General features: G+C 51.6%; 52 protein-coding genes and 1 pseudogene (1 of these 53 running past the window's edge). 25 read left to right on the top strand and 28 right to left on the bottom strand.

Annotated features, from left to right (window positions below):
- Positions 1–63: 63 nt before the first annotated feature.
- From B0D95_RS12275 to B0D95_RS12310, 8 genes are all read left to right on the top strand, one after another.
- Entirely contained in the window at positions 64–1,692 is a 1,629-nt protein-coding gene (locus tag B0D95_RS12275; protein WP_246841596.1) for a glucan biosynthesis protein, read from the top strand.
- Position 1,693: 1 nt separating this feature from the next.
- Positions 1,694–3,622 (top strand): glucans biosynthesis glucosyltransferase MdoH, encoded by a 1,929-nt coding sequence (gene mdoH, locus B0D95_RS12280; RefSeq protein WP_078044155.1) that lies wholly within the window; start codon positions 1,694–1,696, stop codon positions 3,620–3,622.
- Between the two features lie 96 nt (positions 3,623–3,718).
- Positions 3,719–4,291: a hypothetical protein gene (locus tag B0D95_RS12285; protein ID WP_078044156.1), complete on the top strand. Its 573-nt coding sequence runs from the start codon at positions 3,719–3,721 to the stop codon at positions 4,289–4,291.
- 88 nt (positions 4,292–4,379) lie between these two features.
- Positions 4,380–4,793: a hypothetical protein gene (locus B0D95_RS12290; RefSeq protein WP_078044157.1), complete on the top strand. Its 414-nt coding sequence runs from the start codon at positions 4,380–4,382 to the stop codon at positions 4,791–4,793.
- Entirely contained in the window at positions 4,790–5,527 is a 738-nt protein-coding gene (locus tag B0D95_RS12295; RefSeq protein ID WP_078044158.1) for a glycosyltransferase family 2 protein, read from the top strand. Before B0D95_RS12290 ends, B0D95_RS12295 begins: the two co-directional genes overlap by 4 nt.
- Positions 5,527–6,528: a hypothetical protein gene (locus tag B0D95_RS12300; RefSeq protein WP_168172447.1), complete on the top strand. Its 1,002-nt coding sequence runs from the start codon at positions 5,527–5,529 to the stop codon at positions 6,526–6,528. Before B0D95_RS12295 ends, B0D95_RS12300 begins: the two co-directional genes overlap by 1 nt.
- Complete coding sequence (locus tag B0D95_RS12305; RefSeq protein ID WP_078044160.1) at positions 6,521–7,012, top strand: hypothetical protein; 492 nt, start codon at positions 6,521–6,523, stop codon at positions 7,010–7,012. The genes B0D95_RS12300 and B0D95_RS12305 overlap by 8 nt, the downstream gene beginning before the upstream one ends.
- Positions 7,009–8,235 (top strand): beta-ketoacyl-ACP synthase, encoded by a 1,227-nt coding sequence (locus tag B0D95_RS12310; RefSeq protein ID WP_149867906.1) that lies wholly within the window; start codon positions 7,009–7,011, stop codon positions 8,233–8,235. Before B0D95_RS12305 ends, B0D95_RS12310 begins: the two co-directional genes overlap by 4 nt.
- Before the next feature lie 51 nt (positions 8,236–8,286).
- Here the strand turns inward: B0D95_RS12310 and B0D95_RS20580 are convergent, their stop codons facing one another.
- From B0D95_RS20580 to B0D95_RS12350, 8 genes are all read right to left on the bottom strand, one after another.
- Positions 8,287–8,790 (bottom strand): hypothetical protein, encoded by a 504-nt coding sequence (locus B0D95_RS20580; RefSeq protein WP_078044161.1) that lies wholly within the window; start codon positions 8,788–8,790, stop codon positions 8,287–8,289.
- A gap of 114 nt (positions 8,791–8,904) precedes the next feature.
- The gene (locus B0D95_RS12320; RefSeq protein WP_078044162.1) at positions 8,905–9,633 is read right to left on the bottom strand and encodes a 3-ketoacyl-ACP reductase FabG2; all 729 of its coding nucleotides are present in this window, start codon (positions 9,631–9,633) and stop codon (positions 8,905–8,907) included.
- Between the two features lie 31 nt (positions 9,634–9,664).
- The gene (locus B0D95_RS12325; RefSeq protein WP_078044163.1) at positions 9,665–12,007 is read right to left on the bottom strand and encodes an MMPL family transporter; all 2,343 of its coding nucleotides are present in this window, start codon (positions 12,005–12,007) and stop codon (positions 9,665–9,667) included.
- 22 nt (positions 12,008–12,029) lie between these two features.
- A complete protein-coding gene (locus B0D95_RS12330) occupies positions 12,030–12,668 on the bottom strand; it encodes an outer-membrane lipoprotein carrier protein LolA (RefSeq protein ID WP_078044164.1) in 639 nt (212 codons plus the stop codon).
- Positions 12,669–12,718: 50 nt separating this feature from the next.
- Complete coding sequence (locus B0D95_RS12335; RefSeq protein WP_078044165.1) at positions 12,719–13,156, bottom strand: thioesterase family protein; 438 nt, start codon at positions 13,154–13,156, stop codon at positions 12,719–12,721.
- The gene (locus B0D95_RS12340) at positions 13,156–13,431 is read right to left on the bottom strand and encodes an acyl carrier protein (RefSeq protein WP_078044166.1); all 276 of its coding nucleotides are present in this window, start codon (positions 13,429–13,431) and stop codon (positions 13,156–13,158) included. The genes B0D95_RS12335 and B0D95_RS12340 overlap by 1 nt, the downstream gene beginning before the upstream one ends.
- Before the next feature lie 70 nt (positions 13,432–13,501).
- Complete coding sequence (locus B0D95_RS12345; RefSeq protein WP_078044167.1) at positions 13,502–14,296, bottom strand: 1-acyl-sn-glycerol-3-phosphate acyltransferase; 795 nt, start codon at positions 14,294–14,296, stop codon at positions 13,502–13,504.
- Complete coding sequence (locus B0D95_RS12350; RefSeq protein WP_078044168.1) at positions 14,293–15,261, bottom strand: hypothetical protein; 969 nt, start codon at positions 15,259–15,261, stop codon at positions 14,293–14,295. Before B0D95_RS12350 ends, B0D95_RS12345 begins: the two co-directional genes overlap by 4 nt.
- Before the next feature lie 185 nt (positions 15,262–15,446).
- Between B0D95_RS12350 and B0D95_RS12355 the strand changes: the two genes are divergently transcribed.
- Together B0D95_RS12355 and B0D95_RS12360 are read left to right on the top strand one after the other, a co-directional pair.
- Entirely contained in the window at positions 15,447–15,716 is a 270-nt protein-coding gene (locus tag B0D95_RS12355; protein ID WP_078044169.1) for a phosphopantetheine-binding protein, read from the top strand.
- Between the two features lie 15 nt (positions 15,717–15,731).
- Positions 15,732–17,102 carry an AMP-binding protein gene (locus B0D95_RS12360; protein WP_078044170.1) on the top strand — a complete coding sequence of 457 codons (1,371 nt, stop codon included), beginning with the start codon at positions 15,732–15,734 and terminating at the stop codon, positions 17,100–17,102.
- Positions 17,103–17,121: 19 nt separating this feature from the next.
- Here the strand turns inward: B0D95_RS12360 and B0D95_RS12365 are convergent, their stop codons facing one another.
- The 9 genes from B0D95_RS12365 to B0D95_RS12405 all read right to left on the bottom strand — a co-directional run bounded on the left by B0D95_RS12365 (position 17,122) and on the right by B0D95_RS12405 (position 27,203).
- The gene (locus tag B0D95_RS12365) at positions 17,122–18,726 is read right to left on the bottom strand and encodes an NAD(P)/FAD-dependent oxidoreductase (protein WP_078044171.1); all 1,605 of its coding nucleotides are present in this window, start codon (positions 18,724–18,726) and stop codon (positions 17,122–17,124) included.
- A gap of 3 nt (positions 18,727–18,729) precedes the next feature.
- Positions 18,730–19,563: a beta-ketoacyl synthase chain length factor gene (locus B0D95_RS12370; RefSeq protein ID WP_078044172.1), complete on the bottom strand. Its 834-nt coding sequence runs from the start codon at positions 19,561–19,563 to the stop codon at positions 18,730–18,732.
- Positions 19,560–20,771, bottom strand: a complete 1,212-nt coding sequence (locus tag B0D95_RS12375; protein WP_078044173.1) for a beta-ketoacyl-[acyl-carrier-protein] synthase family protein — start codon at positions 20,769–20,771, stop codon at positions 19,560–19,562. The genes B0D95_RS12370 and B0D95_RS12375 overlap by 4 nt, the downstream gene beginning before the upstream one ends.
- A 144-nt stretch (positions 20,772–20,915) precedes the next feature.
- Entirely contained in the window at positions 20,916–22,076 is a 1,161-nt protein-coding gene (locus tag B0D95_RS12380) for a DUF3570 domain-containing protein (protein WP_078044174.1), read from the bottom strand.
- On the bottom strand, positions 22,063–22,287 hold the full coding sequence (locus tag B0D95_RS12385) for a DUF4266 domain-containing protein (protein ID WP_078044175.1): 225 nt from the start codon (positions 22,285–22,287) through the stop codon (positions 22,063–22,065). The genes B0D95_RS12380 and B0D95_RS12385 overlap by 14 nt, the downstream gene beginning before the upstream one ends.
- The gene (locus B0D95_RS12390) at positions 22,284–22,787 is read right to left on the bottom strand and encodes a TlpA disulfide reductase family protein (RefSeq protein WP_078044176.1); all 504 of its coding nucleotides are present in this window, start codon (positions 22,785–22,787) and stop codon (positions 22,284–22,286) included. The genes B0D95_RS12385 and B0D95_RS12390 overlap by 4 nt, the downstream gene beginning before the upstream one ends.
- 35 nt (positions 22,788–22,822) lie before the next feature.
- Complete coding sequence (locus tag B0D95_RS12395; RefSeq protein ID WP_078044177.1) at positions 22,823–23,485, bottom strand: outer membrane beta-barrel domain-containing protein; 663 nt, start codon at positions 23,483–23,485, stop codon at positions 22,823–22,825.
- A complete protein-coding gene (locus B0D95_RS12400) occupies positions 23,455–24,237 on the bottom strand; it encodes an SH3 domain-containing protein (protein ID WP_078044178.1) in 783 nt (260 codons plus the stop codon). Before B0D95_RS12400 ends, B0D95_RS12395 begins: the two co-directional genes overlap by 31 nt.
- Before the next feature lie 92 nt (positions 24,238–24,329).
- The gene (locus B0D95_RS12405) at positions 24,330–27,203 is read right to left on the bottom strand and encodes a PD40 domain-containing protein (protein ID WP_078044179.1); all 2,874 of its coding nucleotides are present in this window, start codon (positions 27,201–27,203) and stop codon (positions 24,330–24,332) included.
- 606 nt (positions 27,204–27,809) lie between these two features.
- Between B0D95_RS12405 and B0D95_RS12410 the strand changes: the two genes are divergently transcribed.
- From B0D95_RS12410 to B0D95_RS12435, 6 genes are all read left to right on the top strand, one after another.
- Entirely contained in the window at positions 27,810–29,042 is a 1,233-nt protein-coding gene (locus B0D95_RS12410) for a hypothetical protein (protein ID WP_078044180.1), read from the top strand.
- A 10-nt stretch (positions 29,043–29,052) separates the two neighbouring features.
- Positions 29,053–31,641 carry a LamG domain-containing protein gene (locus B0D95_RS12415; RefSeq protein ID WP_246841597.1) on the top strand — a complete coding sequence of 863 codons (2,589 nt, stop codon included), beginning with the start codon at positions 29,053–29,055 and terminating at the stop codon, positions 31,639–31,641.
- Positions 31,642–31,660: 19 nt separating this feature from the next.
- Positions 31,661–33,253 (top strand): general secretion pathway protein GspF, encoded by a 1,593-nt coding sequence (locus tag B0D95_RS12420; protein ID WP_078044182.1) that lies wholly within the window; start codon positions 31,661–31,663, stop codon positions 33,251–33,253.
- Positions 33,254–33,399: 146 nt separating this feature from the next.
- Entirely contained in the window at positions 33,400–34,344 is a 945-nt protein-coding gene (locus B0D95_RS12425) for an N-acetylmuramidase family protein (protein WP_078044183.1), read from the top strand.
- Positions 34,344–35,042: a hypothetical protein gene (locus tag B0D95_RS12430; protein ID WP_078044184.1), complete on the top strand. Its 699-nt coding sequence runs from the start codon at positions 34,344–34,346 to the stop codon at positions 35,040–35,042. Before B0D95_RS12425 ends, B0D95_RS12430 begins: the two co-directional genes overlap by 1 nt.
- Before the next feature lie 6 nt (positions 35,043–35,048).
- Entirely contained in the window at positions 35,049–35,831 is a 783-nt protein-coding gene (locus B0D95_RS12435) for a polysaccharide lyase (protein ID WP_078044185.1), read from the top strand.
- 56 nt (positions 35,832–35,887) lie between these two features.
- On the opposite strand, the gene B0D95_RS21000 is transcribed toward B0D95_RS12435, so the two are convergent.
- On the bottom strand, positions 35,888–36,010 hold the full coding sequence (locus B0D95_RS21000; RefSeq protein WP_256386828.1) for a hypothetical protein: 123 nt from the start codon (positions 36,008–36,010) through the stop codon (positions 35,888–35,890).
- Between B0D95_RS21000 and B0D95_RS12440 the strand changes: the two genes are divergently transcribed.
- Together B0D95_RS12440 and B0D95_RS12445 are read left to right on the top strand one after the other, a co-directional pair.
- Positions 36,000–37,319, top strand: coding sequence for an ammonium transporter (locus tag B0D95_RS12440; protein WP_078044186.1), 1,320 nt, complete (start codon positions 36,000–36,002; stop codon positions 37,317–37,319). The two genes, B0D95_RS21000 and B0D95_RS12440, sit on opposite strands and share 11 nt — an antisense overlap.
- Before the next feature lie 91 nt (positions 37,320–37,410).
- Positions 37,411–38,001, top strand: a complete 591-nt coding sequence (locus B0D95_RS12445; RefSeq protein WP_149867908.1) for a hypothetical protein — start codon at positions 37,411–37,413, stop codon at positions 37,999–38,001.
- A 9-nt stretch (positions 38,002–38,010) separates the two neighbouring features.
- Here the strand turns inward: B0D95_RS12445 and B0D95_RS12450 are convergent, their stop codons facing one another.
- The 7 genes and pseudogenes from B0D95_RS12450 to B0D95_RS12475 all read right to left on the bottom strand — a co-directional run bounded on the left by B0D95_RS12450 (position 38,011) and on the right by B0D95_RS12475 (position 43,533).
- The gene (locus B0D95_RS12450) at positions 38,011–38,715 is read right to left on the bottom strand and encodes a tyrosine recombinase XerC (protein ID WP_371451964.1); all 705 of its coding nucleotides are present in this window, start codon (positions 38,713–38,715) and stop codon (positions 38,011–38,013) included.
- Between the two features lie 65 nt (positions 38,716–38,780).
- Positions 38,781–39,005, bottom strand: a pseudogene (locus B0D95_RS21125) (site-specific integrase); the annotation flags it as partial.
- A gap of 46 nt (positions 39,006–39,051) precedes the next feature.
- Positions 39,052–39,744, bottom strand: a complete 693-nt coding sequence (locus B0D95_RS12455) for a DUF484 family protein (RefSeq protein WP_078044188.1) — start codon at positions 39,742–39,744, stop codon at positions 39,052–39,054.
- A 19-nt stretch (positions 39,745–39,763) separates the two neighbouring features.
- Complete coding sequence (gene dapF, locus B0D95_RS12460) at positions 39,764–40,594, bottom strand: diaminopimelate epimerase (RefSeq protein ID WP_078044189.1); 831 nt, start codon at positions 40,592–40,594, stop codon at positions 39,764–39,766.
- Positions 40,595–40,619: 25 nt separating this feature from the next.
- On the bottom strand, positions 40,620–41,867 hold the full coding sequence (gene lysA / locus B0D95_RS12465) for a diaminopimelate decarboxylase (RefSeq protein WP_078044190.1): 1,248 nt from the start codon (positions 41,865–41,867) through the stop codon (positions 40,620–40,622).
- A 33-nt stretch (positions 41,868–41,900) separates the two neighbouring features.
- On the bottom strand, positions 41,901–42,101 hold the full coding sequence (locus B0D95_RS12470; RefSeq protein ID WP_210403620.1) for a lipoprotein: 201 nt from the start codon (positions 42,099–42,101) through the stop codon (positions 41,901–41,903).
- A gap of 235 nt (positions 42,102–42,336) precedes the next feature.
- Positions 42,337–43,533: a sigma 54-interacting transcriptional regulator gene (locus tag B0D95_RS12475; RefSeq protein ID WP_078044192.1), complete on the bottom strand. Its 1,197-nt coding sequence runs from the start codon at positions 43,531–43,533 to the stop codon at positions 42,337–42,339.
- A gap of 294 nt (positions 43,534–43,827) precedes the next feature.
- On the opposite strand from B0D95_RS12475, the gene B0D95_RS12480 reads away from it, so the two are divergent.
- Positions 43,828–44,796: an FHA domain-containing protein gene (locus B0D95_RS12480; protein WP_078044193.1), complete on the top strand. Its 969-nt coding sequence runs from the start codon at positions 43,828–43,830 to the stop codon at positions 44,794–44,796.
- A 7-nt stretch (positions 44,797–44,803) separates the two neighbouring features.
- Positions 44,804–47,458 (top strand): serine/threonine-protein kinase, encoded by a 2,655-nt coding sequence (locus tag B0D95_RS12485; RefSeq protein ID WP_078044194.1) that lies wholly within the window; start codon positions 44,804–44,806, stop codon positions 47,456–47,458.
- Positions 47,459–47,460: 2 nt separating this feature from the next.
- On the opposite strand, the gene B0D95_RS12490 is transcribed toward B0D95_RS12485, so the two are convergent.
- The 3 genes from B0D95_RS12490 to B0D95_RS12500 all read right to left on the bottom strand — a co-directional run bounded on the left by B0D95_RS12490 (position 47,461) and on the right by B0D95_RS12500 (position 51,690).
- The gene (locus tag B0D95_RS12490; RefSeq protein WP_078044195.1) at positions 47,461–48,045 is read right to left on the bottom strand and encodes a DP-EP family protein; all 585 of its coding nucleotides are present in this window, start codon (positions 48,043–48,045) and stop codon (positions 47,461–47,463) included.
- A gap of 174 nt (positions 48,046–48,219) precedes the next feature.
- On the bottom strand, positions 48,220–50,448 hold the full coding sequence (locus tag B0D95_RS12495; RefSeq protein ID WP_078044196.1) for a TonB-dependent receptor: 2,229 nt from the start codon (positions 50,446–50,448) through the stop codon (positions 48,220–48,222).
- 27 nt (positions 50,449–50,475) lie between these two features.
- A complete protein-coding gene (locus tag B0D95_RS12500; RefSeq protein ID WP_078044197.1) occupies positions 50,476–51,690 on the bottom strand; it encodes a helix-turn-helix domain-containing protein in 1,215 nt (404 codons plus the stop codon).
- 428 nt (positions 51,691–52,118) lie between these two features.
- Here B0D95_RS12500 and B0D95_RS12505 point away from each other — a divergent pair, with 428 nt between their 5' ends.
- The 5 genes from B0D95_RS12505 to B0D95_RS12525 all read left to right on the top strand — a co-directional run.
- Positions 52,119–54,239 carry a carbohydrate-binding protein gene (locus tag B0D95_RS12505; protein ID WP_078044198.1) on the top strand — a complete coding sequence of 707 codons (2,121 nt, stop codon included), beginning with the start codon at positions 52,119–52,121 and terminating at the stop codon, positions 54,237–54,239.
- A 240-nt stretch (positions 54,240–54,479) separates the two neighbouring features.
- The gene (locus B0D95_RS12510) at positions 54,480–54,980 is read left to right on the top strand and encodes a type VI secretion system amidase effector protein Tae4 (RefSeq protein WP_078044199.1); all 501 of its coding nucleotides are present in this window, start codon (positions 54,480–54,482) and stop codon (positions 54,978–54,980) included.
- Entirely contained in the window at positions 54,977–55,435 is a 459-nt protein-coding gene (locus tag B0D95_RS12515; RefSeq protein ID WP_078044200.1) for a type VI secretion system amidase immunity protein Tai4, read from the top strand. The genes B0D95_RS12510 and B0D95_RS12515 overlap by 4 nt, the downstream gene beginning before the upstream one ends.
- A gap of 158 nt (positions 55,436–55,593) precedes the next feature.
- The gene (locus B0D95_RS12520) at positions 55,594–56,463 is read left to right on the top strand and encodes a GyrI-like domain-containing protein (protein WP_078044201.1); all 870 of its coding nucleotides are present in this window, start codon (positions 55,594–55,596) and stop codon (positions 56,461–56,463) included.
- Positions 56,464–57,497: 1,034 nt separating this feature from the next.
- Positions 57,498–57,671 carry the 5' portion of a hypothetical protein gene (locus B0D95_RS12525; RefSeq protein ID WP_078044202.1) on the top strand. Its footprint extends 342 nt past the window's final position, so the window shows 174 of its 516 coding nt (coding positions 1–174); its start codon is at positions 57,498–57,500; its stop codon lies off the right edge, out of view.

Below are 57,671 nucleotides of genomic sequence, written 5' to 3' on the forward strand. Positions count from 1 at the left end.
GGCGGATAAACTTTTCTACGATTAATCTCAAAAATCCAATGCGGAGTAAACTGGATGAGCATCATGTGTAACGACAAAAAAACCGGCGCCGGGCCAAACGCGCGTGCGCGTCTGTTCGGGTTGGTGGTCAGCTGTACACTGGGATTAGGACTCAGCGGCTGGGTAGCGGCGCAACAAAATGCCCCTGCGCCCACAGTAGCCCCTGCGGCAGCAAGCGATATTGCCGCTCCCGCACTCTTTGATGCCATCGCCGAGCGCGCCAGAAAACTGGCCAAGCGCGACTACGCGCCCATTGAAACCAATATTCCCGCTGCGCTGGCCAATATGGATTACGACCAGTACCGTTCCATTCGCTTCCGCCCGGAGGCTGCCATTTGGCACAAGGAGTCGCTGTTTGAATTGCAGCTGTTTCACCCCGGCTTTCTGTACCGTGAACCCATCGTGCTGCACATGGCGAATGACACGCCCGAATCCTACGTGCAATTCAAGCAGGAATTCTTTAATTACGATGGCCCGGCCGCACCACTGGCTGGCGTAGCGCCAGACAATATCGGCTTTGCCGGCTTCCGCATTCACTACCCGCTAAATAGCAACGACTACAAAGATGAGTTTGTGGTGTTCCAGGGTGCCTCCTACTTCCGCATGGTGGGCCCAGGTTTGGCCTATGGCTTATCCGCGCGCGGTCTGGCGATTGATACCGCCGAACCCAAAGGCGAGGAGTTTCCGGTATTCCGTGAATTCTGGCTGATCAAACCCGGCCCCAACGATACCCATCTGGTGATTTACGCCCTGCTGGATAGCCCGTCTATCACCGGCGCCTATCGCTTTGAAATCATGCCCGGCGCACCAACCGAAATGGCGGTGGAAGCGCGCCTGTTTGCTCGCAAGGATATCCAAAAAGTGGGCATAGCCCCGCTCACCAGCATGTATATGTGGGGCGAAAACCACACCCGCTTTGTCGATGATTTCCGCCCGGAAGTACACGATTCCGACGGCCTGTTAATGGCCGCATCTAACGGCGAGTGGATCTGGCGCCCCATCAGCAACCATCGCCAACTGCGCGTTTCTTCCTTGATGGATGAAAACCCGCGCGGCTTTGGCTTACTGCAACGCGACCGCGATTTCGATCACTACATGGATATGGAAGCACGCTACGAAAAACGCCCCAGCATGTGGGTGATGCCCGAAGGTGACTGGGGCAAAGGCCGTGCCGAATTGGTGGAAATTCCCAGCGACAGCGAAACCAATGACAACGTCGTTGCCTACTGGGTGCCCGCCAAATCCATGAAGGCAGGCTCCAGTGCGACGTATAAATATCGCCTGCGCAGTTTTGATGACTACCTGCCGGAAAATGTTGGGGCCAAGGTAATTCGCACCCGCATCGGCTGGGGCGCAAACCCTGGCCAAGCCAATCCTCCGCCACTGAGCAAACGCAAGTTTGTGATCGATTTCCGCGGCGGCGAACTGGATAACCTGTCAACCGATTCACCACTGGTTGCCGAGCTGCAAAAATCATCTGGTACGATTAGTGAACTGAGTGTTCGCCAACTGCCGGATGGCAGAACCTGGCGCGCCTCGTTCAAGCTGGAACCGGAGGGTAACAACGTGGCCGATATGCGCCTTTACCTGAAATTGCGCGACCAGCGCCTGAGTGAAGTCTGGAGCTATGTCTGGTACCCGGATGCCATCTAATATGACCGAAAACCCGCGCTCACCCGCTGACCTCTCACAACTGCCCGCGGATGCGATTCGCATCCCGGGTAAATCATTGCGCCGCTATATCTATGTGATATTGAGCCTGCTGACCGCAGTCAGCGGTGTTTACATCATGTTTGATATTCTCAGCGCCAATCAACTCAATACCCTTGAAGCCATTATTCTGGTGCTGTTTGGCATCAGCTTCAGTTGGCTCAGTCTCGCCTTCTGGAGTGGTGTGTTTGGCTTTGTGTTGCAGATGCTGCGCATTGACCCGCTCAGTTTGAAATCCACCAAGGGACTGGCGCCGGACAACGCCCCCATCACAACCCGCACGGCGGTGGTGATGCCGGTGTATAACGAGGACACACATCGTGTCATTGCTGGTTTTGAAGCGACCTTGCGCTCGCTGGAAAACACCGGTGAAATCGCTAATTTCGATTTCTTTTTGCTGAGCGATACCACCAACCTGACCATTGCCCAGGCGGAACGCGATGCCTGGCAGTTGCTGCAGGAGCGATTGGGCGACCTGGGCAAACAGGCCTTTTACCGTCGCCGCGAAAAAAATATTGGTCGCAAAGTTGGTAACCTCGCCGAGTTTTGCCAGCGTTGGGGCGCCAACTATGAGCACATGATTGTGCTGGATGCCGACAGCGTCATGGCGGGCGACTGCCTGTTGAAAATGGTGCGCGCTATGCAAGCCAATCCGCGCTGCGGCCTGATCCAAACCATTCCGATTCCCGTGCGCCAAACCACCTTTTTTGGCCGCTTCGTGCAGTATGCCGCTGTGCTCTATAGCCCCATGCTCGCCACTGGCCTCGCCTTCTGGCAGACCGATGCCGCCAACTATTGGGGCCACAATGCCATCATCCGCATGCGCGCCTTTATCGATCACTGCGGCCTGCCCACCCTGGCAGGTAAAGCGCCGTTTGGTGGCGATATCCTCAGCCACGATTTTGTCGAGGCCGCCATGCTGCGCCGCGCCCAGTGGGATGTATTCCTGCTGGCCGATCTGGAAGGCAGCTACGAAGAAGTACCCTGTAATATCATCGATTACGCCAAGCGCGATCGCCGCTGGGTGCAGGGCAATATCCAACACCTGGGCATCCTCGACACCAAAGACCTGCACCCTATTAGCCGCCTGCACTTTTTACTGGGCGCAGTGGCCTATATCACCTCGCTGATCTGGATGCTGATGCTGGTACTGAGCACCGCTGATGCTGTAGTGCGCGCGATTAACGCCAACGTTTACTTCACCGAGGCACACCAGTTGTACCCCAACTGGCCTATCGCCAAAACCGAGCTGATCATTGCGCTGATTGTACTCACCACCGTGTTGCTGATGGGTCCCAAATTGCTCGGCGTCATTGTTACGCTGACCCATCGCCGCAAACAATTTGGTGGAACCTGGGCGATTCTTAAAAGTACTTTTCTGGAAACCCTGTTCGCCGTACTGATTGCGCCGATCATGATGGTTTACCACGCCTACTTCGTGATCTCGGTGCTGCTCGGTTTTAAAGTGAATTGGGATTCGCAAGAACGCGAAGGCCGCCTGCTGCCCTGGGGTGAGTGTATTGCGCGCACCTCAAAGATGACCTTTGCCGCCCTGCTATGGGGTTATGTCACCTATACCTACGCCCCGATTTTCTTCTGGTGGTTGCTACCGGTGTTAACCGGGCTGGTTCTCTCGGCACCACTGGTGCGCTACTCGAGCAGCCTGGATTGGGGGCGCGGCGCCCGTGAGCGCAAAATCTTTTTAACCCCGAATGAAACCAGTGAAGATCCGGTATTGACGCACATGAATCAACTGCTCGCCGTTGAACATGCATCACTGCCAAGCCCGGCCCCCATACCCGCATTACCGGCAGATAACTGGACGCCTATGCCTCACAGGGATATGGACGACTACCAGACCATTACGCGCTAGCCGATGGATGATAAAAACCCTGCTGCGGCAGGGTTTTTTATTCCAGCGTCCGGCCTATACTGCTGCGCTCAGTGCCCATAAGGACAATCCACTCCCATGAAACCCCTGATCACCCTGATATTGGTGCTTGTTTCCATCGCCTACCCGCTGTTGGTGTATCTGGGCATACAACACATTAGCCCCGCACTCTTTGCGCTGGTACTGGCGGTGTTGGCGGTAGCCAAATTCATCGCGACGCGCCGCCAGGGGCAAGCACAGCAGCACACGGAAACCGCACTGCTTCTGGTTGCCCTCGCCTACAGTCTGGCACTGTTAATCGCCAACAATAGCCTGCTGCTCAAGCTTTACCCGGTGATGATGAGCCTGTGCATCGCCCTGCTATTTGCCTTGAGCCTGCGCGCCCCTGAAAGTCTGATCGAACGTCTGGCCCGACTAGGAGGGGAGACCATCACCCCGCGCGCCAAAGGCTATACCCGTGTGCTGACCGGCCTGTGGGCGCTGTTGCTGCTTGGCAATGCAGCGATTGCCCTCTACCTCGCCCTTTTTGCCAGCCTGAAAAGCTGGGCGCTCTATTGTGGATTATTGTCCTATGTGTTTTTTGGGCTGTTTTTTGCCCTGGAATACAGCTATCGCCGCTACTACATCCGCAAATACCGCGAACCGGCTTGACGCTTAACGATTGGGTTAGCCCAAGCGCTGGAGTATCATGGCGCCCTTCTACACACATACACACAGAAATACCTATCGATAACAACAAATGAATAGTTCAGAGCGTCTCGCGCAGCTGCGCAACCAATTTTCATCTACACACTGGCCACGCATTGATGCTCTCCACTGTCGTGAACAGCAGTGCGTTATCGATTTGTTCATCGGTTCTGATATGCATTGGCTGGAAGGGCATTTTCCCCAGCAACCGGTCGTTGCCGGTGTAGTGCAAACCCACTGGGCTGGGGAACTCGCCAAATACCTGTTTGCCACTGGCGATGAGTGTATTCGCATCGACAATTTAAAATTCCAGCAGGTCATTTTACCCGGGCAATCCCTGCAATTAACGCTGGATTATTCCACCGGTACAACAACGGCAGTAAAGTTTCGCTACAGTCGGGATGACACCCTGTTTTCCGAAGGCAAACTCGTTTTTAACCCCCCAGCAGCCAGTAGCGACTTATGAGTTATTGTTTATTAATTCCCCACTACAACCACGAGCGCCAATTCCTGGCCTTTTTACCGCAGCTGATTGCAACCGGTTTGCCACTGGTGATAGTGGATGATGGCAGCATTGAGCAAAGCCGTGTGCAGGTAGCTGCCGCTGTAGCACAACATGCCAACGCCCATTTTTTTGCATTGCAACGCAATCGCGGTAAAGGCAGCGCACTCAAAGCGGGATTTTATTTTGCGCGCAGTTTGGGTTTTACCCACGCCATCCAAATCGATGCGGACGGTCAGCACGACATTGCCGACATTGCCGGTTTTGTGCAGCAATCCCAAGCGCAGCCCGAAGCGATTATTTGCGGCAAACCGGTGTTTGATGCATCAGCGCCCAAGGCGCGGGTTTACGGGCGCAAAGTGACAGACTTTTGGGTTGCACTGGAAACCCTGTCGCTGCGCATCAAAGATGGCCTGTGTGGCTTTCGCGTTTATCCATTGGCACAAATCGAAAATCTGCTCGATCGCTATTTCATTGGCAACCGCATGGATGTTGATACCGAGCTGCTGGTAAAAGCCGTGTGGTTGAATATTCATTTGGTCTTTATCAACACCAGGGTGATTTACCCGGAACACAATGTGTCGCACTTCAATTACCTGCGCGACAATCTGCTGCTGATTAAATTACACAGCCGCTTGATGCTGGGTATGCTGGTACGTCTGCCCATGTTGTTATGGCAGCGATTGCGAGGCCAATAATGACCGACGCACGCACGGAAAAACACGCACACTGGTCCACCCTGCAAGAGTCAGGCACTATTCGCGGCATTTTGTTTTTGCTCTGGCTGCAACGCCTGTTTGGACGCGGTTTTTTTAATGTGCTGCTCTACCCCATCATGGCGTATTTTTTTCTACTCAATCGCCGCGCACGCAATGCGTCGCTGGAGTTTTTGCAAACCCACGCGCGCCAGTATCCGAATTATTGGCAGGGCAAAACACCGAACTACAGCGATGTATTTCGCCATATGTATTCCTTCGGCCAATGTATTCTGGATAAGCTCCTCGCCTGGAGTATTCCCATCCATGAACAGGATTTTGAAATCGCCAACGAGCCACTGCTCTCTGACTTTATGGCCAAAACACAAGGCCAATTAATTATCGGCTCCCACTTGGGCAACCTGGAATACTGCCGCGGCTTTGTTCAACGCTACAAAGCCAAAACCATTAATGCGCTGGTGTACGATCAACACTCGGCAAATTTTGTCGCGGCGATGCAGAAAATTAATCCAGCCTCGCGCATTCATATTTATCAAGTGAATGAATTAGACATTCCCCTTATTTTGCAACTCAAAGCCAAAATTGATAATGGCGAGTGGCTCTTTATCGCCGGCGATCGCATTCCTCTCAGCGGAGAAGCGCGCACAGTGACGGTGGATTTTTTAGGCCGACCGGCGCAGCTGCCGATTGGCCCCTATATGCTCGCCAAAGTATTACAGTGCGAAGTGCAACTCATGTTTTCCTATCGCAATGACAACAAAATTTATTTCGAATTGGTGCCCTTTGCACCCCAGGTAAAACTGCCACGCAACGATGGCGGCGTGCAACTGCAAGCCTACGCACAACAATATGCACAAGCGCTGGAGCAGCAAGCTGCCCGCGCGCCACTGCAGTGGTTTAATTTTTATCCCTACTGGGCCAGCAGCCAATCGGCCGCCGAATCACGGGCAACAGAAAAATCCGGGGCTACCGCAAATGATTGATTCACGCATTTACGATTTAATTCCCCACCGCGAACCCATGCTGTTACTCAATCGCGTTATTGAGTTGGGCCAGAATTTTTCCTGCGCTGAAATTGATATCAACGAGCAATCATCATTTTTTATGCCAGGCAAAGGTGTACCCAGTTGGATTGGTGTGGAATACATGGGGCAAACTGCCGCATTGATTGCCGGTTACCAATTGCAACAAGGCACTGTCGCGCCTCACTTGGGGTTGCTGTTGGGCACGCGCAAATACGAAGCGCGAGTCCCCTATTTTTGCGCGGGTGACTTACTGCAAGTGCGCTGCACTGAAGTGGCCGTAGTGGGCGATAGTCTCGCCAATTTTCAATGCGAGATTATCAATCTGCGCGATCAACGCCTCTGTGCATCGGCAAAATTATCCGTCTTTCGCAAACCGCTGATAAATCCTTCAGACGAGCATCAACAATCAGTGGAAGCATCAATTACAGGAGCAAGCGCGTGACAAGACGTGTCGCAATTACCGGCGCCGGTGCTATTTCCGCACTGGGTCACGAGTGGAAATCGATTCGCGAAAATCTGCTGCAATTGAAAAATCGCGTGCGCTATATGCACGAGTGGGATCAATACCCGGAATTGCAAACGCGCCTTGCATCACCTGTGGATGATTTTGTGTTGCCCGCGCATTACACCATGAAAAAAAAGCGCGGCATGGGACGCGTGGCGCAAATGGCAGTTGCCGCCACCGAACAGGCATTAATTCACGCCGGATTATTTAAGGCCCCGATTATCAGCAGCGACGCCACGGGCGTCGCCTATGGTTCCGCCACCGGCAGCAGTGATGCCGCGATGGAATTTTTTGGGCTGCTCGAACACAAATCCATGGCGAAATTAAATGGCACCACCTATTTGCGCATGATGAGCCATTCGGCCGCCGTCAATATCAGCGTGCTCTTCGGCACTTGCGGGCGCATGTACACAACCAGCAGCGCCTGCACTGCTGGCAGTCAAGGTATCGGCTTTGCCTATGAGGCCATTCGCAGCGGCCAGCAAACGATTATGATCGCCGGCGGCGCCGAAGAACTTTGCCCAACGCAGGCCGCTGTCTTCGATACGGTTTACTCCGCCAGTTTAAAAAATACCACGCCGGAATTGTCGCCACGCGCCTTTGATCCGCAGCGCGATGGCTTGGTGTTGGGCGAAGGCGCCTGCACCTTGATTTTGGAAGATTGGGAACACGCCGTTGCGCGCGGTGCCAGAATTCTTGCAGAAGTGATTGGCTTTGCCACCAATTGCGATGGCAACCACCTGGTGCGCCCAAACCAGGCAACCATGGCAAAGGTGATGCAAAAAAGCTTGCTCGATGCGCAATTAAACCCGGAACAAATTGATTACATTTCCGGCCACGGAACTGCAACACTGCACGGCGATATTGCGGAATCGCTCGCTACCCAGGAAGTGATGGGCAGCAACATTCCCTTCAGCAGTTTGAAAAGTTACATCGGCCACAGCCTCGGCGCATGCGGTTCGCTGGAAGCCTGGCTGGGCATAGAAATGATGAATGAAAACTGGTTCTCACCCAATTTAAATTTGGATGAGGTGGACGAAAACTGTGGCCACTTGGATTACATTCGCAATGAAGTGCGCGAATTACGCGCGCAGTATTTTATGAGCAATAATTTTGCGTTTGGCGGAGTCAATACGTCACTGATTTTTAAGCGGGTATAAACCGTACCAGCTCCTGTATTGGGATCAGTATCAGGAGCTGGCAACGCATGCTTAATCCAAACGTTCTTCAACCACTTTTTTAGGTTCAGGGTTGGGAAATTTTTCGCGATCAACATCAGTGGCTTTTTCCTGACATTGGCCTTGAATACTTATAGCATTGCGTCGCACCTGTTTATCCAAAGGTGTATAACCATTACGACAAAAACCTGTGTCTTCTAATGTTGCGAGCAGACCTTCTGTGGTCAGGCGCTGCAGTTCTTCAGCCATTGGATTGCCTTTTTCAGCCCTGGGGCCATCACCCATGCCAGGTCCGCCTGGACCACCTGGTGGAGGCCCTTTACGCCCGCCGGGACCACCTGGCCCGCCGCCACGCCGCTGACCGCGTTCAGGCATCTGCATCACCAAACTATAACCAAACTGCTTGGTGCCATCTGCCTGAATGACCGTTACAAAATAATCAGTCGTTTTGGGCGGCTTGGGCTCATGACTGGCACAGGCCACTAAACCCGCACAGGAAAAACATAATAGCCATCGCAAGAAAGAAAAAGGGTTCACTGCACACTCCATCAACATTGAATGTTATCGACGGCGTTACGACAGCAGTGTCACTCATTTATTAGAGGGCGTTGGCTGGTTGCACAATCTTTGAATAATTAACCGCAGGCGCTCTTAGCACATTCCGCCGTTCACACTAATTACCTGCCGGGTAATATAGCCCGCCGCATCCGACACCAAAAAACTCACGGTAGCGGCTATGTCATCCACTTTACCGAAGCGCTGCATGGGAATTAATTTCATGGCTTCGTCGTGATAAATGCCTTCGATCATATCGGTTTCAATCACACCGGGTGCTACGCAATTAACGGTGATATTGCGTTTGGCCAATTCAATTGCCAAGGCTTTGGTTGCGCCGATGATGCCCGCTTTGGCGGCACTGTAATTGGTTTGGCCGCGGTTGCCGATCACACCCGACACTGACGAGAGGGTGACAATACGGCCACCCGAGCGCAGGCGAATCATCGGCATAACCAGTGGATACAACACGTTGTAAAACGCATCCAAATTGGTGTGAATCACAGAGTCCCATTGCTCGCCCGTGAGCGCAGGAAAAGCGTTATCCGCAGCTATGCCCGCATTACACACCACGCCATAAAATGCGCCCTTGGCTTCAATATCAGCCAACAAGGTTTCACTGACTTTTTCTCGCTCGCACACATCAAACTGAATCAAACTGGCGCTGCCGCCGTTGGCAATGATCTGTGCAACCACCGCTTCTGCTTCTGTTTTTCCAGAGCGATAGTGCACACACACATCAAAACCATCGGCACCCAGTTTTAATGCGCACGCCTTGCCAATACCACGACTGGCGCCGGTTACCAAAATACGTTTTTTACTCATAGGCTTTCTCCTGACACTAATGTCCCAATAATTATTTGCTGACCCACTGACGACTGGCGAGAATCAAGGCGCCCAATAAATTCAGGCAACTGCCAATAAACAAGGTGATACCAAAGGCGCTCACCGCCGGCAAAACACTTAAGCCTAATAAACCAAAGGACAGCAAATTAGTGGTGGATGAAATCGCCACTGCCGATAAAGTTTCCACGGAGTTTTCCGACATTTCTGCAATGAAAATCACATAGTCCATGCCCAAACCGACCACCAAAAATAATGCCATTACATGAAACAACGTCAGTGGAATATTCAGTAGCGCCAATAAGATAAAACTGGCCGAGACGGCAAATACCGGAATAGCAATTAACTGCAGCATTTTTTTCCAGTGATAACGGGTAAGCAGTAGCAGTGCCATCAGCAGTAGCGCCAGCAGCAGCAATTCCATAGCCGACTGGCGCAACACTTTCATGGACATTTCCGAATCCTGCATGGCACTGAAAAAACTGGCGCCTTTCACTGTCTCCAATTGCGCTGCTATCTGCTTGGTATCCAACCCTTTGGGAATCAATAAAAATGCGTTGATCTCATCGTCATTTTGAATCCACAGCGGGGGCAAGGCCACATCATCGCGCTCAAAAAAATCAGCAGGATCCAGCAGATAATTTTTTTGACTGGCATAGTTCAAGCTTAAGTCAGCAGCGGATATCTCCGTAAGTTCATGCTGCTGAATAAAGGACAGTGCGAGCCCGCCCTCTGCGTACAAGGTCTGGTTAAGTTGGTAATTGCGTTGCTGCTGTTGCGGGGAAGGAAAAAATTGTTGCGCGCCCAAGAGGGCAACAGGGCCATGGGCAGCGGTTAATGTCGCGTTACTATTTAAGGCCGCCTGTACCGCGGCAATGCGATCATAAACCTGCTGGGTATCATCCCCTCGCACCACGATAAAACTGGCTGGCTCGTGGCTCGCCACCCAATCGCTCACCTGCTTTTCCTGCTCAATCAACAGCGGATTAGCCGCAAAAAAACTGCGAGGGCTGTCGCTAACCGGCAATTCAAACTGCTTCAGTGCAAACCCGGCAGCCAACAGCAGCACTACAAAAGGCACCAGCCAGCGCGCGGGAATTTTTCCAAATAGTTGCAGCAATCCCACAATAATTTTCTGCAAACCGGAATCGTAAACTTTTACCCCTTTGGTCAGGTAGTGGCCAACCGCAATCACCATTAACCACGCGTAAACCAGCCCGAGCGCGGCGAAAATAGCAACTTGCTGCAAGGCAGCCAGCCCCGACCAACCCAATGCACTAAAGCCAATCACGCTGGTCAATAAACTCAAAAATAAAGCGCGATAAAGCGGCAGGCGATTTTCACTTTGCGGGTGATGGGCGTGGAAATAGTAAAAATGCAGCGCGTAATCCACCACCACACCGATCAGGCTGGAACCAAATACCAGCGTAAGCACATGAATGGAACCAAACCAGTAGTGGCAAATGCTAAATGCAAAAGCCAGCCCCATACCGATCGACAATGCCGGCAATAACAGCGCACGGGGACCGCGAAATATCCACAACACCAACAGCAATACACCAATCATGGAACCGGTGCTGATGGTGTCTATATCGGCGCGCGCAGACTGCGCTGCATCTGCTGCAAAAAATAAAATACCCGATTGCACAATGTCCACATCGGGATATTGGCTTTTAAGTTGGGCAATAAATTGGTTGATGCTGAGCAGCGCCAGATCCTGCTGGTTCATTTCCAGCGCATCGCTATTGATTTGCAACAGGTGCGCAGAAATAAACAGGGTTTCATTGCCGCGTTTGACTTGCTGTATTTCATCGCCAGTATTGAGCGCCAGGCGATCCAATAAACCAACGGCATATTCATTGGCAAAACCGAAAGGGTCCTGCGCGACAGGCAGCAGGCGTAACACACCGCCACTGCCATAGAGATTGGTTTCACCTAAACGCAAAATGGCAACAGGATCTTGCTGCGCCAGTGTTGTTTGTGCTTGTGCACCGAGGATATGGAAGGGGTGTTGTTTGAGTTGGGCAATATAGCTATCGACCAGTGCACCTTGATCGATATAGCGAATGATGCCTTTATCGTTTTCAATGAATTCACGCAGTTGTTCACTGGCATCAGCAACGCGGTCTTCATCCGGGTGCACCAATACCAGAATGAATTGCTGGGCCGCGTTGGAGGACATTTTATTGAGCGCTTTATTGACCGCCAGATCCACTGAAAATGAGGGGGAAAGGCTGCGCAGGTTGGTATCAATTTGCAGGCCGCTGCGACTGACTGACCACAAGCAAAAACAGGCAACCAATGTCAGTAACAACAGGATGGCACTGCACCAGCGCCGATAAGCATGCTGCGTCATAGAACGCTCATTCAGGAATTAATCAGGGAGTAAATAATTGTTGGCACGCCGATGCAAGCGAATGTGCCGGGTCGGTTGTTAGCTGTTCACATTGACCGGCTGTCAGGTTCTGCAACTGCTGCAGCTGATAGACGCGAATTGCGGTGAATTCGTCGCCCTGATGTTGCATGCGAATAGTGACAGCATCACTGGTGCGCGTTATATCAATTGTGCGTAAAAACTTTTCCATACGTTTTTTGCGTGGAGTGAGGCGAATACCAGTGTCCGTCTTCGCAATCACAAAGGTTTTTTGCAAATAGAGGCGATTGCCACCAATTAAATTATTGAGCATTTGCCCAAGGTGACGCTGCAAGGTGCCGGAGAGTTTTTGACGGCTGCCATCCGCCTGCACTAATTGCGTAGCACCTTGCATTTGGTAAACCAGGGTTTCATTGAGCGGTACTGCCGTGTGCCAAAGCAAGCCCCTGTCGCAGGCAAATGCAAAACTGCCCTGTGTCTCCAGCAGTTTGTTCATACCGGCGATGGATTTTTGCTGTTCATAGCGACCGGCTTGATAACAACCTTCCGGTAAATAGCCATCCAGCACATCATCTGCGGCCATCGCCAAAGCGCTAACCGGCACTACCAGCCCACACAAGAACAGCAATATTATTTTTTTCATAGATAATCGCGGTGCTATCCAGAAGAGGTTTTTCAATCAGAACCCGCACCTTAAGGCGCGAGCAGTTTCACTTTATCAAGCAGCGCATCCGGACAGCCGATACGCAGCAATTTTGTCTCAGCATCCACGGCGGCTTGTACTGTGTGGGCTTTACTGAGCACGGCACCGGTGAGCGCATCGCGAATCACATAGTGAATTTTCAGGCGATATTCCCACTCAATCAAACTCGCGGTGACTATTACTTGCTGTTCAAACACTAACGGCTGGATGTATTTGATTTGCATGTCCACAATCGGAAACATAAAACCCGACTGCTTCATATCGGTGTAGTTGTAACCGAGTTTATCCAGCAAATTACAGCGCGCCACTTCCAAATATTTGCAGTAGTGCCCGTGCCAGACGATGTTCATGGAATCCACATCAAAAAACGGCACAGTGATGGCGGTATCCACACTGAGCAGTGCACTTGGCTCGCGGCGACGCTGCATTAGTTGGCGGCCTGACCTTGGGCATCCTGATTTAAAAAATCCAGGATCGCGTCGGCCAGATCGCCGATAGTTTTGACTTGATGGAAATTTTCCAGGGTGATTTTTTTGGCGGTGATGGACTTTAATTCAATCATCAAATTCACCGCGTCGATGCTGTCGATGTCCAGGTCTTCGCGCAGACGCGCCGCAGGCGTGATGGAGTCGGGCTCTACATCAAATTGTTCTTGCAGTATCACGGTGATACGGGCCAACAGGCTTTCACGGGTATGGGTCATAGTGGGAATCTTTTGCTAATTCTTTTTAGGGCATCGCGTTTAACACGACCGGCGCGGGATTATACAAGCTTTAAGGCTTGTTCTGCAGTGCATGGTGCAAGCGGCTGTTGAGCTCATGGTGTAAACCTCTGTGCAACGCCGCGGTAAGTGCACGCGCTTGCAGGCCGGGCGGCTGAGTCCTGTCCACTAGAGCCTCCAACCTCATCAGCGGCAATACACGCAAGACAAAATGCGGCGCACGCACGGGGATGTGATACCAGGGCTCACCTTTGCGCAAGGTCATGGGCTGGCAGTCGATCATCACCGGCAGGAGCGGGCAGTTTGCGGCCAGTGCGATATTGGCCGCGCCGCGCTTGAGGATGAGTGTATCGCCCTGGGTGCGCGTGCCTTCGGGGAAAATCATCAGGGTTTCACCCGTGCGCAGGGCGGCAGCGGCTTTCTCCACCAGCTCCACCCCCACCTCGTCATTGGGAATATAACCGGCGAGGGACACAATCCAACAGGTAATAGGGTTATGCGCCATAGCGGCTTTGACAATAAAGGTCGCATTGGGCATCACCGCCATTAACAACACCGCATCCAACAGCGTGGGATGATTGGCGACGACTAAAACACCCGGCTGTTTGAGCGCGTCCACGCCATCAAACTCGACCGTAAACAACCCCAAGCCGCGCATGATACGCACATAAAGCCACACCCAACGCTGGATAGAGTGGCGGGCTAACTGGCGCCGACGCGTCTCGGACCAGGGCAATAGCCGGATCAGCGGCGCCAACAAGAGCGCTAATAACAGGGCGCCCACCCCAAACAGTGCAAAGGAAAATGCTGTCGCCAGCAGGCGCCAACAACGATTGAGCTGGCTCATAGCCGGGGTGAAGCCAAGGCTTCAACCTCAACCAGCAGTTGGCTGCGGCAGATATCCGCATGGATAAAGTTCACTGCCAATGCTGGCAGGCGCGCCGCGAAAAAAGCGCGCGCAACCGCCAAATCCTGTGGATGACGAAGATAGACACGCACCCCGCTCAGCTCGCTCTCGCCCTGCCCAACATGCACCAACAAGTGCTGGATATTGTCGAGCGTAATCGTCAACTGCTGCTCCAGATCGCCCACCGCTTGGGTGTTGTGACCGATGATACTGGCGGTGCCGGAGACAAACACCTGCTCCTTGCTGCGTAGCGCAAGACTGGTGGCACGGGCAAAGCTGGGACTGGTTGGGCCGTATTCACGCGGGTATTGATAAGCCGGTTGCTGGCGTGGATTTTCGTGGTGCACGCCGGAATTGCGCCCGGCCAGCAAGTAAATCACCGCGCCCTTGGTGTGGTGCCCGAGCGCCGAAGCGGCGGGATATTCCTGCGGCGCCACATGGTAGTCATCAAACGCACGCTGGCGCCCCACGCAGAATTTTTTGTATTCCTCGCGGTCGCCATCGCCATTGTTGATATCGGGCATGAAGTTCCAGATGCGGAAGGGATAAGGAAAGCCCTTGGCTTGGATTACGCGGAACAAACGGCCATAGGCCACTTCGGTGGCGGCCTCTATGTCGCTGCAATCCTCAGGGGCAATCCAGGTGGCGACGCAAAGCACATCCTCAATCAAGCTCCACTGGCAGTGCTCATCGGTGCCGCGCTCGGCGATGGAATCGCCATAACGAATGACTTCCCAGGGCTTGTCGCACAGCGACGGCATGCCCAGCGGAATAATGCCCGGTTGTGCTCCTGCAACGCAGGCATCGCCAAAGCTCACCAAGGCCAGCACGCCGGGCTGAGCCAGCAGGTGGGCGGTATCAGGCACCGCATTGGCGGGTAAATATTCCTGGCGAAGCATTGGCATAGCAGTGTCTTATCGTAAAGGCTAAATGACGTGAAAGGCCGCGAGTTTACCCAAAAACACCCGCCACGTTAAGGTAAGTCTCTGGCATGTCGGATGATTTTGGTGCACAAAGCCGTTAAACTGCGCGGCTTTTCATCGACAATAGGTCGATTACACCGAACCACCACAATAACTCCGAGGTACCTATGTCTGCGCAAACCGCTGCCCAATTGGAAATGGCCGAATTACTGGTAGAAGCACTGAATCTGGAAGATATTGCGGCGAGTGAGATAGCACCGGACGAATCCCTGTTCGGCGACGGCCTTGGGCTGGACTCGATTGATGCACTGGAAATCGCCCTGGCCATTTCGCAAAAGTACGGTGTGCAAATGCAAGCCGACGACGAGCGCACCCGCAAAGCCTTTGCCACCCTCGCCTCGCTGACCGAGTTCGTCCAGAACAATAGCGGCAACTAAGCGCTAAGGCTCGCCATGCGCACTGCCGAGTTGGAATACCTGCCGCTGCTGGAACGCCGTAGCGATGATTGTTTTGCCCGGGTCAGCACCATGCTGCCCGCGCTGGGTTTGCAACCGACAGCCGTCCGTGTGGACGAGTTTATCGGGCAGGTAAAACGCCTCGCGGCGCGCTTGCCTGAAGCGGGTTACACCATCAATCTCTGCGATAACCGCTACTTATTCACTCTTGGTTTTTGCGCAGCACTGGTACGCGGGCAGACCAACCTGCTACCACAAAACCGCGCCACCGCCACCCAGACGCTGCTGCGCGAGCAATATCCCGACAGCTATGTGCTGCACGATGGACTGGACAACCTGATCGCCCCCTGCCCAGCGTTCAACCTGAATCAGATAGATTTGCGCGGCGAACCCGAGTGCGATGTTCCGCAGATTCCCGCCAGCCAGCTGGCCGCCATCGCCTTTACTTCCGGCTCCACCGGCCAGCCCAAAGCCAACCTTAAGCCTTGGCATACCTTTGTCACCAGCAGCCGGATGAACGCGAAGGAAATGCTCGGCAGCGATTATCACAATACGCTGCGTTTTGCCTTGGCGACCGTGCCCGCCCAGCATATGTGGGGACTGGAGACGTCTCTGCTACTGCCGTTGTTTGCGCGCCTGTGCATTAGCGATCAGCGTCCACTATTTCCATTGGATGTCGCCAACGCCCTGCAACAATTGCCTGCACCGCGCTTGCTGATCAGCACACCGGTGCACTTGCGCGCCTTGGTATCCAGCGGCGTGACTATGCCGGAAACGGAGCAACTGCTCTGCGCCACCGCACCTTTATCCACCGAGCTGGCGCAGGCAACTGAAGGCTGTTTTGGCGGCGATCTGATTGAGGTTTACGGTTGCAGCGAAGTCGGCTCTATGGCGCGCCGCCGCACGGCGCACGGCGATGTGTGGCGGCTATTTGAAGGATTGGAGTTTGCTGAGGAGTTAACAGTGATTCGCGGCAGTCACTTGCCGCAGCAGCAACCGGTGCAGGATCGCATCGAAACTAGCGATGGCCGCGCTTTCCGCCTGCTCGGGCGCAGCGACGATATGATTGAAATCGCCGGAAAACGCGGCTCGCTACAGGAAATGAACAAACTCTTATTGGCCACACCGGGCGTGGTGGATGGTGTGGTATTTATGCCCGAGCCAGGCCAGCAAACCATCACCCGGCCAGTGGCCTTGGTGGTGGGCAATGGTATTACCAAACAACAACTCAGTACCCGTTTTGCTGCCCATTTGGACCCAGTGTTTATGCCGCGCCCACTGTTACTGGTGGATGCCCTGCCGCGCGAAGATAACGGCAAATTGCCACGTGCGAAGCTGCTGGCGTTTTACCAGCAGTTGCGCAGCTAATAGCCTCACTCCAGAATTTTCAGCCGCCATTCCCTAATATCTTCAACCGATAGTCACCCAACAACTCGCGCTCGGCAGCGCTAATGTCAAGACTGGGCATTTCCCCCAACATATCCCGCACAGCTTCGGCCACCTGTTCGACTTTCGTCATATTGCACGCAAGTTCGTCCGCTAACGGCAGCTTGGAGTCTTCCATCAATACCTTGTTAAAAAACTGCAGGCAGGGGATTTGGTATTGATCCATAAACACGCCGCGATTAGGCAGCTGCAAGCGGCGCTCGGCACGTTGGCGGAACAGGGCCTGGATCGATTGATTCAGTTGCTGCGCCTTGTGCAGCTCGCCCGCCAGTGGGCGAATACGTTCAAAGTCGCAAAGCGCATCGCGGAAATACAGCAGCGAGAGCACGCCCCAGTAGTAGCTGTAATCCCACAGGAGTTTTAAGCCCATCATCACCCGGTCACCAAAACCACCGTATTGACCAGTGTAGAGCGACAAGGTGTTTTGGTAGATGGAACGCAGCAGGCGCTCATAGACGACCGTTTGCACGCGGATGTCTTGCCCGCGCCGCTCCTCGATGATAAGCGAGCAAATAAATCCGTTGGCGAAGGCGATAAAGTCGCTGCCGGGCGAGTAAAAAGGATCGGCAAAAACACCGGCCTCGCCTGCCACCGCCCAACGCTGGTCGCTGAACAGTTGTTTGCAATCGTAGGAATAATCCTGCAGCACCACAAAATCGAGGAATCTGGCATCGCCAATCGCCACTGCACAGCGCGGTTGATGCTGTGCCAGCCATGTCATGGCCGAGGTTTGGTCGCTAATTGCAGCGGCATCAAACGCGAGATCATCCATCACTATGCCGATACTGGTTACACCCGAGGCAAGCGGGATAATCCACACCCAGTAACCGGGTCCCACCAGGTGATTGGTGCTCAGCCAGCGGCGCCCTTCGGGCATACAGCGGGCGTGCCATTCGGGACTATTGCACCAGTCGTCTAGGGTAATTTTGCGATCCACTCGAAACCAGATGGCGTTGGATTTGTGTTCGTTTTTGGCGGCGAGATTCAAGTGATTTTTTAGCAAACCGGCGCGTCCAGCGGTATCCACCAGCCAGTGGCTGATTAGGGTTTGCTCGCCAGCGGCGGTGCGAATCACCAGTTGTTTGTCATGCGCGGAATCGGTCTCAACTCTGGTATCCAATTGCAGGATATCGGCTTGGTCTATCAGGGTGACGCCCAGTGCGCGCACCTCATCGGCGAGGTGATTTTCAATATCGCCACGGTCGATTTGGTAGGTGGGAATACCAAAGGTTTGGCTGGCGCCCAGCTCGTCCTGTTGGGCAAAGTCATCGGCTGGCGCGCCAAAGAAGATACGGATACCAAACTTTTTGAGGTGATTTTCCTTGAGGTGCTGCATCAACCCCAAATGATGCGACAAATAGTGAGAACCAATTTCCACCGTGGATTCGCCGACTTTGGCAATGGCGCGCGGGCGCGGAAAGCCCTGCTTTTCCACCACGACTATGGTCAATTCGGAATTCGCCTGTTTTAGCTGCTTGGCCAAACCCAAACCGGCCAGACCGCCGCCGGCGATAATCACATCCCAATAAGACAACTTTTGAGTCATCACCTAAAAACTCACATCAAGATTAAGCGCGCGGGCCGGGCTGAGGGCAAAACGGCTCTGCCCAGGCGTTTTTACAGCCAGTTGTTGCAGCAACCCGAGCACTTTGGCGGCAGGGTTATCGCGGTACAAATTGCCCAACAACTCATGGGGTAACACAGGAATGGAAGGTGTTGCAGCTGAGTCATCGCTCATGGTCAAGCGCGCAAGGGGAGCCGCTGCCGAGCCAGCAGGCACAATCAGCAGCGCGGCCGCAAAGCTATGTTCGCAGGCGAAAATTTGGCGATAAGCATCGTGCGCGGCGGTATCAAACAGGGTCACCAGTACCGGCTCGCTGTGTTGCTGGCACTGGATCATCGCCTCCAACAGCGCCAAACCGGCGGTGTTCTGATAGGCAGCGATGGAGTTGGCGGACTTCATACAGCCGGTGCTGATTGTCCAATACCCAGCAGCAGCGTTATGCACCGAATTGTGGAATTTCGTCGGCGATAACTGCTTTTCGGCGGTGGTGAGCACCCGACACATATAGTCGGTAATCTCGGTATCGCCCAAACCCGAGCCAAATACGCAGGCCACATCGCTGGATGCCAAACCCGCTTGCTGCAAAGCCTGCCAGCTCACCTCAACAGCGGCGCGCACCGGTAAGGGCGCACGGCGGCGTTCGTTAGCGGGGATAATTTCTGGTTTAGGCACTTGGGTTGCCCACTGCAAATCCTCACCAATGGCTGGATTGGCAAACAGCGCCTGCAGCTCGACCCAGTTATTAAACGCTGGCCCCCAAGCGCCAATGCCGACCAAATCTACCGCTATGTTCGCGGGGTTGTTGTGTGACGCACTCATATTGCCACCTCCACACGGCTAAAAATCAGGCAGGCGTTGTTGCCGCCAAAGCCGAAGGAGTTGCTCATTACATGGGTTAGGTCTGCGGTTTGGTTGGCGGCGCTCATGCTGATGGCGATCTCAGGGTCAACCTGCGTCAAGTTCAGAGTTCCCGGCACCAAACCGGAGCGCAGCGCCTCCAGCGCAAAAATGGACTCCAGAATTCCCGCCGCCCCCAAGGTGTGCCCGGTCCAGCCTTTGGTGGAACTGGCCAGCGTGGACGCAGGAAACATGGTGCCAACCAGATTGCCTTCAATATGATCATTAGCGCGACTGGCAGTGCCGTGCAGGTTGATATAGTCGATTTGCGCCGGTACCAAACCCGCCTGTTCCAGCGCCTGCTCAATCGCCAAACGCGCACCCTCGCCTTCGGGGTGCGGGTGAGACATATGGTGTGCATCCGAGCTTTCGCCGTAACCGCTGACCTGAATGCCTGCGTGCTCAATGCCTTGGGCGTCGCTGCCGCGTACAAGAATTGCAAAGCCAGCAGCTTCACCCAGGTTGATGCCATCGCGCGTACCATCAAAGGGACGGCAAGGGGATTCAGACACCAACTGCAGCGAGTGGAAACCGTAAAGCACGCTCTGGCAGAGAGTATCGGCACCGCCGACCAAGACCGCGTCCACAATACCGGCGCGCAACCAGCGAGCGGCGGTAGCAAAGACTTTGGCAGAGGAGGAACAGGCGGTATTCACCGTCATATTGGGGCCATCCAACCCCAACAATTCAGCAACAAACAAACCCGGCGCATGCGGATTCAATACCTGCTCTTGCAGGAATTGCGGCGGCAATTGGCCTTGCGCATCCAGTTGGCGATAAGCCTCTTCCGAGCGGTCAATACTGGATGTGCTGGAACCCATCACCACACCGATGCGCGCCGAACTAAAACGCTCAACCAATTCGGCAAGCGATTGCTGCAACGAGCCCTGCTGTAACCCCAAGGCGATGAGCGCATTATTGCGGCTCTTCCACTGCGCTAACGCCGGCGAAAAAACGTATTCATCAATAGCGGCGACGCGGCCAATCCAGGTCGGTAAATCACAGCCGGGGAAATCGTTGGCACGCAAGCCGGAGCGTTGATTCGCAAGCGCTGCACGCAGTTCATCCATCCCGCTTCCTGCGGCGCAGGTCGCGTCATAATCGACAATCACTATCTGCTCGGGGGACACAGTTCACTCACTTTTAGTAGCGGAAGAGTAATACGGCCATTACCTACAACGGCCCAAATGGCTCGGGATTATAGAGACCGAGGCGCAAAATATCACCCTTACGGGCGATAGCTTGCGCCGGATCAACAGCGGGAAACTGCGGAGTTAAAACCAAAACGACAAATAAAAGCGGATCACATCTGCCTGCAAGCTGTACAGTGGTTCGCTACCAGCGGCGAACTCGGTGGGCGATACACGGGCATCGCGGAAGTCGTCGTAGTCGATATTGAAGTGATCCCAGTAGAGATTAACGGTGCTTTTTTGAAACCAGGGAATAGTACCCGCGGGCATTTTATAGGTGACGCCCAAGCCAAGTACTGTGGATGAAAACGGACTCAGCTCTTTGTCGCGGGCGAGATAGTTTTGTGCATTGCGAAAGGGGAAGAGATCCTCATAGAAATCTGCCGCCGTTTGCTTGTACATGCGGTATTTCACCTCAAACAAAAAGCGTTCGCCGTAGGGATGCAAATAACGCAGTTCGGCATTCTCGGCATCAATTCCCCAACTGTCCGAAAATTGACGAAGCTCAGCGCGCAGCGAAGCGCGGTAAGGTAAAAAATAAATAGCGCGCAGCCCAACAGCATCGCTATTGCGCGTGTGGGGATACACTTCCGTTTGGTAGGCGTACCCGCCGGTTCCCGTAAGATAGCGCACAGAGCGATAGGGGTTATTCAAACAACTTTCTGTATCCGCCAGGTTCAAACACTGATCGGTCGCCGAATCAAAACTGAGTGAGGCCAATAGATTTTTAGTGATGATTTGCGATGCGTTAATGCTGTACTTACGCCGCTGCAAATCGCGCTTGTAGGTCGGGTCTGTATTTTGGCCAACAACGTCCTCGCCTAAACTCACACCAAAACCCAGCGTGGTTAAATCACCGAAAAAACTTTGATCTATACCAAAGCTGTAGGTAGTTGCATCGTAGTCATTTTCTTTACTGCTGACGTAGCCAACCGAAATGGTTGAGCGGTCAATCATGTATTGCGCACTCAGCCCCTGTTCTTTGCGCTCTTCGCTGTAGGGGCTTGCAGTGGCCTCTACGTCGATCGACGCACTACTCACCATATCCACATAATAATTGGCGGCGACAGATACCGAACTGCCAATACTTTTGCGTACTAAAATAGAGGGGCCATCAATTTGTGCGCCGCCACCATCGTAACCATGATAAAGCACATCGATGCGTTCATCCGGCAATACCGCTGCCTGCGCGATACTGGCCGCCAAGGTAATACCTAAAATCAGCAGGCGATTAATTACAGCCACAGCCACCTCCCGATGCGCCATCACCGCCGCGCGCGGCTTCGCGCGCATCATAAACGTGATGCAAATAACTACCCGCTACCGGATCACGATCAAAACTCATGATTTCATCCGCAATTTTTTGGCGTTCATAGGGTTTGACCCACGGCTTGATGGGGCTACAGGCGGCGATGCACAACAGCATCGCCAGCAGCAGGGAGAGGCGCGCTATCATTCTTTAATCAGCTCACGGATTTGGTCGCGGTATTTATTTTCGTCGCCCGGTTTGTAGCCGCGATTCACGAAACGAATTTCACCTTTTTTATCGATTAACACCGTGGTTGGCATAGCGTCCACGTTGTAAAGGCTGCTCGCTTTGCTCTCGGCATCATACAAAATCGGGAAGGTAACACCGAGCTGCTGGATAAGTTTTTTTGCATCGGTATTGTCCTCTTCCACATTCACGCCATAGAGCACGAAACCGGCACTGCTGTAGCGTTTGGACATTTCATCCAACAGTGGCATTTCCTGACGGCAGGGGCCGCACCAGGAGGCCCAGAAATTGAGCATCACTACCTGACCGCGCTGTTCTGCCAAACGCACATTTTCACCGCTGCTGCTGGGCAAGGTGAAATCCGGCGCAGGTTCCGCCATAGCGACGAGCGAACTCAAACCCAGTGCAATTGCGGCGGCAATCGTTGCCATTTTTTTATGTAACAGTCTGTGCGATACCATAATCAACTCCACATCGATTCAAAAAAAATTCTGAATTAGAAAAATACTGACAGGCCTAAACGCGACTCCAAATTGGTAATGCGTTTTGCCTCACCAAACAGCTCATGTTCAAAGCTGTGCCCGCGCATACTTAAATCCAGCGCCAACCAGTCGGTGGTGTAAAAGCGCAAACCCGCGCCGATGGTGGTAGTGAAATAATCTTTTGCGGCAAAATCGGTATTGCCTGCACCCGCCATCAAATAAAAGTGATTGTTGAAGGTCCACTTATCCGACATAAAAATTTGGCCGTGCAAAAAATTGTAGCCCAGCGACACGTTGTAATACGCCAGATCGCGTTGATCTCCGGTCAAGAGTTCAACGCCGCCACTCAATAATTCGTAGCTGGTCTTTTGTGTTTTACTGGTGCCATAGGCCGCCTCCACAAAAAAGCTTTCGGTGATGTGATAGGCGAGCGTAAAACCGGCCACTCCGTTGGTGCCGAAATCTTCTATGGATAAAAATCCGTAAAACACCCCCAGCTCAAAATTTTCCGTATCCAAATCGTCTTCTTTAATGTGGCGACGTTTAATATCGGGCGTGATGACCTGCTCCAGCTCATCCTCATCGCTGCCTTCATCTTGCGCGAATGCAGGTTGGGTGATGCTGAAAATCCCAAGCAGCAATGCGCTTAGAAAAAGACGTTGAAACCGAGTTTCCATTCATTAACCTCTTCGTTGGTATTACGACTGGTGAGCACGTAATGATTGGTGTAATCCGCGCGCAAAAACAGGCGCCCGGTGAGATGTACATAAGCGCCCAGACTGGCTTGCATCACATTGTCATCGCGGTCTTCTGTTTCGACCAGCGTGGCACTGGGAAAGGTTTTGATCTTACCGCTGCCAACACTGAAAAAGGGCGAGACCCGCCATTCGGGAAAGGGTTGAAAGAGCACAGCGGCAGCGAGGATCTGACTATCCGAAAACTGGCCGGTATTTTCCCCGTAGCGCACTTCTGCCGATAAATTTTTAGTGAAGCGATACCCTAAATTAATGGTCAAGCTGTCTGCACCGGCAAAATCGCCATAGGCAGCGCCCAACTCAAAACGATCCACCAAATAATCCGCTTGCTGGTTGTCGGGGAAATCCGGCTTGCTGCCATCGGGTGACAGGGTGAGCTTCATGTCGTCGCGTTTAATCCAGCCTTCAAGGTCGCGTTTGGTTTTGATTTTGATCCAATCGGTGCGGCTGTATAGCAGGGTGATGACTTCTTCGCGCTCGACCACATGGAATATTGGGTAGCCGCGCCCTGGGCCGGAATACACATTGATAAAGGCATCGTCCACGGTGACTTGCAGTGGTTCATCGGCGGAAAACCAATTAAACCACTGCGCCTGTGTAGGCAGCGCTACACAGAGCAACAAGCTCATTACTAGATAGCGCCCTTTCAGGATTCTGCGTGCACTGGCAATCATGCCTTGGTCTCAATTGTTGTGGTGATGATTCTTGTCATTGTTGTTTTGCTTTTTTAGTTGGGCTCTTTAGTTAAGTTCTTTAGTTAGGCTCTTTAATTAGGTAAAGCCAACTCAAACGGGTTGGTGTAATAGCGGCCATTGGTATCCAGCCACTCGGAGAGCAGTTTTAGCTCCGCCGCGTTCAAGAATCCCATATGCGTGCCATTGTTTTCAAATTTATTAAAGAAGGTACCACTGGCTCGCGCACCACCTCGACTCATCGGCGGCGGCAGGAAGCCGGTGTTCACCATGCGCGGCACGGGATTGCCCATGGCATCCAACTGCAATTCACCGGTTTCTTCATTGGCGATTTCAAACGGACAATTGGCGACACCTTCACAGGTAGGCACGCCGTCATCATCCAGCAATACGTCGCACTGGGGAATGAAATCGTAGTTGTCTTCAAATTCGCACACGGGCAGCAATACCGCCAGACTGCCTTCGTAAATAAATTGAATTTGCCGCTGGTTGCCGTTTAGCAATTGCAAATAGGCGCGCATTTGGCTGTTGGCATTTTCTTTGGTACGCAGCAGATTCAACTGTGCTGAAGGCACCTGCAAATTGCCGTCGGCATCCGTAGGTGAGTGACAGGCGACGCAGGTATTGGCGGTTTTATCGATCATCAACTCTGGATCTGTAACCGTCATAGGGTCGCGCTCGCGCTCCCACAGCGGCTGGATGTGATACTCGTAATTAATCACTACCCGACAATTGGCATTCCAACTGGATTCTTCACGACAGGCTTCAGGTGTTGGTGCAGGAATTTGATCAGCATTAGCGCCGGGAATAAGAGCGTTGTACTCAATATTAATCGTCTCTGCACGCGGCACCCCAGGCGCAGCCCATTCATCCCGAAAAAATAGATCGACGTTAGGATTACGCAGGTTGCGTTCCTGACCTGGGCCAGCCATGTCATAGCAGGTAGTTCCATCCAAAGGATCTTCACAATAGGTAGAACGAGCAGCAAATTCGGCCATCGTCTCACCAACACTTGGTGTAACAAAGATACCCAATGGCAAATAACGCTGTGTATTGGGGAAATTAATGCCTAGTGAACCATTATTTAAAGCACTTGCTTCGAGATCTTTACGACCATGCACCGCTGTGGTGTTGGTGGCAGCATGACAACCATTGCACGTCATTTTTTCACCCGGGCGCAATTGCAAATAGGTGTTGTGGTTAGCGCTGATTTGGCGGCCATTGCGGTCGAGGATTTCCAGTGAAAAGGCAACATCGGCAGGCACTGTCACCATCACCGAACCATCGGCCTCCACAGGCGCATAGCCGAGGATTTCCTGAATGCCGTTATTAGCGTTGAAAAGGTTGCCGTAAATATTGTCATCCTGATCGTCCAGGGTATCGTCATCGGCGCGGGAGACGGCTTTCACCAAACGGATAAAGCGGGCGGGACGTTGGTCGACAGGGCGGGCGATCATCGCCTGCAAATCGGCGGCGCCGGAGTTCATGGCATTAAAGGCGCCGTCCAGATCATAAACACTGCGGATATGCAGCAAGCCGAGGTTGCGTGCGGCGAGGTCAGGGTCAGTGGCTGGTGCGATGTAGGTCGGGTTGTAGGCGTTCTGTTCCAGCGCCAAGGCCTCGGTAAATACCTTGTCATTCTCCGCCAATACCACGGGCAATTGGGTTTGGTTGTTCAGGTCGTAAATCCACAGGCCATAAAAAGGTGGCGCCTCTTCATAACCTGCCACCGGCACACCATCAACCAAAAGGGTTGGCAAGCAAGGCTGCAAGCGCTCGGTCGCCGTTTCCAGCAAGCGGCATTGGCTCCAACTGACCAGCAGGCGATTGGTGCCATCGTAAAGTGGCGACAGGGATGCAAAACGGCCGTGCAGGGAGACCAGATCCGTTGCGATATTCACCGGTTTAATCGACAGAGATTGCACCTGCCCTTCCAGCGCGGCAGCGCCATCGACCACTACCATATCGCCACCCAGTTGCAGGCCATTTTGCACATAGATGGCGGCAAGACGACCATCGGGCAACACTTGTGGACGCAGCAGGCGCGGCACTTCGGTCACCCCCTCAGGGAGTTCCTCCGGGTTGAGGCTGGCATCACCAAAGTAGCGCTGCACATCGGTGCCATCGGGATTGGCGCTGTAAAAGCTGAGGCGCTCGCCGCTCCAGCGCAGGAACACCAACCGGCCATTGGGCATGACTTGCGGCTGCAGGTCGTGGCTGAGGTGATAACTGAGTTGCTGAATGTCAGTGCCGTCGTCTTTTACGCTGTGCAGCAGAAAACTGGTGATGTCGTTGTCCTGCTGGGTGACGGCGCCGAATTGGGGTTTGCCTTCGTCGAGCAGGATTTCCTTGCTGCGCTTTTGGCGATTGGAACTGAACAGGATGCGCCCGTCCGGTAAATAACGCGGGCTGACATCGTCACCTTTTTCCGCCTCAAAAGTCGAGCTGATCACCCGGCGCAATTGTTTGGTCGCCAGATTGTATTCCCAGATATTCCAGGTCGGCTGGGCAGGATCGTCCTCGTCCAGATCCGGGTTGAGCGGGGCGTGCATGGCAAAAACCAGACGCTTACCGTCCGGGTGGGCGGCTACATCCTTGACGTCATAATTGGGGGTTTCCGCATCAAAAAATTCATCATTTTCAAACGCGCTACGGGTGATATTCACCACCTCCGCCTGAGTCGTAGCGCGCGCTTTTACGTAAAGTTCGCCGCCGGGATTAAAACTGTCCGGCATAAACACATCGGGGTAGACCGGCTCGCCGTCTTCATCCACCGGAAGCGGGCGCTGGATGTAAGCCACGGGAATATCCACCACGACCGGATCAGGCGCTTGACCACCGTTGGAGCCGCCGCCGGAGCTGCCCCCGCCACAGGCGGTCAAGGCCAGCAGTGAGCCGAGCACCAGCCAGCGGGACAGGAAATAGGATGGAGTAACAAATTGCGTCATAGCCAGTGGCCCAGAATCCGGAAAGTCATGTAAAGAGGGTGTTGCCCTGCAAAGGGCGTTACTCATCGCCCGCAAAAGGCATTTCTTATCAAAAGTCGCGCCAGTTGTGATTTGGGTGACAGGAATGGCGCGCATGCTAGAGCATAGAGAATGGCGCGTCATAAAGCGCACAATATTCAACCTGAGCAGCCTTGCTGATTGTGACTCAGGTCTCGATTCTGCAATGAACCGGGCAGAAGATTAAAAAAGAAGAGGATGATGCCAAACGCTAGCACTTGCCCAGCTTCATACTAATCTGACATTTTTCGTCAGCTACTTTTCGCTGGCACTGTTCAGCCTCCCCAACCAGGACGTTTTGCGCCTTCCCCCATAGGGTCTGGCGCATCGCCAATCACAACACAGAAATAGCGCCAACACGGGCAAGCGCGAAAATCTGGCGTCAAAAGGATATTTTGGAGAACTGTTTCTAATTCTTGAAAAGTATCCCGACTGCAGCCGCCGTTCCTATGATGTCCGGCATATTCACTGCATAGCACGACCACTAACTACAGCTATAGCATCAGCGCAGCCCCTGCCCAGATGCAGACCAACTACCCAGGAGCAACCGTGATCAACACTAACTCCCGCTTATTCAGCCAAGCGGCGCGCTGCCTACCCTCTGTGGGGCTCGCGGCGCTGCTGGCGATTAGCAGTGCCAGCCATGCCGGTTCACGCGAACAGGCACTGCAAATTCACAACCGTATTGCCGGGGTGCCGCCCACTGAGGCGGTGCTGGCGCAAATGAGCAGCAGCATCGAGGCCGGACAAGTGGCCGATGCCGTGCGCATCGCCATGAGCAACGAGGCTTTTTATCGCGTCACCCTGAAAAATATGGTGACACCCTGGACCAACCGCGACCGCACCGTTTTTGCACCGCTCAACGACTACACCGCCACGGTGATTGGCTTGGTGCGCGACGAAGCCGACTTCCGCACAGTGCTCTATGACGATGTGATCTACACCAGTAACGCGGGCGGTTTGCCCGCCTACTCCAATAGCAATAACAATCACTATGAGGCGATTGAAAACCAGGGCGTGAGCTTGAAAGACACACTGGTCAGGCGCCCCCAATCCAGCGTGAATGGTCTGCCAGCCGACGCCACCTCCGGTGTTATTACCAGCCGCGCCGCCGCCAAGGCATTTTTTATCGCCGGCACCAACCGCGCCATGTTCCGCTTTACGCTGATCAACCACCTGTGCCGCGACCTGGAACAAGTACACGACACCAGCCTGACGCCGGATTTTGTGCGTCAGGATGTGAGCCGCAGCCCCGGTGGCGATAGCCGCGTATTCCTGAATAACTGTGTTGGCTGCCATAACGGCATGGACCCACTCGCCAAAGCCTATGCCTATTACGACTATGAGTTTGATGTAAACGCCGACCCCGATGGCCTGAGCGGCAGCATTCACTACAACGCCGAAGGCACCATTGACCCGGATACCGAAAGCCGGGTAGAAAAGAAATACCGCATCAATGCCAACACCTTCAAATATGGCTATGTGACCACCAATGACAATTGGCAGAACTACTGGCGCCAGGGCATGAATGTGCATTTGGGCTGGGACAGCAGCTTGCCCGGCAGCGGTACCGGCGCCAAAAGCATGAATATGGAGCTGGCACACAGCCAAGCCTTTGCCAGTTGTCAGGTAGAAAAGGTGTTCCAGAATGTCTGCCTGCGCAAACCCGCCGATAGCACTGATCGCAGCAAAATCAGCGAGATTACCGCCAACTTCGCGGCATCCGGTTACAAACTAACCCAAGTGTTTATCGACACTGCTGACTACTGCAAAGGTGAATAAGGTGATGAAGATGCGCATAACAACAGCATTGTCACGCATGCAGTGGCACAAGCCCGCGCTGGCGCTGGTCGTCTTGATGACCGGTTTATTGGCAGGTTGCGGCGGCTCTGGCAGCGGCAGCGAGGTAAAACCCAACAACCCGCCACCACCTGCCACGGGCGGGGGCAACTTCACCTATCGCGGTGAAAAACCGGCAGGCACGGCCGATGTCATCAAGTTCCAGAATGAACTCTGGATCAACATGGCGCGCGAAGATCGCTGCGGCGGCTGCCACCAAACCCAAGCGCCGACCTTCGCCCGCGGCGACGATATCAACCTCGCCTATGCCGCGGTGATTGATGAGGGATTAGTGACCCTGAGCGACCCGGCATCCTCACGTTTGGTGACCAAAGTCGCTGGCGGCCACAATTGCTGGCTCGCCGATGCAGGCGCCTGTGCCGACATCATGACCGGCTGGATTAACAAGTGGGCTGGCCCCCGCGAAACCAGCGCCAACGATGTGGTGCTCAAGGCACCGGCAGATCGCGCTATCGACAACACCAAAAGCTTCCCCATCGACAGCAGCGGCTTTGCGACCAGCGTCTATCCCCTGCTGACCGAATACTGCTCCGCCTGCCACTCGGAATCGGCACCGACCCGCCAGCAACCCTATATCGCCAGCGCTGATTTGGCTGTGGCCTATGAAGCGGCCAAGAGCCGTATTCGCCTGGACAACCCCGCGCAATCGCGCTTGGTACAACGGCTGCGTGCAGATTCCCACAATTGCTGGGGCAACGACTGCGCCGCCAGCGCCAACCAAATGCAGGCGGCAATCCAGGCTTTCGCTAACAGCCTTACCGCCATTGAGGTGGATCCCGATCTGGTGGTGAGCAAAGCCGTTGGCCTGGGCGATGCCTTTGTGCTCAGCAGCGGTGGCCGTATCGACAGCGATATCATCGCCAAATACGAATTCAAAACCGGCAAAGGTACAGTGGCCTTTGATACCTCGGGCATAGACCCGGTCGCCGACCTCAACCTGATTGGCAACGTCACCTGGAGCAGTGCCTGGGGCATCAAATTTGCCGACACTGGCCGCGCCCAAGCGACCGTTACCGGTAGCCGCAAACTCTACGACCTGCTGCTCGGTTCCGGCGAGTACACCATTGAAACCTGGATTATTCCCGACAGCCTCGACCAGGGCGCCAACGACAACAACCCGGCGCGTATCGTCAGCTATTCCGGCAGCACCACCGAGCGCAACTTCACCCTCGGCCAATACGATTACAACTACATCGGCATGAACCGCACCGGTGAGAGCGATGCTAACGGCGAGCCGGTGCTGGCCACCGACGACAACGACCAGCGCGCCCAGGCTTCACTGCAGCATGTGGTGCTCAGCTATGACCCGATTCGCGGCCGTCGCCTCTATGTCAACGGTGAATTCACTGGTGATACCGACGCTACCGCCGGCGCCTTCCTCAAAGACTGGGACAATGGCCATGCGCTGGTGGTCGGCAATGAAGTCTCAGGCAATCGTCCTTGGGCTGGCAGCTTGCGCTTCCTCGCCATCCACAAACGCGCCATGAGCGAAGGTGATATCAAAACCAACTTTGATGTGGGCGTAGGTGCGCGCTACCTGCTGCTATTTAACGTGTCTGAATTAATCGACCAACCAGCCTGCTTTACCACTACAGCAGAAGGCACCAGCGGTAACTGTTTTATCGTGTTTGAGGTGCAGCAGATCGACGATTACGGCTACCAATTCGCCGTCCCCTTCTTCACAGTGCTGGGCGATGGCACCCTGGCCAGCCCGGTTACGCTCAAGGGCATCCGTATTGGCGTCAACGGCACCGAAGCGCCCGTGGGACAAGTATTTGCCAATGTGAATACCCAACTGGCGGCCGGTGAACTGCCGGAAGGTCGCCAAAACCTATCCGCACTGGGCACAGTGATTGAAGCCAAAAACGGGCCGGAGGAGGATGTATTTTTCCTCACCTTCGACCAGATTGGCGACAACACCTATAACCGTCCGGTCGTAGCCGTGCCACCACCAGCGCCAGCAGCCGATATCCCAGACCAACCCACCTTTGGCCTGCGCGATTTTGCGGAAATCAATGCCAGCTTGTCTGCCATGACCGGTATTCCAAGCACCAATACGCTGGTTGCCAGCACCTATGAAAAGGTGAAACAGCAGTTGCCAACACTGACCAATCTGGACGGATTCCTCGCCGCGCAGCAAATGGGCATCACCCAATTGACCGTGGCTTACTGCAACGCCGTGGTAGGCAATTCGAGCGCGGCCAATCCGGCGCGCACCGCGCTCTTCCCCGGCTTTGATTTCAGCGCTGCCGCCAATGTGGCCTTTAACAGCAGCACCAAACGCGACCTGATTATTGAGCCGCTGCTCAAGCGCTTGCTCGCCAGCGAACTGGCCAATGGCACCAATCCGCACAGCCAACTTGAGGGTCAAGCTGACCCGGCGGAATTGCGCCTGGAACTGAACCAATTGATCGACAACATGACCAGTTGTGGCAGTGGTTGCGCCGCTGACCGCACCCTAACCACCGTTAAAGCCACCTGCGCCGCTTCCCTCGGAAGCGCCGTTATGTTGTTGCAATAATTACCGGAGCGAACCCGACATGGCCAAATCCAAGAAACCCCTGCACCCGGACGCACCGCTGCTGCTCAATAACCATCGCCGCCCGGTCAGCCGCCGCGAGCTGATCGCCCAAGGCTTTAAACTCGGCTCAGGCACACTCATTGGCGGCTCCTTGATGAGCATCCTGACCAACCCCGCCTATGCAGCAGATGTCAGCCTCTCGCCCGATATCGCCGCCGCACGCGACGCCTGCGGTATCGCCGCACAAGGTGCGGGCAAGATCCCGTTTATCTGTTTCGACCTGGCCGGTGGCGCCAACTTTGCGGGCTCCAATGTGCTGGTTGGCCAGCGCGGCGGCCAGCGCGATTTCCTCAGCGCCGCAGGCTACAGTAAACAAGGCTTACCGGCCGATATGGCGCCTACCAGTTCAACGGCAGGCACACTGATCAACGACAGCCTCGGCCTGTTATTCCATGCCGACTCGCAGTTATTGGCAGGCATTAACTCCAAGGTTCAAACCACCACGGCCGCCAACATCAACGGTGCAGTTATCGCCGCCCGCTCGGAAAACGACACCGGAAACAACCCGCACAACCCCATGTACGGCATCTACAAAGCCGGTGCCGCCGGTTCACTGGTGGACCTTATCGGCTCGCGCAATAGCGATTCTGGCGGCAACTCCATGGCACCTGCCTCGCTCATCAACCTGGAAGTGCGCCCCACCAAAGTGGACAACCCCAACGACGTCACCGGCCTGGTGGATGTGGGCGACCTGGTGGATTTAATGAGCCAGGAAGACATAGTCAAAACCATGGAATCCATCTATCGCATTAGCGATGCCAAACTCAACGCCATGGCCAGCCTCGGCACCAGCAAAGACGCCCAGCTCAAAGAACTGCTGCGCTGCGGTTATGTAAAAAGTGCGGATTTGGCTGCCCGCTTCGGCAACCCGGCAGATATAGATCCGATTGCCGATGCCGATATAGTCGGCGCCAACGGTATATTCTCGTTCGACGAATTTGATCGCGATGGCGAGCTGCGTAAAACCGCCTCGGTGATGAAGCTGGTTATTAATGGTTATGCGGGCGCAGGCACCATCACCATGGGCGGCTACGACTACCACACCGGCGACCGCTCCACCGGCGAAGTACGCGACGAACGCGCCGGTCGCTGCATCGGCGCCTGCCTTGAATACGCCGCACGCAAAAATATGCCTCTAATGATTTATGTATTCAGCGACGGCTCGGTATTCAGCAACGGCATGATCGACGACTCCATGGCCGGGCGCGGCAAAGGTGTCTGGACCGGCGACGACCAACAAACCGCCTGCTCCTTCTTCCTCGTCTACAACCCCGGCGGCCGCCCGCAACTGATTGGCGCCAATGCCGACGACCAAGCCCGCCACCAACAACTCGGCTACATGCGCCCCAGCGGCGACGTAGAAACCGCTGGCAGCCCCGCCGCCAACAACGTCAACCTGCTGGTGGAAACCGTGGTGCTCAACTACATGGCACTGCACGGCCAGCAAAACCAATTCAGCACCCTCTTCCGCGGCCACGGCTTAGGTAACGCAACAATGATGGACAGACTCACGGCCTTTCAGCCGATTGTGAATGGCACCATAGGTACATAACCAAACCGCATTAATTAATGCGGTAGATTTTATAAAAGTGGGAGATATTTATATTTCCCACTTTTATTTTTAGCGCAGACCGATCAAAATGCGTTCAAATATTTACCAACACTTTCTCAACGGACTTACAAAAAAAGGAGTTAATAATGCTAAAAATCAATGCATCGGTAGGAAATAAAGCGAAAAATTATGCATCTGATGTTCGATGCGTTCAAAATTTAATAAATAAACAAATCCATCTTTTATTACCACTAATGAAACTAAAAGAGGATGGAAAATGTGGCCCAATAACAATAGGATTAATATCTGAATATCAAAGACGCATTCTAAAAATGCAAAAACCCGATGGCCGCATAGACCCTCAGCAAAAAACTTTTAATAGTTTGATAAAGTTCTCAAAACGCGACCAACCACAAACAAAGCCCACATCCCACAATACGTTTGATCACCTTCTCTTTCAAATGCAAGGCGTATTGAAAGCTTCTCCAATTCAAAAAACCAACCACGAAAGCAAGATATACTCCAGATTAACTGAACCTGATTACAATAAAGCGGCAATTATCCTTGGGGTTGATACAGCAACAATAAAAGCTATAGCAAGCATAGAAAGTATGGGAGATGGTTTTTTAGGAAATGGTGAGCCAAAGATATTATTTGAAGGGCATTGGTTTTCAAAATTAACCCAAGGAGCATACGACAAAGAGAATCCTACAATATCACACAAAACATGGACTAAAAAAAATTACTTGGGAAATGAAAAAGAATACAGCAGATTAAACACCGCCATATCTCTCGACAGAAGGGCAGCATTAAAATCTACATCTTGGGGAAAGTTTCAAATAATGGGGTTCAATCACAAGTATTGTGGATATCAAGACATTGAGTCGTTTGTAAAAGATATGCGCAAGTCAGAACACTATCACCTAATGGCATTCGTCAAATTAATCAAGTATATGAAATGGGATGCCCAGTTAAAAGCTAAAGACTGGAAAGGGTTTGCTAAAAAATACAACGGCCCAGGTTATCAAAAAAACAAGTATGACGTTAAGCTTCAACAAGCTTATAAGGCATTTTCAATAGGATCAAAATAATGTATCGATATTTTTTTTTACTTATCCCATTGTTAAGCGCATGCGAACCTAATGCTGAAACAACTTCAACGGATAAAAAAGCAGGAGCACTGCATGAACAGAAAATAATTTCACGCACAGTGCAAGACGAAATGTCGCCACTTGGCTTTTGGGAAACCCATATTGAATATCCGATCTTTACTAACACATCAAAGAGCGCGGCATTAACGGAGATCAACAATGACATTTCGCTTATGACAGAGAAATATCATTGTGATAACGACAAAGGTGAAAAACAATTTACCGCCTCGATTACATTCTTAAATGATTCGGTAGTCAGCATACAGTTTGCAGACACCTGGCTCTGCGAAGGCATGCCACATCCGGATGGGCGATTAGGCGCAATCACATATAGTATTCAAACCGGAAAATCAATCACCCTAATGGATGAACTCGTTGATAGTAAAAGAAAAGATTTTTCCCAGAAACTTATCGCGCAACTTAACCAAGCATTAAAAACAAAGGTAGATGACGACACTTGCGCGCAAGCTTTGAACTGGAGTTATTTTTATCTCACCAAAACGGGTATCGCATTCGTGTATACAGCTGATGATTATTCGGAATCACACTGCACAAGTGAAGTTAAAATCCACACCGAAGACATGCAACAATACTTAAATAAAGATTCAATACTCTCTCGACAACCTCTAAATAAGTAGAAACACATGACCAAATTCCTCAACATAGTAACTTTCGCCTTGTGTTTTTATGCCTTCAATGCTAGCGCTAGCATCCTCTGGCAAGGCGATTTCGAAACTAGCGACATGAGCCAGTGGAGTACACCAATTAATCCCGCAGGGCATTCAGTGATTTCAGACTGCGTATTTGACGGCAAGTACGCCGGAAAAATCACACTCACCGGCGATGAATCATTTTTGTGGCACGGTAATAAAGATTTAAACCGCAGTGAATTTCACCATCGCTATACGGTAGGTAAAAGCAATGAAGGCAGCACACAGGAAGGGAGCGATACTTTTTTTGCGTTTAGTTTTTATTTGCCAAAAGAATTGAGCAAACACAAACACGAATTAGGCTATTGGGAATCCGACAAAAGCTGGCAACAAATGTTTCGCTTTAATATTCACGGCAGTGAATTAAGTTTTCAGGAAACCGCCGCAAAAGACGTGTTATGGAAGTTATCCGAGGGCGCTGCACCCGGCAAATGGCATCGCATAGCCTTGCACATCCACTGGTCGACCGACTCAAAAACAGGTTCAACCGAAGTCTGGGTTAATGGCAAACACATGGGCAAACACCATTTCCAAACCCTACCGGTAAAAGATGCCTTGATGTTTACCCAAATCGGCATTTTACGTCACCAGGAAACCAGCACAGAGGAAATCCTCATTGATGGCGCACTACGCACTGACAACCTCACCGAACTGTTGGAACGCAATCGTTATTTGATTGGTAAAACCTGCTCATCGGTAATATCCACAACGCACTGATCATTTCAGTGCAATTTACTGTGCGACACAGAATAAAAGGCACAATAAGAGTGCGCTCATCCTTCATACCCCCAGCTGTCAGTTTCAGCTACTACGTGCCACTTGGTCATTACTGCAAGTGGCACATGAGTTGCAAAACCATCTTCATTCATATCAAAGGTGGTGCTTATGCGATTCATTTATCTTGCACTTGCTTCCTTTCTCTCCTTGCTCAGTGCTGGTAGCTATGCCAGCGAAACTTCTATCGCCGATGTAAGCAACTCACTCAACAGCACTTGGGTGGTGCTCGCAGGTGTTCTTGTCTTTTTTATGCAGGCTGGTTTTGCACTGGTGGAAAGTGGCATGTCGCGCGCGAAAAACGCGGTGAATGTCATTATGAAAAATTACATGGATGTGTGCGTGTGCAGTGTGATTTTTTGGGCGCTGGGTTATGGCTTGATGTTTGGTATTAATACCAGCGGCTGGTTTGGTAGCAGCCATTTTTTACCGGCAGACTTAAGCGATTGGGATTGGACATTTTTATTTTTTCAAATGATGTTTGCCGCAACAGCAACCACTATCGCCAGTGGTGCCATGGCAGAGCGAGTGCAATTTCACGCCTACTTAATTGGTGCTTGCATCATTGCCGGATTCATTTATCCCCTGTTTGGCAGTTGGGCATGGGGCAGTATTTACGATGGCGAGGGTTGGCTCAAAGCGATGGGCTTTGTCGACTTTGCCGGTTCTACGGTTGTGCACTCCCTGGGTGGCTGGGTGGCATTGGCCGCCGTAATAATCTTGGGGCCGCGCCTTGGGCGTTTTAGTCACAGCGGCGAAGCGCGACGCATTCCCGGCCACAACCTGACCATGGTGGCATTGGGTGGATTTGTCCTCTGGTTTGGCTGGTTTGGGTTCAATGCTGGCTCCACGGTGGAAGCCAATAGCAGCATTGGCAAAATTGCGCTTAATACTCACCTCGCCGCTTGCTGCGGTGCACTGGGTTATATGCTCGTCAGCAAATTATTCAAGCAGGCGATTTTATTAACCGGCACAGTCAATGGCAGCCTCGGCGGTTTGGTCGGCATCACGGCGGGCTGTGCGACGATGGAACCCTTCTTTGCCATGCTCACAGGTGTTATTGCCGGCGGCATCAGTTTTCTCGGGCCGAAATTATTGGCCAGTTTTAAAATTGATGACGTGGTTGATGCAGTGAGCGTGCACGGTTTTTGCGGCGCCTGGGGAACATTGGCTGCTGGCCTGTTTTACGTAGGCGATTTATTTAACCTGACGCGCATTAGCGTGCAAGCACTCGGCATAGGCGTCGCCTTTGTGTGGGGTTTTGGTATCGCCTATTGCGCGTATTTTTTAATTGATAAATTAGTTGGCATGCGCGCGAGTAGTTTGCATGAACAACGCGGACTGGACTTTACCGAGCACGCCGAAATTGGTTACCCGGAATTCCAGGACACCCGCGCCATCAATCAAGAGGCGTTAAACGCCCAGCGCTAATAGCGCACCAAAACCACTTGCTCAATCGCTTTTATAAATCGAGGCTCATGTGACACCGGAACAAAAACGCAAGGCTGTTGAGGCGGCATTAATGCCATTTCTTCAAGGTCAAACACTGGCACAAGCATTGGTTTTATGGGACGAAAAATACGCGCATAAACCTACCTTTGCCTTGCAACACTATCTGCGCGAACTCTGCAGTGATATCGAGCTCGCCCATATGCGCTCGCGCATGCTACAAGCATTGGTCACCGCCTTTTCATCGTTGCAGGACAAGCGACAAGAACACCATATTGCCCCCCCTATTGCTGCCGCAACCAAAATCGCAGCGAATAAAAATCACAGCTCACCTGAATTACAAATGTTTATGGCACTGGTAGAGCAGCTGATCAACAGTGCCAAAGGCGATAACGCAACTCGCGTGCGTTTATACGTGCTGGAAAATGTGGAAAAGATGGCACTGCCCCCCAATGATCGCCGTGCCCTGCAAAGTTGGCTCAATCAAATCGAACCACTCACCGGCACCACTCCCACAATTCATTTAATGCAGCAAGTGATTAATCTGGCGTATGTGGGTTTGTGTGAATATCTCGGCCCCATCAAGGCAGATCAATTATTACAGCAAAGTGTAAGCGCGGTACAACGCGCTTATCCCTTGTTGAAGGTGCAAAGTTTGTTGTAAGAAAAAACACTAGCATTCATCATCAACCGAATCTGTTTTGCGTCCCGCACGCGGGTGCGCCTTATCGTAAACCTTGGCGAGATGCTGGAAGTCGAGATGGGTGTAGATTTGTGTGGTAGAAATATTGGCGTGGCCGAGCAGCTCTTGTACTAAACGTAAATCGCCGCTGGATTCAAGCATATGGCTGGCGAAAGAGTGGCGCAGCATGTGCGGGTGGATGGGGTTATCCATTCCCTGGCTGATGCTTAATTGTTGCATGCGCATTTGCACGGCGCGGTGACTGATACGCCCGCCGCGCTGGGTAGTGAACAGCGCAGGTTCATTGTCTTGTGTGTATTGCTTGCGTGCGACCAACCAGTCTTTTAACGCCGTTATCGCCATAGAGCCGATGGGAAGCAAACGGGTTTTGCGGCCCTTACCGGTGACGGTGAGCATGGCTTCGCCCCAGTCGATATCTTTCAGGTCCAAACTCGTCACTTCGGCCAAACGCAAACCGGATGAATAAATTAATTCCAGCAGCGCGCGGTCGCGTTTGTTAATAAAATCATCACCCTCTACGGCGACAAACTGTGCGGTTTGATCCACGTCTAATGTTTTGGGCAACAACTTGGGAGACTTGGGTGCGCTGATACCATCGGCAACATTGTTTTGCATCCAGCCGCGGCGAATACAAAACTGAAAAAAACTGCGCAGCGATGAGAGCCAGCGCTGCAAACTTTTCCCCCCAATCCCTCGCGATGTAAATGTGCAACGGCGGTACGCACATGGCTCATGGCCAGCATATTTAAATCGGCAATATTTTTTTGCGCGCAATAGCGGCGAAACTTTTCCAGGTCGCGTTGGTAATTTTGCTGTGTCAGCGGGGAGTATTGTTTTTCACTGCGCATGTAGGTGAGAAATGCAGCCAATTCCTGTGCAAAAGGCAGTGAGCGAACGGCAGGCGGCGCTTCATTCGCGACAGAGGGATGGGCTGGGGTGCTGTCGGGTGGCAATTGATCAGTCATGCTGTTGGTCAGCCATAAGAATCCCGGTGTGCCGCCCGATCATCGATCAGCGCGGTAAGTATTTTGGCAATAAACGGTTCAGAACTTCCGCAATATACCCCAAAAACAAGGTGCCCATACTGGAGCGGTAATATTGCGGGTCGCGGTTGCCAATGGCCAGTAGACCAAACGCGCTGCCATGAACCAGCGGCACGACGGCAACCGAACCAATTTCACTGGCGTGATTGCCAAACACAAATTCCAACTCTTTACTGCCCAAGGTACCGCACACAGCACGGCTATTTTTTAACAGCGCCCCCAAATGCTCGCGCGCCTCAGCAATGCTTACGACACGCGCTTGGCTACTGGGCACTTTTTCCAGGTTGCCAAATAAAATGACGCTGGTGAAATGAATCGAGAAATCCTTATCAAAACTGTAGTGCAGCGCGTCGATAATATCACCCATGTCCTGCCCTTCCAGCAGGTTGAGCACCAGTCGTTTGGTTTTATCAAATAGCTTGTCATTGTCGCGCGCATTATCGAGCAATTTACTCAAGCGATGGCGCATATCGATATTGCGCTCACGCAGGATCGCCACCTGCCGCTCCACCAGCGAAATAGCCGAACCGGATTCGTGGGGCAAACTCAGTTCTGCCAATAAATCCGGGTGATTTTCAAAAAATTCCGGATGCTCGCGCAACCAGGCTTCAATTTGTTCCGGCTCCAGGGGATCGGCAAGTGTCGGCTTATGTTCGGTCATAGACGTCGATTCAGGATAATTAGATTTTTATTTGCCCATGGAAAACGGTAACCGCAGGCCCCGTCATAATTACCGGTTGACCTTCACCGGGCCAATCGATTTGTAAACTGCCACCGGGCAAATTCACTTTTACCTGCTGATCCAGCAAACCGCGTAAACGCCCAGCCACTACGGCACCACAGGCACCTGTACCGCAAGCAAGGGTTTCACCAACGCCGCGTTCAAACACCCGCAAATTAATTTCATGGCGCGACACAATTTGCATAAAACCCACATTCACTCGCGCCGGAAAACGTGGATGATGTTCAATAATCGGCCCAAGCTCAGCGACCGGTGCCGTTTTGACATCGTCCACCAGCAAGACACCGTGGGGGTTGCCCATGGACACTGCTGATATGTCGTAGGTTTTACCGGCAACCTCAAAGGGATAGGTGATAGCTTGGGCATCAGCAACGAACGGAATTTGCGCGGGCTGCAACCGCGGCGCGCCCATATCGACACTGACTTGCTCATCCTGCTGCACGCGTAATTCCATCAGGCCGCCAGCGGTTTCCACTTTAATCACGCTTTTGCCGGTGAGTTTACGCTCGCGCACAAATACGGCGAAACAGCGCGCGCCATTGCCGCAATTTTCCACTTCGCTGCCGTCGCAATTAAAAATGCGGTAGCGAAAATCCACATCGGGATTCTCCGGCGTTTCCACCAACAAAATTTGATCGCAGCCCACACCAAAATTCCGGTCGGCAATGTAGCGAATTTTTTCCGGTGTTAAACGCACGCTTTGACCAACGCCATCGATCACCACGAAGTCGTTACCCAAACCGTGCATTTTGCTAAAACGTAAACGCATATTTTTTCCCGCTTATTCTGGCAAATTACTCAGGCAACAAGTGCTCGCCACGAATCATATCGTCAAAGGTTTCGCGCGCGCGCGCCAAATGCATTTGATCGCCGTCGACAAGGATTTCCGCCGCACGGCCGCGCGTGTTGTAGTTGGAACTCATGCTGAAACCATAGGCGCCAGCGGACATAACCGCCAGTAAATCACCCGCCTCAATGGCCAGGTCGCGATCTTTACCAAGGAAATCGCCAGTTTCACAAATCGGGCCGACCAGATCCCATTTCTTTACTTCACCAGCGTGAGGCTTCACCGGGCGGATGTCTTGCCACGCCTGATACAAGGACGGGCGAATATTGTCATTCATAGCAGCGTCGATCACTGCGAAATTTTTGTGCTCGGTGGGCTTCAGGAACATCACCTTGGTGAGCAGCACGCCCGAGTTTGCCGAAATGGAACGACCTGGTTCAAACATCAAGGCTAATTTGCGATCACCCAATTTGGTTTTGATGGCCGCCATGTAGTCGGCAACAGGCGGTGGGGTTTCATTGCGATAGGTAACACCCAAGCCGCCACCCAAATCCAGGTGGGAAATAGTAATGCCGCTTGCCGCAAGCTCATCGACCAATAACAACAGGCGGTCGAGTGCATCCAAAAATGGTGTTAACTGGGTGAGCTGGGAGCCTATGTGGCAATCCAACCCTTTAATCGCCAAGCTCGGCAATTGTGCAGCGCGCGCGTAAACCGCCGGTGCGCGCTCGATGGCAATACCGAATTTATTTTCTTTCAAACCAGTGGAGATATAGGGATGGGTATTGGCATCTACATCCGGGTTTACGCGCAGCGATACATTGGCCACTTTGCCTTTTTGTGCTGCCACATCGGCCAACAATTCCAGCTCCGCTTCCGATTCGACATTGAAACAGAAAATGCCAACATCCAGTGCGCGCGCCATTTCTTCCACGCTTTTACCCACACCGGAAAATACGATGCGCGATGGTTGGCCGCCAGCGCGTAATACCCGCTCCAATTCACCACCGGAGACTATGTCAAACCCAGCGCCGAGTTTGGCGAGCATATTTAAAATGGCGAGGTTGGAGTTGGCCTTGATGGCATAACAAATCATGCCGGGATGCGAACCCAACGCCTGCGCATAGGATAAATATTGTTGGGTAAACGCCGCGCGGCTATAGACATAACAAGGCGTACCAAAGCGCTCGGCAACGGCGCTCAGCGGGGTATCTTCAACGTAGAGTTCGCCGTGGCGTTCAGTGAAATGCTGCATAAGAAATCTCAATCTGGAAAACGGTAGGACAAATTAGGACGGATCGGTACCGGGTGCTACAGATGTAGACGCGGGCGCGCTCGCCGGTGCAGACGATGCCGGTTTGGCCGCCGGTGCGGCGTCAGGCTGGGGCTTAGATTGTTGTTGCGGTAAATACAGCGGACCTTTTTGCCCACAAGCGGCAATACCACCCGCCATGATTGCCACAGCGCAGAAGATTACTGCGCTTTTCATAACCACTCGCGTACTTTTCATAACCACCCGCGCATTTTGCATAACCACCGTCCGATAAGACCCCACGCCTGACGCACGAACAGGACGCCAAGGCGCACCGGGTTCAAATAACACAGGAGTGGGATAACGAGTCAGGATAAAGACGGGGCAGTATAACCCTGCACCCTCAGCCCCACAACAAAACACCGTAGGCTGAGACAGCAGGAGGGATTAATCAGAAAAGAAAAAGCAGGAGTTACAGCAGCGCGCGCAATTCGTCAGCCGTGACCAAACCGCCTTGGTTGCGCATCGCCACTTGCTTGAGCAGATTTTTCAGGCCGTCTACGTTAGCGGTAAATTCGTGGGTCTCGAGTAATTGCCAAGCGCAATCCTGCAAGTCCACATCGCCCGCCAAGGCAAACTCGGCAATAAAAAACTGCACCAAATCGTGCAGATCTTCGCGGCGTTCTGCCAGTGTTGGCAATGGCAGCGATTGCACAAAATGCATCATCCAGCCCAAGCCAATCGCCACCGGGTCAATTGCCGCACTACTCAAACTGAACACCAGCGAGAGCGATGTGCCACTGCGGGTGGCCGCCATCCACTGCAAGCAAAAATGGCGCAGTGCCAGCATATCCTTGGCTGAAAGCGCATCAATACTGCGCAAAAACAAGGTGCCACCGGTGGCGCAACTGCGCAGTGATTGCAAAATGGCAGTGGCGGTTCCCTCTTCCCATTCGCGACAATCTGACTCAATAAAAGGAGCCGTTTCACTGCATGCGATATCGTGAAAGCGGCGCGCCGCTATAATTTTGCCGGTGCCTTTATCAGCGCGCAGCAATACGGGCGACTTCCTTTTGGCCAATTGATCGATCCGTTGATCCAACTGGCGCAATATTGAACTGTTGCCGACCCAAAAACTTTGGTCGCCATACCAGTGAATAGAGCGATAACGAGACTGATAGCGACTGATAACACGCACAATCTCTTCAATCACCAAAGACAACTCATGCTTGACTGTCGCATCGGCCACGTGCACACCGGGCGCCATTTGCACCACCAGATAACCCAGGCGCTGGGACTCGTTGTCCGGGGTTTTGAAATTGACCGGTAAACTCAATGCAGCCTCTGCATCAAATCCTTGAAAGGGAGAGGCGTTTGCCTCCTGGGTAGAAATAATAAATTCCTCGGCACCACCGGAGGCGGCAACAAATAAATCGCGCACGTCGTCGGCCAACAACAAATGGCGATAGCCTTGATGGTTAAGGCAGCGCAGAGTGACCGCCGCCTGCTCCAAACCAAGGCGTGTTGCGGCAGAACGCAGAATCATTTTGGTCAGCGCAATAAAACTTTTATTGACAGGAACCCAACGCGGAACAGACGATTGATTAAACTTGCGTGTTGGGCGAACCCGGCTTTTATAACTGCTAACGGCCTGAAAGAGGGCGATCATAGCGATATTCTCATAACTCACACGGACGATAACTGGGAAAACATCGGCATCTTGTGGCAATCTATAGCCATCGGACGTTACTGACCATTACACGGAATTACATGCAGAACTGGCGCACGCCGGCTAAACCTATAAAAAGACCCAGGTGTTAGCTAAACAAAACACCGGTTCGGCCGATTACTCACGGCCCGGCAAGGAATCAGCGGCATAGGTAGACCCCGAATACAATCGCCATTGCTAGATACATTGGCCCCAAACCCTGATCAGAAAAACAAGAGTTAACCCGGACCCACTATGGCTTATTTGTTGGATGTCGCTGCAGAGGCCTATTTTCCTCTCGCCCCTCATCACACCTTTGGCAGGCTCGCCAATAGTGTGGACACCCATATCGATAAACCCTACGTCTCCAAGTTACATGCCGCGATTGAATGGAACGGAGAACACTGGCGCATTAAAAATCTCGGCCTCAACGGCACCTGGATCAATGGCATCGCCATGGCGCAGGGCGAGACCCGCGAGCTGGCGGTGCACGATGAAATTGTGCTGGCCGCCCAAAATGACCCCTGTTTTCGGGTAATAGATTTACGCGCCCCCAGCGATATGCTCTGGCCGCTCAACCGCGACCTGGAGACTACCCCGCCGCTCTACCTCTCGCGCTACCATTTGCTGCCCGATGGCGATGCACCGGAAATCGCCCTGTATTACGATGAACAGGCTCAGCAGTGGTATCGCGAAGCCATTGATCAACACACTGAACCCCAAGCCCTAAATGATGGTGATCTGGTGCAGTTTGCATCCGGCCATTGGCAGTTTGTGCGCGCACAAATTTACGGCCCCACTGAAGTCAAAAGTGCACGCCACATTAACGACTTTGAGTTTGTGTTTAACATGAGCCTGGATGAAGAGACCACCCAGCTGGAATTGCACCAACAGCAAGTGCTGGATTTAGCGGTACGCACCCATCACTATTTGTTATTGCAACTGGCAAGACACCGCTGCGAAGACGCGGCGCGCGGGTTGGATAGCAAAAGCCAGGGCTGGGTATACGCCGAGCAACTGGCCGCCGAACTGGGGCTGGACAGCACCCACATGAACATCCAGATTTTCCGCGCGCGCAAACAATTGGCCGATGTACTACCCGATGCTCTCGGTCAGCAATGCCTGTTGGAGCGTCGCGGTGGAAAAATTCGTTTTGGCTGCGAGAAATTTAAAATCTATAAAGGCGACCAACTCACCGCCGCCTCTAGCCTGAAGGATTGCTGATCGCCTTATGGACAGCATCCCACAGCCCACCACCCCTGCCTATATCGGGCACTACCACTTGCTGGAACCTATTGGTCGCGGCGGTATGGGCTTGGTATTTCGCGCACGGGACACCCGCCTGGAACGGGAAGTGGCGATTAAATGTTTGCGCACGGAATTGTTTGAAGCCCATTACATCGAGCGCTTTAAACGCGAGGCCTTGCTGCTCGCCAAATTAAATCATCCGAATATTGTGCAGATTTACGATTTTATCGAAGCGCCCGACCAACTGGCGCTGGTGATGGAATTGGTGGACGGCCAAAACCTGCAAACCTATTTGCGCGAGCACATAGTGCCCATGTCGCAGCGTTTGCACTGGCTCACCCAAATTGCTGAAGGCTTGGCCATCGCCCACGATGCAGGCATTATTCACCGCGATTTAAAAGCCGAAAATATTCTGATCAACAAACGCGGCCAATCCAAAATTACCGATTTGGGTATCGCCAAATCCCAGGACTTTAACGCCACCCTCACCGACCATGTGGCGGGCAGCTATTGCTCCATGTCGCCTGAGCAGGCGATGGGTGAAGACATCAGTTTCAAAAGCGATTTATTTTCGCTCGGTATTTTGGCTTACCAACTATTGTGCGGCGCCCATCCTTTTGGCGACACCGGCAACAAGCTGCAAATTATGCAGCGCATTATTTCGCACCCGCCCACGCCGCCACATCAACACAACCCGGACTTACCCACTGAGTTTGTGGATTTGCTGGGGCAGTTATTATCCAAAGACCCGAACAAGCGCCCGGATAATACCCACTGGGTAGCAGCGCAGTTTAAAAAACTCAGCGCGATGAATGTGCACGACAATATTGCCAGCGATGACACCCAAGCACTGGCAATGCCACAACCCAATATTGCTCGCAGTGCGCGCACGCAGGATCATCCTACGTTTGAAACGCGCTTTGTTGCAGTTGCAGCCCCCAAAATATCTTTATGGAAAAAACTTAAAGGCTACATCGCCGCCAATAAAATTGTCGTGGGCTCCGCAGCACTGAGTGTATTGATGATTACCGGTGTGATTGTGTGGCAATTGCAACCCAAACCGCCCAAGTATGTCGCGGTGATTCCACCCAAGTTGACAGCAGAGGGAATGCAGGAGTCGCAGCAGGAGCTGGTGAAAGGCGCAGTTTATGATGCGATTCAGCAGAGTGTGATCCAGTTGGATGGGTATTATTTAATACCACAGGAAGAAATTGCGAATGTTAATGGCAGTAATGAAGATATTCGCAAAGCAACAGTAGCGGATGAACTAATTACATCGGATATAAAATGTAGAATTGAGACTTGTGCGATTACGCTGACACGCCTAGAACCTGAAACCCAAAAAGAAAGCAGTCGGCTACGCGTACGCGACGCTAGAAACATTGATGTTTTAGCTGACAGATACATATCAGTAATGGAAACCGCACAGAATACAGTAGGAACACTTTACTCGACAAAAATCATATCCCAACCAAGCATTCCTGAGCATGCTTACAAAGCATTTCTTGAGTCAACGCAACAATACCGAAACTCAGGTGCAAGCTTAGAACTATTAAAAAAAATAGATGGACTGCCGAGCGCAATCAAAGAAACACCAACCACAAGTACACTATACAAGGACATAAGCTTAGATCTATTCTACGACACAAATAACGAGGAATACTTAGATCGGCTAGAAACATACAACAAGCAGCACTCTACCCGCACCAACACTACAGCTCTGCACAACCAATTTTATTTAGATATAGCCAGGGGAGACTTTAATTCTGCAAAAAATACAATTAAAAAAATAGAAGAAAAAGATGGCAATAAGCTCGCACTAAACGATCTCCATGCATACATGGAAATGGTAAAAAATAACTATGAAATGGCAATATACTTTTACAAAAACTCACTAAAGGTAAAAAAAACAGCCAATAGCTTGTACAATATTGCAAATGCATACAGGTATCAGGGAAACAGCGACCAAGCACTAAAATACGCAACAGAAGCACTTTCGTTATCGCCAAAATTATATCAAGCCAATAGCTTGCTGGGGGTGATCGCCTTAATGAACGGGGAAATTGAAAAAGCAATTACCTCATTTGAATCAGCCGTAGCGCAAAACCCTCAAGACATAAGCAACATAAATAATCTTGGCTTATGCAATCTTCTTAAGAAAAATTATTCTGCTGCAACGAAAAATTTTACCGACGCCCTAAGCCTGAGCCCTAACAACACTACATTCTTATTAAACTTGGCAGACTCAGAGAACTTGAAAGGAAACAATGAAAAATCAAAACAAATATATGCATCAATAATATCGACCTCGGAAGGCGCGCAAAAAAACCGCGACCACCTAAGAAATCTCGCTCAAGCATATGCACATACTAATAATTTTTCAAAATCTTTTTCTACACTACAAGAACTAGAAAGGTTAGATTCACAAAACATAGAAACAACATACACTGCAGCACTGGTTCATGCGCTCGCAAAAAATACAAAATCCTCCATATTCAATGTGGAAAACAGCTTGAAAAATGGGATGAATGGAGTGTGGTTCAGGTTCCCGTGGTTTGATTCACTCTGTACCGACACTCAATTCAAAAAACTATTAGCGCAATATGGGGAACCCAATAGGTGCCCCCATAAACTTTAAAGTTACAGTGGCCGTCTTGTAGCAATACCTGGATCCTGAGACTCATAGATGGTAACAACACCAGTATATTGATTAGTCAAGGACGCAACAAAGCCAAAAGGAATATACTCAGCACTATTTTCTAATGCCTGAACATAGACAATCATCGTATAACCATTATCGATAATATCCACAATCACATCATTATCTGGATCGCTATCAGCGTTATCTGTTGCAACTCCCCCCAAAGCAAAACGCCAAGTTCCGCCAGAAGCAGGGTTTTGTTTAATTTTAATCACTAATATCGCGCGTTCAAATTGACGATTCAGTGCTGATGGGTTCAGCTCAAACCCCACAACCAGATTTTCAATATCAACCGTGCTGCCTTCCTCTGTAAAAATCCAGTCGCCCGGTGCTGCTGCCGTGCTTTTAGCAGGCATCAAGTCAAATGTTTTAATAACTTGACCGTTCAGCGGTACATTGATTACCAAATCAGTCGCCGTCAGTTTTTTTCCGGACTTTTTGGCTTTTGCGGGTTTAATGGCGACCTTTTTTACCGCCTTTTTGTCCGCTTTTTTTTCATCGGCTTTCTTTTTTTCTGCTGCCATCTTCAATATTTCCTATCCATTAAGTGTGTGAAAATCCCTAGGTGGTTGGTGCAATCAAATTTATTTAATTGCACCATCACTCTCTTCCCGGAAAATGACTGAATTGTTGCTAATACACCCAACTAGCATAGAACAGTTTTTCTATTTAGCCGAATGACGCTAGCGAAACTGCTATTAATATTGATATGTCACCGACATGCCAACCGTGCGCGGGCGAGTAACATACTCAAACTGCCCTTGGTCACCGTAAAAATCATTAAAAAGACCACCGGTAATACCACGGGTATTTTCAATATTATTTACAAAGGCACCCACACGCCAATTACGCAGTGTTACACCAACGCGTACATTAGCCGTGTTGTAGCTAGCCAATTGTTGGTAGTTAGAAAAGTTTTCATTGAGCGCGGTATACACCTCACCCATGCGGTTGAAGCTCAAGCTACCATCCCATTCAACGCTACCTATAGCTTGCAGATAGTCCAGCGCCACGCTGAACTGGGTGCGGGGTGAACCGGGTAAGCGGTCACCATCAAATGCAGAAATTGCTTCTACTGTTTCCGTCAGTTCGGCGTCGGTATAGGTATAAGTGCTGCGCAGGCTAAAGGCACTGCTGAGTTGGGCATTAAGTTCTAGTTCAATACCCTGGGAACGTGCTTCGCCCGCATTCGCGGTAATGGAACGACCATCATTTTCAGCCGTGGTTTGCACTTGAATATCATCCCACTCGGTAGAGAAAACAGCGGCGTTTACTTTCAGCTGTTGATTAAACCAATCGCTACGCAAACCCAGTTCAACGCTGGTAGCTTTGTCTGGTGCATAGAAGCGATTGGTTGTGACATCGGGTGGAGTAAGGTTGGCCCCTCCACGACGATAACCTTCAGCGACTAAGGCGTAAATATTCAGATTTTCCGTAAATTTATAGCGGCTGCCCAATTTACCGAGAGTATCGTTGGTCTTGTCATCACCACTCTCGCAGCTTGGTGTGCCATCTGAAGGAAAGTAGGTAAGACAAACTTCCAATTTATCGTCGTAATTAAAATAACGAGCACCGGCGCTCACTTCCCACTGAGGAGTTATATCGTAAGCCACTTCACCATAGGCGGAATATTCATCCAGTGTTTCTGTTTGCGTAGCGAGATATTCCAAATCGCCAGGTAATTCTTCACCCAAAAATTCACCGAAACCGGGCGTATAGTCCCCCGTGTAAACATCCAGATCATCGCGACTGAAAAAACCACCGACTAGCCAGCGTAAGCGCTGATTACTGTCAGAGACCAACCGCAACTCGGCACTATCTTTCACTACATCTACCGTGCTGGCGTTGTAGGCAGAAAGGTCTTCATAGAGGTTGTAATAGGTATAGTCGGGGTCAAAACTAATATACAAATCCGTCTGATCTTTACGCTCGCTATGCGCATAATCATAGCGATTCACACTCGCCGTCAGCGTGGCAAAGTCCATATCGTAAGTGGCGTCGATGCTTGCCAGTTGCAGTTCGCCTTCCATGGGTTGCAGGTAGCGGCTGGAGGCGGTGTAGTTATCACCAGTAAAACTTGCATTCGCCGCTTGGCGATCGCCCACATTGATTTTTTGATAGTGATAGCTGCTGTTGAGCGAGAAATTATCGCTCGCTTGCCACAACAAACTAACGCGCGCCTGCTTGGTTTGATCGTCGTTGATATCGTCTTGTGCGCCGCTGAGCAGGTAGGGATTATCGATAAACCCGGCATTATCCGTTTTACCGAGCAGCAAGCGCAGGCCGAGGGTGTTGTCGATGAGCGGGGTGTTTACCACCAGATCGGTGTCGTAACTTAAATCGTCACTGTGTTTGGTTTGCGACACTTCTGCGGTAGCGCTGACCGACTGTTTGGTTAAGTCTGGCTTGGCAGTCACGTAGCGAATTAAACCGCCGACAGAGGCATTGCCGTAGAGTGTGCCCTGCGGGCCGCGCACAACTTCTATTTGCTGCAAATCTTTCAGGCTGAAGGATGGCGGGACGAAGTAGCCTTGCAGGGGAATATTATCGACATAACTGGCTACCAGCGAGCCATCCCCCCCCAAGTCATTGGGGCCGATCTCATCCATGCGCAAACCGCGAATAATCAAGCCGGTCGGGTTGCGCGGGCCGGCGTCCACAATATTTAAACCCGGTATTTGCGTGGCGATGTCGCCAATACTTTTTACGCCTTGAAAATTATTGACCACACTCACCGCGCCGGAAAAATCCTGCAGGCGTTGATCGCGCTTGGCAGCGGTGACTATCACCTCTTCTACAGCAGATGCTTGTGCCGCCCAGGTGGGCAGGCTCATGAATGGCAGGAGTGCGCACGCAAGCGCCAGCGGCGTTTTGTTACCTCGACACGGGCGTGATGGCTTCTTGTGGCGTGTGTTGCTGTTGATCATTCCAGTCTAGCTCCAGTAGTGAAATTATTAAGACTCTGTCGCCACCACTTGCGGGTTTTGGCGATACTCAGACGGTGTTTTCCCTACCAGTTTTTTAAAGAAGGTATTAAATACCGATTTACTGTTAAACCCCACTTCCAGGTAAATGTCGGTGATGGTTTTGTCCTTATTGGCCGGATCGAGCAGGCGCTTTTGCACTTCTTCAATCCGGTAGCCGTTGATGAATTCGTAAAAATTTAAATTGAAATGCCGGTTAATAATCATGGATAAATCTTTGGCCGGTATCGACAGGCTTTCGGCGAGCATATCCAGGGTGAGATCCGGATTGAGATAGGTTTTCTGGCTGCGCATAATGCTGTCGATTTTGTCGGCGTAATCCGGGTTGAGCAATTTTTCCTGCGCCGATTTTTTGGTCGTTTCGCGGCTGTCCTTGCCGTCTTTTTGCCGCACGGCTTCAAAATTACTGAAGTAGCGCATGCTGGTGAATACCAGGGTGCACACCAGCACAAACAGCGCGTAATAACCGCTCAGGCCTATGTACTCAATCACGTTGCCACTGGGGTGCGGGGCGCGGAAGTCGTAGCCGGTAGAAAAGCCAATCACTTTGGAGAGCGACAAAAACGCTTCCATGGCCGTCACCACCAAGAACCCCATCACCAGAATCTTGAGCCAGAGGATGTCCACCTTCTCTATATTGGAGTGGGTGTTCTTGAGTATGCCTTTGTATTTATAAATCAGCAAAAAGCCTGCCACACAATAGGCTACGCGCAGGAATTTGCACATAAAATCCATGCCGATGTAGCCAAAACTGTAAACAAAGGTTTCGTCGTTGACCCATTCCAGCCGCGTATCGGCAGGGAAGCGGTAAAAGGCCAACACCATGAAAATGCCAAACAAGATGAGAGGAATCAGGTGCAAATAGTCCCTGGGGCGCAGGTGGAAATCGCGGAAGACGAGGGACTTAACATAAAAATAGAGCAGTACTGCATCGAGATAATAAGCTGAACCGCCAATGAAATAGATGCCAGGCGCATGCTCTCGCACCTGCAGTTTGAACTCGGCCCCCCAGAGCACCAGTTCATGCAGGGGAATAAAGGCGTGGGCAATCAGGAAGGCAGCCAGGAAATAATTGCTGATGTTGTTGGGTGGATTGGTAGCAATTAAAAGCAGCGCAAAAAAACCGCAGAGCATGGCGGTCATGAGCAAAATGACATCGTGAAAATTGAATACAACAAAATCCATAAGAACTCCCCGAATACTTTTTTTATTGTGACGCCTTTGTTGTGGTTGATGGCGCCTTGGTTTTGTTACGGGGGATACTATAGAAACTGAATCCGCTGAGCCAGTACAAATCCACCGCCCGTGTGAAGTGGCACCGGCATGCCGACTATAGCCACCCACAGCAATAATCACCCCCAACGCCCGCTATTTTTGTGCCCGAGCCCCCACTGTTCACATGAGGATGTGCACCGGGTTCGAGCAGTTTTTGCTTGCTCGAACGGGTTCGCTTTACTTTTTTTTGCACGCCGGCCCGCTCTCGAACGACAGGGTGATGGCACTCGCCCAAAGTGGGACAGACGAAGCCCAGCGCATAAGAACAAGGGAAAGCAGTAACGCGGAACCAGGCTCTCGTACTCTGTGATAACAATAACTTCGACAGGTACTAACCCATGAAACCATCAGCAATTCGCCATTTGTCCCACAAATGGTTCGTGCTCGCACTGGGCGCTTCCAGTGTATTGTTCAGTCATCTCGGCAGCGCGCAAGTGAATGTGCCCGCTACTATCCAGGCAGAAGCTTACAGCCATATGAATGGCGTCCAGTTGGAGAACACCAGCGATACCGGCGGCGGGCAAAACGTCGGCTGGATTGATGCCAATGACTGGATGGCCTACAGCAACAGTCCAGTCAATATCCCTACCACCGGCGCCTACGACATTGAATACCGTGTCGCCAGCGCGACGGGCGGTGGCAACATCACCTTTGAAGAAGCAGGCGGCACTCCGGCTTACGGCAGCATCGCACTCCCCAATACCGGCGGCTGGCAAAACTGGACGACCGTGAGCCAACGCGTGACCCTCAGTGCCGGTGTGCATCGCTTTGGTATCAAGGTCAACAGCGGCGGTTTTAACCTGAACTGGTTCCGTATTGTTCCGGTGCAAACACAAAGCTGGACACCGCTGCCCTCCATCAAACAGAGCGGCCACCTCTGGGTGAATGCCAACACCAATCAACGGGTGGATTTACGCGGCACCAATCTGGGCAACTGGTTGATCCAGGAATTCTGGATGATGGGCGAACTCATCAACCACAGCGGCGGCAAGGTGAATGACCAATGCACCCTGGAGTCGGTGCTCTCCCAACGCTTTGGCAATGGTGAGAAGGAGCGCTTGATGAAGGTGTTCCGCGACAATTACATCACCACCCGCGACTTTGACATGATGAAAGCCATGGGTATGAATGTGGTGCGCATCCCCTTCCTGTACAGCTTGATCGAAGACGAATACAACCCCTACACCCTGCGCAGTGATGCCTGGCAATACCTGGATTGGGCGATCAATGAAGCGGAAAAACGCGGCATGTACACCATCCTCGATTTGCACGGCACCGTGGGCGGGCAAGCGGCCGCTGGCGAGCAGCACGACGGTTGTGTAGGACCTGCCCAACTCTGGACCAATGCCAACTACTGGGACAGAACCAAATGGCTGTGGGACATGATCGCCCAGCGTTATAACGGCCGCAGCGCCGTCGCCGCTTACGACCTGCTCAATGAACCCTGGGGCACCGACGCCACCACCCTCGCCAACCGCTCCTATGAGCTGTTTAACGTGGTGCGCGCCAAAGACCCAACTCGCATCATTCTATTGCCCGGCCACAACAGCGGCATCGATGCCTACGGCAACCCTAACAGCCGCGGCCTGACCAATGTATCCACCTGGATGCACTTCTATCCCGGCCTCTGGGGTTGGAACGACACCGCCGCTTACGGCGCCGGTCAAGCCAACATGTACGCCAATTGGCTGCACTGTAACCCCAACGGCCAAGGCGAAAGCTGCGACTGGCGCAACAAAATCACCAACTTGCAAACACCATTCCTGGTCGGTGAATTCCAACCCTGGACACTGCTGGGCAGCTATGGCGGCCAAATGACCCGCAAAGCCTATGACATCTACAACAGCTACGGCTGGGCTGCTACCAACTGGGCCTGGAAAACCACCTCCAGCGGCGGCTCCAATGGCGATACCAGTGGTTGGAATTGGGGCATGGTCACCAACAGCAGCAATGGCGGCGGCATGAGCGGTATTAATGTCAGCACCGCCAGCACCAGCCAAATCGAAAACTGGTTCCGTCAATTCTCCACCCAACCTTTGGTGCGCAATGAAAGCATCGCCTACTGGATGAACTGGAAAGCGCAAGTTGGCCAACGCATCGAAGCGGAAATGTTCAAGGATCACAGCGGCATTCGCATGGAAACCACCACTGATGCCGGTGGCGGCTTCAACGCTGCCAGTACCGACGACAACGACTGGATGAGCTACCCCATCAATATTCCCACCACCGGCAGCTACACCCTGCAAGTGCGCGTGGCGTCACCCTACAACGGCGGCGTACTGGTACTGAGCAGAAACGGCACAGATCTGGGCACCATCAACGTACCCAACACTGGCGGCTGGCAAAACTGGCAGACGGTATCCACCACCGTCTACCTCACCGCCGGTCAACAAGACCTGGCCATTTATGTGCGCAAAGGAGGTTGGAATATCAACTGGTTCCAGTTGAACCCGCTGTAATTGTTTAACCAAGTGTTTTCTCTCTAGCCCTATTGCTAAAGCAGTTAATTAGCAATAGTTCTTTCGCCGATGCAGCAATGCATCGGCTTTTTTGTTTTATGTTCAGGCAAAAAAACAAAAAGGATCTCGACGTAAAACGTGAACTGCGGCAGCCATACCAGCGTTGGTTTAATGCAGAATTTGCAGGCTCTTATATACCTTTTAGCAACAACCCATAAACGCAGAAAAGGAAGATCGCAAATGAAAAAACCATTGTTTATATCCGCTTGGGCGGCATCTCAAAGAATATATTCCACCACAAATCCCTCTGCTCACGTCGCCAAAATGATTGGCGGTTACGTCGAAAAAAACATTAACAATCCAAATCCTTCACAACGCTGGGGGAATACCTGTGCGGTTCGAATGAGCTACATATTGAACCAGTCGGGTGTTATCATCCCGCGAATCCCAGGCCAAACCGTTTCAGGTTCAGATAAACGGCAATATTTCTTTAGGGTAGTAAATTTAATTAAATTCCTTGAACAAATATGGGGTAAAGCTGAGATTGTTAAATACCCGCCGTCTGGTGGTGGCGAACTGGCAGGAAAAAAGGGTGTTATTCTATTTGAAGTGGCAGGCTGGAGTGATGCCCAAGGTCACGCCACCATTTTTAATGGTGTTTCATGTTATGACCAATGTTATTTCAATGAACCTGGCGCAAATTATCGTACAGAAAAAGCAAACTTCTGGAGCCTGTCATGAGCAAGAATCTGATTTTTTATTCAGCGCTATCAATTGCACTGGCAGCATGCAGCACACAAGCCGAAAGCGACAAAAAAGATTCGCCACAAGCCAGCACTCGCAACTACTTACAGAATTATAAAGATATGGTATTGGCCGAATGTGTTGCGACAGCTTATAGAAATGACACCAACGCCACCAAAGATGCAGGCAGTAGCGTAAGCGCCTTACGGGACTGGAGCTACTATGATTTTGAGCAGAGTATTGATGCGACTAGCCAACTGATCAGTGATTATCTCGCTCGCGATTATCGCAACCCACTGGTGGAAACTGAAATCAAAAACGTAAAATTTGACTTCCTCAAGTGTCTGGATCTCTACCATAGTAATGATTTGGAAAAATTGGCTAAACAAGTGGTGATCAATCCAGACCATTCTTACCATCAGGATCAAATCAAACCATCCAAAGAAAAATAACTGCACGATAGCACTATACAGGCTGGGCGTTCTATCCAGCCTATCACCCCAATTTTTACCCCTCAACGTTTAAATGATTAATACTGAGCAATCTCAATCAGGACAAGGCACGCGAAAAACTCGCATTATGCGCTGCACCTGAAGAATGAAGGATTGGCATGCGTAATAACCCCACAAACCACTACGACAAACGTATCGCTCGTGTTTGCGAATACATTAATCAGAACCTCAATCAGGATTTAACGCTTGAGCGAATGAGTGATGTTGCCGCTTTTTCCAAATACCATTTTCATCGGGTATTTGTGGCCTACACAGGCATGAGTGTGACGCGCTTTATTCAGTTGACCCGACTGAAAAGAGCCTCGTATCGATTAGCGTTTGAAAATGAAAAACGGATTATTGATATCGCACTGGAAGCCGGTTTTGAAAGCCCCGAAGCATTTGCGCGCGCCTTCAAAAGAACCTTCGACCAATCACCTTCCGACTTCAGGGCGGAACCGCAATGGCCCGAATGGCATTTGCGGTTTCAATTTCAGCCAAAGTCTTATGGAACCATGCCCATGAACGTCAAGGTTATTCAATTTGAACCCACCAAGGTTGCTTTACTGGAACACTTGGGGGCACCAGAAAAAGTATTAGAGACAGCCGCCACATTTATCGCATGGCGCAAAGCCACAGGTCTCTCGCCGGTCAAAACCAGTAAAACCTTCGGCATCCCTTATAGCGATCCCAAAACCACGGAGCCAGACAAATTTCGTTGGGATGTATGCGGCACTATCGACACCGATGTCCCGGAAAATGATTACGGCGTAAAAACAAGCCTAATCCCCGGCGGCAAATGCGCCGTTATTCGCCACACCGGAAGCCACGATAATCTGGACACCAGTATTTACGCGTTTTATCGCGAATGGCTGCCCAACAGCGGCGAAGAAATTCGCGACTACCCCTGCTTTTTCCACTACATCAATTTCATTCACGAAGTCGACGAATGCGATCTGCTTACCGATATTTATTTCCCGCTAAAATAAACATCACCCCTTGGCTCACCAGAACCAAGGGGTGATCCCCAACCAAAATGCATTGCACACATCGTAATAAGCTGTAATATTATTCCTCATAGCAAACCGCCTACCCTACCCTATGCGGTTCCCGTCACAGGAATGACCACAGCAGTAAGCACCACAAGGAAATGTATTACGGATTTTGGATACACGACTTGGCTGCTATGGATTACGGATATTAAAAGCACTGCTCCTTCCCCACTCCAAACACCCTCGCTCGTTTTTTTGCTTGCCTTTGCTGTATAACTGCACAATTAATTCGGAGTGATAGTTAACCCTTTGATTTAGCACGAACTAAATCGACTGAAGATTCATCTACTTTTGGAGTTATACAGCACCACACCAAATTAGTTGGAATAACGTTCTGTGGGTTATATAGTTGGTGCAATTTAATAAACTGTTACGAGGGCAGGAAAAAGTAAATTGAATCTTAAAATTGTTTTGGCGTTGCTCGTTATTGCGCTGCTAGTTACATTGAGTATTTTGTATTTTCCCATTGGAATGGCTATGTTCGTTATTGGAAATTTACTAATTGTTTTTTCAGTAATTCGAATAAGGTTAAAAAGTCACGGTGTTTCAAGCTTAATGGATCCTGTAATTGGTATGACCCAAAAGCTATCATTAAGTAAGCATCCTGCCACTTTTATTGGTTTAATATTATCTGTTTCTTTTTTGGTTGGTTTAATACTAAAATTCTGCTTTGTGCTAATCGTGTCATAACAAGGCGTAGCCGTTGTACGCGGTGTTACAAAGAGCAATAGTTTTAAAGCTACTGCTTCGGAAACTTTGGTTAGTGTTCTTTTACAAAAAGTTTTTGCTTTTCGTTAAGCTGAGCAAAAACCGTATTTCGTAACAAAGCATTGCACCAGACGAATTGTAAGTAGCGCTTATGCAATATCGCTGCGCGAAGTTTATCGCAACGCGCTACTTACAATTCGCAGGTGAACGCAACGTTATGCTGTAAAAAAACAAAGCTCCACAATAAATAAGGTATAAATAGCATGGAATATATCGCGATCTTGGAAAAGTTCTTCTTACAAAACCTCTTTGGAGTGCTTTTACTCGGGGCTTTAGGTAGTATTTTAGGGGTTGGTATACTGTCTGTTGGGCGTCGTCTCATTCGCTTTTTGTCGGAACATAAAGAGTATTTCTATTTGAGAATATTGTATAAATTC

This window comes from Cellvibrio sp. PSBB023, assembly GCF_002007605.1.
GTDB lineage: Bacteria > Pseudomonadota > Gammaproteobacteria > Pseudomonadales > Cellvibrionaceae > Cellvibrio.

Coding starts and splice junctions, on each gene's coding strand:
- B0D95_RS12385 (WP_078044175.1), bottom strand. CDS start 22,287: ATGATAGCGCGCCTCTCCCTGCTGCTGGCGATGCTGTTGTGCATCGCC.
- B0D95_RS12320 (WP_078044162.1), bottom strand. CDS start 9,633: ATGAGTAAAAAACGTATTTTGGTAACCGGCGCCAGTCGTGGTATTGGC.
- B0D95_RS12495 (WP_078044196.1), bottom strand. CDS start 50,448: ATGATCAACAGCAACACACGCCACAAGAAGCCATCACGCCCGTGTCGA.
- B0D95_RS12350 (WP_078044168.1), bottom strand. CDS start 15,261: ATGCCAATGCTTCGCCAGGAATATTTACCCGCCAATGCGGTGCCTGAT.
- B0D95_RS12325 (WP_078044163.1), bottom strand. CDS start 12,007: ATGACGCAGCATGCTTATCGGCGCTGGTGCAGTGCCATCCTGTTGTTA.
- B0D95_RS12285 (WP_078044156.1), top strand. CDS start 3,719: ATGAAACCCCTGATCACCCTGATATTGGTGCTTGTTTCCATCGCCTAC.
- B0D95_RS12420 (WP_078044182.1), top strand. CDS start 31,661: ATGGCCAAATCCAAGAAACCCCTGCACCCGGACGCACCGCTGCTGCTC.
- B0D95_RS12295 (WP_078044158.1), top strand. CDS start 4,790: ATGAGTTATTGTTTATTAATTCCCCACTACAACCACGAGCGCCAATTC.
- B0D95_RS12405 (WP_078044179.1), bottom strand. CDS start 27,203: ATGACGCAATTTGTTACTCCATCCTATTTCCTGTCCCGCTGGCTGGTG.
- B0D95_RS12425 (WP_078044183.1), top strand. CDS start 33,400: ATGCTAAAAATCAATGCATCGGTAGGAAATAAAGCGAAAAATTATGCA.
- B0D95_RS12520 (WP_078044201.1), top strand. CDS start 55,594: ATGCGTAATAACCCCACAAACCACTACGACAAACGTATCGCTCGTGTT.
- B0D95_RS12415 (WP_246841597.1), top strand. CDS start 29,053: ATGCGCATAACAACAGCATTGTCACGCATGCAGTGGCACAAGCCCGCG.
- B0D95_RS12505 (WP_078044198.1), top strand. CDS start 52,119: ATGAAACCATCAGCAATTCGCCATTTGTCCCACAAATGGTTCGTGCTC.
- dapF (WP_078044189.1), bottom strand. CDS start 40,594: ATGCGTTTACGTTTTAGCAAAATGCACGGTTTGGGTAACGACTTCGTG.
- B0D95_RS12445 (WP_149867908.1), top strand. CDS start 37,411: ATGCCATTTCTTCAAGGTCAAACACTGGCACAAGCATTGGTTTTATGG.
- lysA (WP_078044190.1), bottom strand. CDS start 41,867: ATGCAGCATTTCACTGAACGCCACGGCGAACTCTACGTTGAAGATACC.
- B0D95_RS12510 (WP_078044199.1), top strand. CDS start 54,480: ATGAAAAAACCATTGTTTATATCCGCTTGGGCGGCATCTCAAAGAATA.
- B0D95_RS12515 (WP_078044200.1), top strand. CDS start 54,977: ATGAGCAAGAATCTGATTTTTTATTCAGCGCTATCAATTGCACTGGCA.
- B0D95_RS12275 (WP_246841596.1), top strand. CDS start 64: ATGTGTAACGACAAAAAAACCGGCGCCGGGCCAAACGCGCGTGCGCGT.
- B0D95_RS12470 (WP_210403620.1), bottom strand. CDS start 42,101: ATGAAAAGCGCAGTAATCTTCTGCGCTGTGGCAATCATGGCGGGTGGT.
- B0D95_RS12360 (WP_078044170.1), top strand. CDS start 15,732: ATGCGCACTGCCGAGTTGGAATACCTGCCGCTGCTGGAACGCCGTAGC.
- B0D95_RS12305 (WP_078044160.1), top strand. CDS start 6,521: ATGATTGATTCACGCATTTACGATTTAATTCCCCACCGCGAACCCATG.
- B0D95_RS12395 (WP_078044177.1), bottom strand. CDS start 23,485: ATGGAAACTCGGTTTCAACGTCTTTTTCTAAGCGCATTGCTGCTTGGG.
- B0D95_RS12345 (WP_078044167.1), bottom strand. CDS start 14,296: ATGAGCCAGCTCAATCGTTGTTGGCGCCTGCTGGCGACAGCATTTTCC.
- B0D95_RS12355 (WP_078044169.1), top strand. CDS start 15,447: ATGTCTGCGCAAACCGCTGCCCAATTGGAAATGGCCGAATTACTGGTA.
- B0D95_RS12430 (WP_078044184.1), top strand. CDS start 34,344: ATGTATCGATATTTTTTTTTACTTATCCCATTGTTAAGCGCATGCGAA.
- B0D95_RS12435 (WP_078044185.1), top strand. CDS start 35,049: ATGACCAAATTCCTCAACATAGTAACTTTCGCCTTGTGTTTTTATGCC.
- B0D95_RS12455 (WP_078044188.1), bottom strand. CDS start 39,744: ATGACCGAACATAAGCCGACACTTGCCGATCCCCTGGAGCCGGAACAA.
- B0D95_RS12290 (WP_078044157.1), top strand. CDS start 4,380: ATGAATAGTTCAGAGCGTCTCGCGCAGCTGCGCAACCAATTTTCATCT.
- B0D95_RS12490 (WP_078044195.1), bottom strand. CDS start 48,045: ATGGCAGCAGAAAAAAAGAAAGCCGATGAAAAAAAAGCGGACAAAAAG.
- B0D95_RS12365 (WP_078044171.1), bottom strand. CDS start 18,726: ATGACTCAAAAGTTGTCTTATTGGGATGTGATTATCGCCGGCGGCGGT.
- B0D95_RS12475 (WP_078044192.1), bottom strand. CDS start 43,533: ATGATCGCCCTCTTTCAGGCCGTTAGCAGTTATAAAAGCCGGGTTCGC.
- B0D95_RS12500 (WP_078044197.1), bottom strand. CDS start 51,690: ATGGATTTTGTTGTATTCAATTTTCACGATGTCATTTTGCTCATGACC.
- B0D95_RS12485 (WP_078044194.1), top strand. CDS start 44,804: ATGGACAGCATCCCACAGCCCACCACCCCTGCCTATATCGGGCACTAC.
- B0D95_RS12335 (WP_078044165.1), bottom strand. CDS start 13,156: ATGCAGCGTCGCCGCGAGCCAAGTGCACTGCTCAGTGTGGATACCGCC.
- B0D95_RS12480 (WP_078044193.1), top strand. CDS start 43,828: ATGGCTTATTTGTTGGATGTCGCTGCAGAGGCCTATTTTCCTCTCGCC.
- B0D95_RS12370 (WP_078044172.1), bottom strand. CDS start 19,563: ATGAGTGCGTCACACAACAACCCCGCGAACATAGCGGTAGATTTGGTC.
- B0D95_RS12440 (WP_078044186.1), top strand. CDS start 36,000: ATGCGATTCATTTATCTTGCACTTGCTTCCTTTCTCTCCTTGCTCAGT.
- B0D95_RS12340 (WP_078044166.1), bottom strand. CDS start 13,431: ATGACCCATACCCGTGAAAGCCTGTTGGCCCGTATCACCGTGATACTG.
- B0D95_RS21000 (WP_256386828.1), bottom strand. CDS start 36,010: ATGAATCGCATAAGCACCACCTTTGATATGAATGAAGATGGTTTTGCA.
- B0D95_RS12330 (WP_078044164.1), bottom strand. CDS start 12,668: ATGAAAAAAATAATATTGCTGTTCTTGTGTGGGCTGGTAGTGCCGGTT.
- B0D95_RS12390 (WP_078044176.1), bottom strand. CDS start 22,787: ATGGTATCGCACAGACTGTTACATAAAAAAATGGCAACGATTGCCGCC.
- B0D95_RS12400 (WP_078044178.1), bottom strand. CDS start 24,237: ATGATTGCCAGTGCACGCAGAATCCTGAAAGGGCGCTATCTAGTAATG.
- B0D95_RS12300 (WP_168172447.1), top strand. CDS start 5,527: ATGACCGACGCACGCACGGAAAAACACGCACACTGGTCCACCCTGCAA.
- mdoH (WP_078044155.1), top strand. CDS start 1,694: ATGACCGAAAACCCGCGCTCACCCGCTGACCTCTCACAACTGCCCGCG.